Raw genomic sequence first — 57671 nt, forward strand, 5'->3', positions numbered from 1 at the left:
TTATTTTTTAAGGATAGCGATCATTGAGATCTCGCTATAGAATACACCTCTTTTTGATGATCTTTTGGGGATAACTTAGTGGCGGTTTCACTTTGGCAACAATGTATCGGAAGACTGCAAGACGAGCTTTCTGCTCAGCAGTTCAGTATGTGGATCAGACCGTTACAAGCCGAAATGGATGGAGATACTTTGGTGCTTTATGCGCCTAACCGCTTCGTGCTCGATTGGGTTAGGGATAAATACATCAACATCATTAATCAGTTTTTTACTGAGCAAATGGGTAATGATGCACCTAAGTTACGCTTCGATATCGGTAGCCGTCCGTCAGCGAAAAAGCCTGAGCCAGCACCTGTTGCGGCTGTGCGTGTGCCTAATCCCCAAACCAAAGCCTCAGTAGGGACTTCATTTAATACTACTGAGCCTGTTGCCAATACCAATCATCGCAGCAATATCAATCCCACTTACCAATTCGATAACTTCGTCGAGGGTAAGTCTAACCAACTTGGCAAAGCGGCCGCACTACAAGTGGCTGAAAATCCAGGTGGTGCCTATAACCCACTGTTCCTTTATGGCGGTACGGGTTTAGGTAAGACCCACTTATTACATGCTGTGGGTAATGGCATCATTAAAAATAATCCTAATGCCAAGGTGGTTTACATGCATTCCGAGCGTTTTGTGCAAGACATGGTCAAAGCGCTACAAAACAATGCGATCGAAGAATTCAAACGTTACTACCGTAGTGTCGATGCGCTGTTTATCGACGATATTCAATTCTTTGCCAATAAAGACAGATCGCAGGAAGAATTTTTCCATACCTTTAACGCGTTGCTTGAAGGTAATCATCAGATCATCCTGACATCGGATCGTTATCCTAAAGAGATCGACGGGGTAGAGGACAGATTAAAATCTCGTTTCGGTTGGGGCTTAACGGTTGCGATTGAGCCGCCAGAGCTCGAAACCCGTGTGGCGATTTTGATGCGTAAAGCCCAGGAGAGTGGTATCAATCTCCCCGACGAAGTCGCCTTCTTTATTGCTAAGCGCTTACGTTCAAACGTTCGCGAGTTAGAAGGGGCGTTAAACCGCGTGATCGCCAACGCTAACTTTACTGGCCGCCCAATAACGATTGATTTTGTGCGTGAAGCCCTGCGTGACCTCTTGGCACTGCAGGAAAAATTAGTCACTATAGACAACATTCAGAAAACCGTAGCTGAATACTACAAAATCAAGATGGCTGATATGTTGTCTAAGCGTCGTTCGCGCAGTGTTGCGCGCCCTAGACAAGTGGCCATGGCGTTATCCAAAGAATTAACTAACCAGAGCTTGCCGGAAATTGGTGATGCCTTTGGTGGTCGAGATCACACCACAGTGTTACATGCCTGTCGTAAGATTGCTCAGCTACGGGAAGAGAGTCACGACATTAAAGAAGATTATGCTAACTTGATTAGAACCTTATCTTCTTAAAATCAAGGAATTTGGACACTATGAAATTTTCAATTGATAGGGACGCCCTATTAAAGCCGCTTCAATTGGTTTGTGGTGCGGTAGAAAGACGCCATAACTTGCCTATTTTGGCAAATCTCCTTGTAGAAGTTAGTGGTCACTCACTCAAAATGACAGGTACTGACCTCGAAGTTGAGTTAGTGGGCCAGGCGGTCATTCATGGTGATATCGAAGAAGGTCGTACTACAGTTCCAGCTAAGAAGCTGTTAGACATAGTTAAATCCTTACCCGAGCAAAGCGAGCTTAAGGTCGAGCAACAAGATAACAAATGGTTGTTACGCTCTGGCCGTAGCCGTTTCTCGCTGGCAACCCTGCCCGCTGAAGAATACCCCAATGTGGAAGCCTTTCAGGCGGAAATCGAATTTACCCTTAAGCAAGGCGTGCTGAAGTCACTGATTGATGCGACTCAGTTTTCGATGGCGAACCAAGACGTTCGTTACTATCTGAATGGTTTATTGCTCGAAACCGAAGGGAATGTGCTGCGCGCCATTGCTACCGACGGTCATCGCTTAGCCTTAAGTCACAGAACCATAGATGCGCAATTACCTGAAAAACAAGTGATCGTGCCCCGTAAAGGCGTGATGGAAATGGCGCGTTTGTTGGAAGCCGATGATTTAGATATCGCTATTGCCATTGGTGATAATGCTATTCGTGCGACCACCAGCACCACAGTCTTTACCAGCAAATTAGTCGATGGTCGTTTCCCCGATTATCGCCGTGTGTTACCTAAGGGCGGTGATAAAATCGTTATCGCCAGCCGTAACCACTTCAAGCAAGCCTTAACCCGTGCTTCTATTTTATCGAATGAGAAGTTTCGCGGTGTACGCATTCAGTTAGAAGCGGGATTACTGAAAATCACCGCCAATAACCCAGAGCAGGAAGAAGCGGAAGAAATCATCGATGTGGATTACAACAATCAGCCACTCGAAATTGGTTTCAACGTCAGTTACTTATTGGATGTGCTAAACAACCTTAAGTCCGATGATGTACGTATCACCTTAATCGATGGTAACTCGAGTGCTTTATTGGAAAACCACCTGGAAGAAGATTCCATGTATGTGGTTATGCCGATGCGCTTATAGTATTCCATTGCCTACTTTGTGCCATACGCCGCTTTTTAGCGGCGTATATGTCTTCAAGCCTTATCCTTTGTTGCCTTATTTACTCGGATGGATGTGAATTGCGGTATGATGACTGTTCTGAGTCTTGGCCTAAGCCGTCGATGCGGTTTGATGAGTAACGCATGAGTCTTATCCGTCTTAATATTGATTCTTTTCGCAATATTCAATTGGCGCAACTGAGCCCTAGTTCTGGGATCAATCTTATTTATGGCCAAAATGGCAGTGGCAAAACCAGCATACTCGAGGCTATTTACTTTCTCGGAATGGGGCGTTCGTTTCGCAGTCATTTATCCCAACGGGTGATCAATAACGAACAGGATAAGTTAACCCTGTTTGCGACCTTAAATTTGCCCCGTGGCGACAGTAAAATCGGCTTGCGACGTTTCCGGAGTGGCGAAACCGAAGTCAAAATCGACGGGGAAAAGGTGAAACGGCTATCGACCTTAGCCGAAACTTTACCTATCCAAGTGATCACGCCGGAAAGCTTTTCGCTCCTGTTTGAAGGACCTAAATCCCGTCGACAGTTTATCGATTGGGGCGCCTTTCATTCTGATCCACAGTTTTATGCGGCATGGGTGAATGTAAGACGGGTGCTAAAGCAACGAAATCAATTGCTTAGAAATAACTCTTCCTATGATCAAATCCAATATTGGGATCGGGAGTTTGTCCGTTATACCGAGCAGGTCACAGAAATACGAAACCGTTATGTAGACTCGTTAAATGAGCTACTTAAGGGTATAATCGGGGAGTTTTTACCGCAGGTAGATGTTAAGGTTTCATTTACCCGCGGCTGGGATAGCAAAACGGATTTTGCACAACTTCTCGAATCCCAATATCCCAGAGATTTGGCTACGGGTCATACCGTCAGCGGTCCCCATAAAGCTGACCTCAGACTTCGTGTAGGTAGTTTACCGGCGCAGGATGCCCTGTCCCGTGGTCAATTGAAATTATTAGTCTGTGCACTGCGTATTGCACAGGGAAAGTTGCTCAAACAACAAATAGATAAACACAGTATTTATCTTGTGGATGATCTTCCATCCGAGTTGGATGCACAGCATAGGCAGCTATTGCTTAAGCAGCTAGTGGACACAGGTGCGCAAGTGTTTGTCACTGCCATTGAGCCTGCAGCAATAGTCGATTCGTTACACACGCCTCCCAGTAGGATGTTCCATGTGGAACAGGGACGTGTAACGGTAATTGAATAACCATTGAGAGAATAATATGTCAGAGAATAGTTACGATTCTTCGAGTATTAAGGTCCTAAAGGGCCTTGATGCAGTACGTAAGAGACCTGGGATGTATATTGGTGACACCGACGACGGTACGGGTCTACATCATATGGTGTTCGAAGTAGTCGATAACTCTATCGATGAAGCCTTAGCCGGCCATTGTACTGATATCACTATTACTATCCATGTGGATGGTTCGGTCTCCGTTCGCGACGACGGCCGTGGTATTCCTGTGGCGATTCACCCGGAAGAAGGCGTGTCTGCCGCCGAGGTGATCATGACGGTACTGCACGCGGGCGGTAAGTTCGACGATAACTCTTATAAAGTGTCAGGTGGTCTGCACGGCGTGGGTGTATCGGTAGTTAACGCGCTGTCTAAAAAGCTGCAGTTAACCATTCGCCGCGAAGGAAAAGTCCACGAGCAGTTTTATACCCACGGTGTACCTGACGAGCCAATCAAAGTGATCGGCGATGCGACTAAAACCGGTACCGAAATCCGTTTCTGGCCAAGTGAAGAAACCTTCAGCGATGTTGAGTTCCACTTCGAGATTCTGGCAAAGCGCGTGCGCGAACTGTCATTCCTCAACTCAGGCGTGGGTATCCGCTTAGTCGACGAGCGTGACAATAAGAATGAATTCTTTAAATACGAAGGCGGTATCAGCGCATTCGTTGATTACCTAAACCGTAATAAAACGCCAGTAAACAAAGACGTATTCCACTTTATGCAAGAGCGTGAAGATGGCATTACCGTTGAAGTGGCGATGCAGTGGAACGATGGTTACCAAGAAAGCATTTTCTGTTTTACCAACAACATTCCACAGCGTGATGGTGGTACTCACCTAGCGGGTTTCCGTAGTGCGTTGACACGTAACCTCAACAACTACATGGAAAACGAAGGTTATAACAAGAAAGGCAAAACTAACGCGACAGGCGATGACGCCCGCGAAGGTTTAACGGCCGTGATTTCAGTTAAAGTGCCTGATCCTAAGTTCAGCTCGCAAACTAAAGACAAGTTAGTCTCTAGCGAAGTGAAAGCCGCGGTTGAACAAACCATGGGTGAAAAGCTAAACGACTATCTGCTGGAAAACCCTGCCGATGCTAAGTTAATCGTCGGTAAGATTGTCGATGCGGCCCGTGCCCGTGAAGCGGCGCGTAAAGCCCGTGAAATGACCCGTCGTAAAGGCGCACTCGATTTAGGTGGTTTGCCAGGTAAGCTGGCGGATTGCCAAGAGAAAGACCCTGGTCTTTCAGAAATCTACATAGTGGAAGGGGACTCTGCTGGCGGTAGCGCTAAGCAGGGACGTAACCGTAAGAACCAAGCGATTCTGCCACTGAAAGGTAAAATCTTAAACGTTGAGAAAGCGCGTTTCGATAAAATGCTTTCTTCTCAAGAGGTTGCAACGCTAATTACCGCACTTGGCTGTGGTATTGGTCGCGACGAATACAACCCGGATAAGACGCGTTACCACAACATCATCATCATGACGGATGCCGACGTCGACGGCTCGCACATTCGTACCTTGCTGTTGACCTTCTTCTTCCGCCAAATGCCTGAACTGATTGAACGTGGTTATGTGTATATTGCTCAGCCGCCTTTATTCAAAGTGAAGAAAGGTAAGCAAGAACAATATCTCAAAGACGAAGCAGCACTGACTCAGTATCTGACCACTCAAGCGTTAGATGGTACTAGCATTTACCCATCTCAAGGTGCGCCAGGTATGTCGGGTGAACCATTAGAGCGTTTAGTGACTCAGTATCGTGAAGTGGAAGCGATTGTTGCTCGTTTAGAGCAACGTTACCCAACGCAGATCACCAACCGCATGCTTTATCATCCAATGATCAACAACGAGATGTTGGCGGATGAAGGCAAGATGAAGGAATGGATCGACGCCTTTATCCATGAGCTGGTGGAATTAGAAAACAGCGGTGTGTTGTATTCTGGTGAGCCTGTACTCGATCCTGAGCGTAAAGTGTATCTGCCGAAGATCACTATCCGTAAACACGGTATCGATACACACTACCTGTTCAGCTACGATTTCTTCCAATCAACTGATTACCAACGCATTGGTAAGTTAGGTGCGGCGCTCGAAGGCCTGATTGAAGTCGGTGGTTATGTACAGCGTGGCGACCGTGTGAAGGAAGTGGGTAGCTTCATTGAAGCGTTAGATTGGACCATCGGCGAAGCCAAACGTGGCCTCTATATCCAACGCTATAAAGGATTGGGTGAGATGAACCCTGAGCAATTGTGGGAAACCACGATGGATCCTGAATCTCGCCGCATGCTGCAAGTGACGATTGATGATGCCGTTGGTGCGGATCAGCTGTTTACTTGTTTGATGGGCGACCAAGTGGAACCACGCCGTGACTTTATCGAAGCCAACGCGCTGAACGTGGCTAACTTAGACGTTTAACATCCAGACGTTTAACATCTATATCGTTAGTGATTGATAAAAAGGGAAAGCTTAGCTTTCCCTTTTTGTTTTATTGCAACCTATCTATCAACACCTGCCTCGTCGGCGTCCACTATTTCAGTTTCGGCTTTAGCGGCTTGTATCCAGGCCTGCATTTCTGGCTGGCTCACGATAAATTCCATATAGGCTCGACTCGCTTGGGAGACTTCAATCTCATAGGTGAAGAAGCGCATCACAACCGGCGCAAACATCATATCGGCTATCGACCATTTGCCAAATAACCAAGTGCCTTGGGTGGTGGCAAACTCTGCCATTTGCTGTGACCATATATTGTCGATGCGGGCAATATCCTGCAACACGGCAGAGCTTAATTCGACATAACGATGGGCACGGATATTCATCGGCAGGGCATTTCGCAGGGCATGAAAGCCTGAATGCATTTCACAGGCGAAGGAGCGAGCCTTCGCTTTTTGTTTCGGGTCTTGTGGCCAGGCAGAACCTGAAAGATAAGTATCGTTGATATATTCGCAAATCGACAGCGAATCCCAAACCGTAATATTTCCATCGATGAGAGTTGGAACTTTTAAGGTAGGCGAAATGGATTTGAGCCGCTGATAAAAGCTATCGGTATCGAGCTGTAATAGGATTTCATCGAACTGAATACCTGATTTTGCAGCCATTAACCAAGCGCGGAGTGACCAACTAGAGTAGTTTTTATTGCCAATATAGAGTTCCATTTTCACCTTCCTGTTTGGGGTTGTGTTTATCAATATAGGCGCTTGTACTTTGCATGACTAACGAATAGATTTGATGTTATCTATCAGCAAAATGAATAGATAGACTGACATCAGATAGGAAACATGATGGATATAGAAGCGCTGCGCAGCTTTGTGGCATTTGTCGATACCGGGAGTTTTACCCGCGCGGCAATGCAAACCTATAAGACTCAATCTGCCGTCAGTATGCAAATGAAGCGCTTAGAGCAAGAGCTGGGAAAAACGCTCTTTGTAAAAGAGGGGCGAAACTTAGTCTTATCTACCGAAGGCCAACGTTTTGGCTTATACGCTAAGCAATTACTGCAACTACACGATGAGACTGTCACAACCATTAAGCAGACTCAAGTCGGCACGCAATTGCATTTAGGTTGTCCCGATGACTATGCCGAATCCGTGTTACCGCGGATAGTGGCGTTGTTACATGGTCACATTAAGCAACTCGATCTTCAAATTACTTGCGCCTCAAGCCAAAAGCTGCGGATCATGCTGGATACCGGGCAACTCGATGCGGCGATAGTGACTCGTTTGCCCGAGTCCGATGAAGGCTACTTATTACAAACCTCGAAAGGCGTTTGGGTGAGCGCGAGTGGTTCGAACTTGAGTGATGCCGATCCGTTACCCATAGCGCTTTTCCAAAAGGATTGTAAATTCCATATTGCGGCGTTAGATGGATTGATGAAGCAAGATAGGCATTATCAGTTGTTGGCCTGTAGCAGCAGTGCTGCGGCTCTTAAAGCGATAGTGGCTAAGGATTTGGCTATTAGTGCCATGGCTGAATGCAGTGTATCGGCATCACTGAATATTATTGATTCTGAAACACTTCCACCCTTGCCTGTGGTCGCCGTCGCACTGGTTATTTCCGCTAAAGCTTACTCACCCATAAATGCGGAGTTGGCCAAGCAAATTGCGCGGGGCTATCAAAGCTACTTGGAATAAGGTTTCACGTGAAACAATTTAATGATCTAACGCAGCCTTAAGCTTGAGGGCATATACTAAAACGGCGCGTTATACGAATAGCCTCGCATATCAAAGACAATGGACTGATAATCTATGCTGGCTCGGTAACCACCATTCTTATAGGTTAGGATATTTTGATTAAGTCCATATTTAATAAAATCTTTAATATTCGTGAACAGACTATTCTTGAGCGGCCTAAAAGCTTTAGTCAAACCGATCTCAGCAAACCTGTAACGGCTGTCTCTGGTAAGCAACAGCCGGAAGAGCCGCAGGATACTTCTGTGAGTATTGACCTTGCGGCACTGTTTTACAGCCTGTTATTTCCGGCCAGAACTAAAGATGCTGGTGGCGTTGCCAATAACCTTGAACGGCGCGTCATGGCTGAAATAGAGCTCGCCTTAGCATCGCCACAAGTGATAGCCGAAAAAGTGCTGAAGCTTCCCTCAAAGGTTTTGGAATTAGACCGTAAATTAGCTGAGCCACAGTTTGATACTAAGGACTTGTTGGCGTTAATCGAGAAAGATCCCTTACTGAGCGTCGAAGTGCTTAAACTGTGTAACTCTCCGGCCTTTAAGCGTGGCGATCGAGAGGTAACAAGCTTGCAGCAGGCATTAGTGCAACTTGGCCGTGAACAGTTACGCCGCTTTGTGACGAGCTGCCTAGTACGAGAGATGCTAGATATTAAACCCATTTATTTTCGACGCTTTGGTGCCGAGATTTGGCGTCATTCGATGCAGGTAGCCTTTTTAACCAGTGAACTGAGTGAAGAAGATAGAGACACCGCATTCCTATTAGGATTACTGCATGATGTGGGTAAGCTCGCCATCTTTAAAATGCTACTCGATGCCTTTGTACAAGCAGAACCTGGAGAGCAGCCAAATTCTTGGTTATTCCGACAAGTGATGACAGCCAAATCACTCACGTTAAGTGCTTTGTTGGCAAAGCATTGGCAATTGCCAAGTACCTTTGAAACCGAGTTGGATAAATTAGCCCATGTCCACACTCGACCAAATGAGGGGATTTCCGCAGTGGTTTGGCGCGCCAATATCATCAGTGAGATTTCGATGCTGCAGCAAGCGAGTAAATTACCTGCCGACATGCTGGGCAACTTATTAGCCTTGGTTGGACTGGAGCCCGCTCAATTCGAAGCATTGCACGAAAAACTTCAGCAGTTTTAATATATTGCAACCAATAAAAAACGCGCTAAAAGCGCGTTTTTTATTGGTACTCTAACGTGCGACTTACTGAAGCAGAGAAATATCCGCAACATGTAAGAACTGCTCACGTAGGTTATTAAGCAGTGCTAAACGGTTGTTTTTCAATGCTTCGTCATCCGCCATAACCATCACGTCTTCGAAGAACTGGTCAACACTTTCACGTAAGCTCGACAGCAGCGTTAATGCCTGTTGGTAATCTGCATTTGCAAACAGTGGAGCGAGTTGAGGTTGCAGTTCGGCAAGCTTAGCGGCTAATGCTTGTTCTGCGGCTTCGGCTAACAGAGCCGAATTAATTGCTGTAGGTAATTCGCCTTCCACTTTCGCCAGAATGTTAGACACACGCTTATTCGCCGCTGCCAGAGCACTAGAGGCTTCTAAGCTTCTGAAGTGTGATACCGCATTGATACGGCTATCAAAATCAGCTGGGCGAGTTGGGCGACGTGCTAATACGGCGAGGATCACGTCAACATCGATACCTTTATCTTGGTACCAAGCACGGAAACGCGCCATTAAGAACTCAAGCACTTCATCGCTTGCATTCGCGTTGCTTAAGTTAGTGCCATGGAGTTCTTGAGCCTTAGCAATTAGGGTCACTAAGTCCAGTGGCAACTTGTTCTCAACGATAATGCGTAGCACACCGATAGCGGCGCGGCGCAGTGCGAATGGGTCGGCAGCGCCCTTAGGTGCCTGACCAATACCGAAGATACCGACTAAGGTGTCGAGTTTATCCGCTAAAGCTACTGCGCAAGATACCGCTGCTGTCGGAACCGTATCGCCAGAGAATTTTGGCTTGTATTGCTCTTCCATCGCCAAGGCTACGGCTTCAGTTTCACCGTCTAGACGGGCGTAATGCATGCCCATAGTGCCTTGAGTATCGGTAAACTCCATCACCATATTGGTCATTAAGTCTGTTTTAGACAATAAACCAGCACGGGCGGCATCAACGGCGTTAGCGCCAGTTTGCTCGGCAATAAAGGCGGCTAGGGCAGAGATACGAGTGACTTTGTCTTTTAAGGTACCGAGTTGTTGTTGGAACAAGACGGTCTCAAGACTTGGTAAACGTGATTCCAGCGTGTGTTTTTTGTCGGTATTGAAGAAGAACTCGGCGTCGGCCAAGCGTGGACGAACCACTTTCTCGTTACCCGCAATGATTTGCGCCGGATCTTTTGATTCGATGTTCGCGACAAAGATGAAGTTTGGCAGTAACTTACCGGCTTCATCGAATACTGGGAAGTATTTCTGATCGCCCTTCATCGTATAAACCAAGGCCTCTGAAGGCACGTTCAAGAACTTCTCTTCAAAGCTTGCGGTTAATACGACTGGCCATTCAACTAAAGAGGTGACTTCTTCCAGCAGGTCGTCTTCGATATCGGCGGTGCCACCAATCTTAGCGGCCGCTTTTTCCGCATCGGCTTTGATTAAGGCTTTACGGCTTTCGTAATCGGCGATGACTTTACCTTTTTCTTTCAGCAGTGTCAGGTAGTTGTCTGCATGGTCAAGCTCGAAGCCTGTCCCCATAAAGCGGTGGCCACGAACATTGCGTGCCGATTTAATGCCGAGTAATTCACCTTCGATTAACTCACTGCCTAACAACATAGTGGCGGTGTGAACAGGGCGAATGAATTGTGTCTTGCTGCTTCCCCAGCGCATTGGCTTAGGAATAGGTAACTTATCTAAAGCACGTTGTGCCATAGCAGCGATTAAGCTCTTGGTTTCAACGCCTTCGACTTTGGCGTTATAAACCAGCCATTCACCTTTGTCTGTCACTAAACGCTCAGCTTGGTCAACGGTAATACCGTTACCACGTGCCCAACCTTCAGCGGCTTTCGTTGGTTTACCTTCGGCATCGAAGGCTGAGCTGACAGCTGGGCCGCGTTTTTCAACGATTTTGTCCGCTTGAGCAATCGCTAGTTCAGTCACATTAATGGCTAGACGGCGGGGCGCAGCGTACCAAACAGCTGATTTAAAAGCTAAATCGGCTTTAGTTAATTCTTCGGTAAAGTTCGCTAAGAAAGACTCAGCCAGTTTACGCAGCGCCTTTGGCGGCAATTCTTCAGTGCCTAACTCGATGAGTAAGTTTTCAAAATTCATGTGTTACCTCTACTTACACATTGGGAAGCCAAGCGCTTCGCGTGCCTGATAATAGGATTCAGCAACGGCTTTAGCCATTGTACGAACGCGCAGGATATAACGCTGACGTTCAGTCACTGAAATGGCGTGGCGTGCATCGAGCAGGTTGAAAGCATGCGAGGCTTTCATCACTTGCTCATAGGCTGGCAGAGGTAATGGTTTTTCAAGCGACAATAAGTGCTGACACATCTTTTCGCATTGATCGAACAGGGCAAACATAAAGTCTACGTCTGCGTGCTCAAAGTTATAGGTCGATTGCTCAACTTCGTTTTGGTGGAACACATCGCCGTAGGTGATGCGACCCATTGGGCCATCGGTCCATACGAGGTCGTATACGCTATCCACACCTTGGATATACATGGCGAGACGCTCTAAACCGTAGGTGATCTCACCCGTGACAGGGCTACACTCTAAGCCGCCGACCTGTTGGAAGTAAGTAAACTGAGTCACTTCCATGCCGTTTAACCAGACTTCCCAACCCAGACCCCAAGCGCCGAGCGTTGGTGATTCCCAGTTGTCTTCTACAAAACGGATATCATGGATTTGTGTATCAATACCAAGAGCTTGCAGAGAACCTAAATAGAGTTCTTGGATATTATCCGGTGACGGTTTTAACACGACTTGGAATTGGTAGTAGTGCTGCAGACGGTTTGGGTTTTCACCGTAACGGCCGTCGGTAGGGCGGCGCGATGGCTGCACATAGGCACTGCTCATTGGCTCAGGCCCTAGAGAGCGTAGGAAAGTTTGTGGGTGGAATGTACCCGCACCGACTTCCATATCTAAAGGTTGAACGATTGCACAGCCTTGCTGCGCCCAATATTCCTGTAGGGTTAGAATGAAACCCTGAAATGTTTTTACGTCGTGTTTCGTCGTCATGTCTACTTGTCTACTGCCGTCAGCTTTAATAGAAAATGGTTTCGATTATACCTTGTAGATCTCTGCTTATGTAGGTTATTTTTTACCTTCTTCGTTAAAACGTTAAGGTAGAGAGGCCATGGAAGAAATCCGCTGTAATTGGGTCAGCGATGATCCCTTGTATCGTGAGTACCACGATAAGGTGTGGGGGCGCCCAGTTTATGATTCGAAGGAGTTATTTGCCAAGCTCTGTTTAGACGGGCAACAAGCTGGGTTGTCTTGGATTACTATCTTAAAGAAACAACAAAATTACGAACAAGCCTTTGCGGATTTTGAGCCCGCAGTGATTGCAACTTTCGACGATGCTAAGGTAGAGGAGTTGATGAACAATCCTGGTATTGTTCGTAATCGCCTTAAGATCCATTCGATTATTCGTAATGCAAAAGGTTATTTAGCCTACACTGCGGATGGCAAAGATTTTGCTGAATTTCTGTGGAGCTTTGTTGGTGGTAAGCCTTTGGTTAATCAGTTTACTTCTATGTCGCAGGTGCCAGCACAGACACCTGAGTCTGAGGCCATGTCCAAGGCGTTAAAAAAACTCGGCTTTAACTTTGTTGGCCCAACGATTTGTTATGCTTTTATGCAGGCAGTGGGAATGGTGAACGATCATCTAGTTGATTGCATCGCCTATGATGCTTGCTGTGGCGGCTAATAAGTCACTTATCTTATTGAGCTAACATCCAAAATAAAAAGGCATGTTCCACGTGGAACATGCCTTTTGTTATTTCACCTTGTTGAGATTAGATTTTCTCGAAGAAGAAAGGCTTACGCTGTTGCTTGTTACCATTGAGTTGGTTCATCGACTCAGCGTCGAACAACTTACCATTGACCATGGTAAAAGTGACTTTATCTGTGAGTCGAATATCCGCTAATGGGTCGCCATCGATTACGATTAAGTCTGCAAGTTTACCTGTTTTAATTGAGCCAAGTTGATGCTCTAGACCGAAGGTGGTGGCTGGGTTGATGGTCGCTGTTTTGAGCACATCCATATTGCTCATACCGCCTTGGGCGAACATCCACATTTCCCAATGTGCGGCTAAACCCTCACGCTGACCGTGGGCGCCAATATTTGAATGCACACCTAACTTATTGAACTCATTCGCGACTTTAGCAACATTGAAGTGGTTGTAGTGACTGTCTGGTGCATGGGGGCGACGCATTGAGCGAGCCTGCAAAATGTCGCTTGGCACATACATAGACAAACGTGGATGTGCCCACACATCGGTCTTATCGTACCAATAGTTTTCACCCGAGATGCCGCCGTAGGCGACGACTAAGGTTGGAGTGTAACCGACCTTAGTTTGGCTCCAGAACTGTTTAATATCGTTATAAATATTTGCCACGGGTAATGAGTGTTCTACGGTTGTATGGCCATCGGCAACCATGGTGAGGTTATGCTGTAGCAAGCTGCCACCCTCTGGCACGACCATCATTTCGAGTTCGCGAGCTGCAGCGATAACCTGTTGTCTTTGATTGCGACGCGGTTGGTTGTAGCTCTTAACGCTAAAGGCACCAACTTTTTTCAGTCGCTCTAAATGGAATTTCGCATCATCGAGTGAGTCGATATGCGAGGTGTAGCCGGGAGCATTTGCGCCATAGAGAATTGTTCCAGTCGAGAAAATGCGTGGACCAACAATGTGACCTGCTTTTTGCTGTTCCGAGGCGGCAAAAATCTCAGTGGTATCGTTTGACGGATCATGAATAGTTGTCACGCCTAAGGATAATCCAGAGTAGAGTGCCCAGTTTTGTTGTGGCACGATTTCATCGTCGGCCTGAGCACCATGGGCATGCGCATCGAACAAACCGGGCATAATGGATTTGCCACCTATATCGATGACTTGTGCATCCTTTGGAATTGCCGTGTTTGCATCGCCAACGGTTAGAATATGGTTGTCTTTGACGATCACTACGCCCTTATCGATCACTTGATCATTTTCCATGGTGATCACTTTGCCGCCGACAAAGGCGACTGTTCCACGTGGAACATCTGCCTTTTCGGTAAAGCCTAAGTTGATAATGCTTGGCTTCGCTTGCTCGTCCTTTTTAAGATACTGGGAATCAACATTGGCTTGGTACAGTTCTGGGCCAAGAGTCCAATAGAGTTGGTTACTCTTGCTATTCCAGCTGATGCTTTCGCCAGCTCGCACACTTAACTGGGTGACGGGAAGATTGCTGGCGTTAGGGCCGATTTCAACCGTTTCACCATGTTTAGCAAAGGGGGTAACCCAAACTTTAAAACGCTCGGCAAAGGCCAGTTGTTCGCCGTCGGGTGAAACTCTAAATTCGGTTGCATGCTTACTGCTGTAGTGAACGCGCTTATCAAACCCATCTAGGTTAATTGAGGCAAGCTGTGGCGTGTCGTTTTCACCAGTGTTCATAAAGAAAATGCGGTCTGCCGAAGCGCCGAATTGTGCTTGATAACCCTCTGCAGTGATTTTCTTATTCTGTTTGGTTTTTAAATCAACCTTGTACAGGCCAGGTTCCTGCGACCAAGTGCGAGGCGTGAGGTGTCCACCTTGGGTTTTGCGATACACAACCAGCTCACCATTGGGTGAGAAGGTGGGCTCAACGTATTTGCCTGGTTCTGTTGAAAGTTGTTTCGCTTTGCCGCCTTTTGCACTGATCACTTGTACTGTGCCCTGGTCTTGGTCATTCCAAGTTGTGAAGACAATATTTTTGCCATCACGCGACCACTGGGGATAGAGTTCTTCAATGTCGTTACCTAACTCGGTTAAGCGTGACATCTTGCCGTCGGGAAGCGTCTTCAACCAGATTTTACCTAATGCTTCAAAGGCGACCTTACTGCCATCCGGTGAAACTTGTGCCATTCGCAGCATTTTTACGTCGAACACATCCTTATCAATATCTTGTTTAAAGCGTACTGAAGGCTGCACATCTAACTGGGTTTTGACGCTGAAGGGAATGTTGGTGACCGTTTTATTGGCCACATTCAGACGATTGATTTTGCCTTTAGCCCAGAAAAAAATATCTTTGTTATCTTGAGTCCAAGCCATAGTGGGATAGACACCGTGGATTGCCCAGGTCTCTTGCATATCGCGGTCTAAATCGCCGTACAGTTTAGTCGTTTCGCCGGATTTTAAATCGAGTAAATACAAAGAGGATTGGAAATCATCTCGCTTGATATACGCCAGTTTGGTGCCGTCAGGACTCGGTGTTGGACGAATGGCGCCACCGGTTCCTTCGATCAAGATTTCAATATCACCCGTTTGGGTATCGTAACGCTTGATTTTATAGATGCCGTTTACTGAGTCTTTGGAATAATGGAAAGTTTTCCCCGGAGTATCATCCTGACTGAAATAGATATAGCGGCCATCGGGTGAATAGGCTGGCTCGCCTAAATCCTTTTCATCGTTAGGACGTTCGGTGAGTTTAACGCCTTCGCCACCGGCGACATGATAGAGCCAGACTTCGCCGGCGCCTAAACTACGACTGGCGGTAAAATGCTTACGACCGACTAAATATTGCGAATCAGGGCTCCACGCAGGACTGTTGAGTAAACGAAAGGTTTCCGTCGTGACAGTGCGTGGATTGCTGCCGTCGGCGTCCATAATCCAAATATTGTCGCCACCATCTGCATCAGAGGTGAAGGCAATGTGCTTACCATCTGGGCTATACACGGGCTGCATTTGCCAAGCTATGCCTTGAGCTAATGGTTTGGCTTCGCCACCTGTGACGGGGATTTGATAAATATCACCCAATAAATCAAACACTAAATGTTTACCATCAGGGCTGACACTGATGTTCATCCAAGTGCCTTCGGTTACATCTATGGTCACTTTTTCTAGTGGAGCATTGGCTGGCGCATTGACGTCCCAACTGGTTTTTTGGGCGTCTGTTGCCTGTACGGCATGGGAACTAAGGCCAAGCATCAGGGCGATATAAAGCGGTGTCAGCTTAGGTTTCAACATGTTATGTCCTGTTATCGTTATTCTAGGGCTTTGCTGTTATCGGATTAGATAAATTTTTGTTAATGCTGCGCTAAGTTATCGCACAAATACCCAGTAAGGAAAACGGAAATACTGTTTCAATTAATGACCGAGGGCAGAAGCTGAGGCGGGGTAAGGTGTGGGAGAGTAATGTGGCTTACTCCCCACGAAGTGGTGATTAGTCTAATGTAACGGGGTCGCCGATATGGATCATGGCATCATTGATGACACGGCAGGTGACGCCGCCTCGCCAATCGGGAGTAAGCGCGGATTCCAAGCCAGCATGAGCCTGTTCCATCTTCTTGCAGGGATCGGTTTCACCTGTTACTTCGAGGCAGAGATCACCAATGCGGAGCTGCTTACCCACATCCGCTGCCCCAAAACTATATCCATCGACTAATAGGTTTGCTCGGCGAGTCGTCCAAGGTAAATTTGCATCTATGCTCTGACAAGCTATTTGCCACTGCTGCAGCGACAGTACCGTGACTTGCCGTTTACCCGGGCGACCAAAAACATCTTTTTCGACGCCGCTGTGCTGGGTGACATTCGCGCATAGCACTTCGTTCATTGGCCCGCGTTTAACCGTTTTGTAGGCGATAGCAACTAGTTTCGGCATGTTTGATGTCCTTATCCTAATGTCGATGCAGAGACTTAGAGTCCCTTTTTAATTAGATATTGATAGGGTGTTTGGCTGGTTTCACTGGCGATCAGTGTGTGGTCCATAAATTCGCAAAAGCTGGGAATATCACGTGTGGTCGCAGGATCATCTGCGATGATAAGCAGGGTTTCACCTTGTGCCATTTGTCTTACCGTTTTGCGCACCATCATTACCGGTTCAGGGCAGCGTAAACCAAGTGCATCCAGTTTGTGTTGTGCGGTTGAGAAAACGTCGTTCATGTGACCTCGCGTGAACGGTTAAACAGAATTGGCTAATGTTACTCCAGTGATTTGGATAAACCAAGTTGATGCCCTTAATTTGTGATGGGGCTGGAATTGCTCCAGCCAAACAGATGTTTGCTCGAAACCATCGAAATGTTCCACGTGGAACAACATCATTATTCGGCGATTTTATCTATGATTGGCGAAGCTGATTCATGGGGGCAGAACTCTGCTGCGTCGAGGTTTAGAGTCTCTATGTTGCTCATCTCGGTTTTTAAATCATTGGCTGCCGTCGCTGGTAACTGTGATTTAGCTGCTCGTGCGCGTTTGTAGCTATACATTTTTTGATCGGCTTTATGGATTAGGGTATTGGCATCATCGTAGTCGTAGGGGCCAGTATCCACGATGCCAAAGCTTAATGAGATGTTATTCAGATGGCGCTTGATATTCTGGTTAAAGCGTTCGATAAAATGATCTCTGGCTTGTTCCTCACGGCAGTTGGGCATGATGATACAAAACTCATCACCACCATAGCGAAAACAATGGTCTTCCGCTCGGGTACTTTCCTTTATTGATTGAGCGACGGCTCTGAGTACTTCATCTCCCGCTCTATGGCCTTGGCTATCATTAAAGTGTTTGAAGTCATCCACATCGAGATAAATAACGCTTACGGGTTCGGCACGTCTTTGCGCGGCTCTTAGGATGCGAGTGGCAAATTCCTGCAAGTGACGCACGTTTAGTAAGCCGGTTAATGGATCTGTTTGAGATAACTCTTCGAGTTGTTGAGTACGCTCTTTGACTTTGCTCTCCATACTTTGAGCGTAACGTTCCGCCTTGTCTTTGGCGTTCTCAATTTCAGAAACCAAGCTGCGAATATATGTATCAAACACTAAGGTAACATCGAAAAGCACTAGCTTGTCGATGGCGATTCTAATGCGTTCATTTTGAGCGGCGTCTTTAACCGAGTTGTTAATCTCCGCATAAATCAGTTCTTTTAGGGTATGAACGGCAGAGAGGTAGAGTTTGGGTTCGACGCCGATACGTTTGTGCACTAAGCCAATCCTTAGGCGGTTGTTTACATATTCTAAATCGTACACACCATTAAACAGGTCAAGCACATAGCGTCTCTGAGCGGTACGCAAACGAGCCAGAGTGTCGGAGTCACCAATCAACAACGCAATTTCAGATACACTGGTTTGCAGGCCATAGAAGTCATCAACGATTTTGTCTATGTTCGCTTCAATCACAGGCTTGAAGGATTGAAGCGCTCTGACATCCGCCAAGGTAAAAGAGAACAAGGATTTGCGAAAATCAATCTCAAGCTCAGTGATCCGCATTTGTTCAAAAAGCGTTTGATCCGTTTGCAGCATAATAACTCCCTCATCGCGTAAATGATGAAAAGCATCCTTGCCTTTGGTTACGCCGTGTTATGACGGTTAAACGCGGATAAGTGCACTAAGGATATTTACCAAGTTAAGTCGAAAACTACCCGATTTTCAAATTGATGAGGCGGTGTGAGTAAGATTATTAATAGAACGAAATGAAATGAGTGTCCCGTCCTAAGATAGGTTGACAGTTTTTAGGCCAGCTCCAGTAGCTGGCCTTTTCTATTGTGCACCTGATTAGGGGTTGCCATATTCAAACTCAGATGCGGTCTCATATCGTTGTATATTGCTATCGATTCTCTAACAAGTATCTTCAGCTCCGCAAATGTCCTACATCGGTGCAGTAAAAACTCCTGCTTCAGTATGCCATTCACTCTTTCTGCCAATGCATTTTGGTAGCAATCATAACCATCCGTCATTGACGGCTGGATTTGGCTCGCCTGAAGCGCATTCTGATAAACTGCTGAGCAGTATTGTAAACCTCTGTCTGAGTGATGCACTGCGTTGCCGATATAGCGTTTATCTTTTATGGCCATTTTTAACGCTTTCACCACACTCTCGGCTTTCATGTCTTTACTCACGTGATGACCGACTATCTTACGAGAACTGGCATCGGTGACCAGTGACAGGTAGTGCACACCTTGGTCTGACTCAAGATAGGTGATATCACTGACCAGTACATGCCCTGCATCATGCAGTCCTTCCTCTTTCAGCAAATTAGGATGCTTCTTCATCCAGTGTTTGCTGAACGTGGTTTTTGTGTAGCTTTTCTTCGGTTTAACCAGTAAACCTTCACTTCTCAAATAGGTAAAGAACCCATCTCGCCCGAGTTTAATATCGTGCTCAACCAGCTTGGATTTTATCAACGTGTAGAGCTTACGGGCCCCTAACCTTGGCATATATTTACGCCAGTACTGGACCCAGTCTTTGATGACCGATAGCTCAGCTCTACGACTTTCCATTCGAGCAACTGCCTGATAAATACCTTGCCTCGACATACCCGCAGCACGACATGCGGCAGCGAGGTTTATTTCGCCGTTGCTTTTTGCTTGCCAGACGTACCGGATAAGTACTTTTTTCTGAGGCCTGCTCCATATTCATTGTCCATGATATCAACCATACCATTGAGGATTTTGTTACGCAGTTTCTCTTCTGCTAACTCACGTTCAAGGCGCTTGATAGTTTCGGCAGGGGTTTCTTTTGACTTAGGCATAAGGGGATGCTGAAAAGGTTTCGACCAATCGAGTCTACCATGTTTTCTAAGCCAAACGAGTACCGTTGAACGGCCTTGAATACCAAAATGGGCTTGGGCTTGTTTGTACGTCATTTCGCCTTTTTCAACACGCTCTACAACGCCTAATTTAAAGGCTAAGGTGTAATCTCGTTGTGTGCGCTTACGGCTTGAGTTAATTGATGTTGTCATAAAGAAGTCCTCTTTATGTCAACGTATTTCAGGACTAGACAGAGAGCAATAAAAAAGCCGGAGCTGAATCCGGCTTTTAAAGAATGGGGTTTAGGGATTAAACGCGTTCGAAAACGGTCGCAATACCTTGGCCTAAACCGATACACATAGTCGCTAAACCTAAGGTCGCATCTTTGTGTTCCATCAGGTTGATCAGCGTCGTTGAAATACGCGCACCAGAGCAACCCAGTGGATGGCCAAGCGCGATAGCACCACCGTTGAGGTTAATCTTCTCATCGACCACATCCAACAGGCCTAAATCTTTCACGCAGGGTAAAGATTGCGCGGCAAAGGCTTCGTTCAGTTCGATAACATCTAAATCATTGACTGTGATGCCTGCGCGAGCCAGTGCTTTTTGAGTAGCAGGTACTGGACCGTAACCCATGATTGCCGCGTCACAACCTGCAACGGCCATTGAGCGGATACGGGCACGGATTGGTAGACCTAAAGCGCGCGCTTTAGACTCTTCCATGACTAACATCGCCGAAGCGCCGTCAGATAATGCTGAAGAGGTACCGGCAGTCACTGTACCGTTTGCAGGGTCGAATACTGGACGCAGCGCCGCTAATGATTCCATTGAGGTTTCTGGACGAATCACTTCGTCGTGCAGCACTTTAATCAGCGCGCCGTTAGCATCATGGCCTTCGATGCCATAGATTTCCTTGGCAAAGCGGCCTTCAACAGTCGCTGCGTGAGCGCGTTGGTGTGAACGCACTGCAAAGGCATCTTGCTGCTCACGGGTAATACCGTGCAGCTTACCTAACATCTCAGCGGTTAAGCCCATCATGCCTGACGCTTTAGCGACGTTATTGGCTAAACCTGGGTGGAAGTCCACACCGTGGTTCATTGGCACGTGGCCCATGTGTTCAACACCACCAATGATAAAGGTGTCGCCCATGCCAGTCATGATTGCGCGAGCGGCTTGATGGATGGCTTCCATTGAAGAACCGCATAGGCGGTTGACTGTCACGGCGCCAGCCGTCTTCGGGATACCTGCCAGCAATGATGCGTTACGGGCAATGTTGAAGCCTTGCTCTAGGGTTTGCTGCACGCAGCCCCAAATCACGTCTTCAATAGTATTGGGATCTAATTGCGGGTTACGCAGTAATAGACCTTTCATTAATTCGGCAGAGAGTGTTTCTGCACGTACATTACGGAACACCCCAGCCTTAGAACGGCCCATAGGAGTACGAATGCAATCTACGATAACAGCTTGTTTCATAATTAAATTCCTTTCCCGCTAATTAGGCTTGGTAGTAGCTACCGTTGTTGGCTGCAAGGGTGCGCATGGCGTCGGTGACTTGATACAAACCACCTAAGTGAGCGTATTTATCAGCTAAGGCGACAAAGTTGGCTACGCCCATAGTATCTAAGTAACGGAATACACCACCACGGAATGGAGGGAAACCTAAACCATAGACCAAGCCCATATCCGCTTCGGCAGGTGAAGCCACAATGCCTTCTTCTAAACAGCGAACGGTTTCGATAATCATTGGGATCATAGTGCGGGCGATGATCTCATCCGCATCGAATGCTTTTTGCTCACCAAAGGCGGCTTTCAGCAGCTCGTAGCTGGTTGGGTCGACATCTTTCTTTGGCTTACCGCGGCTATCTACAGAGTAAGCGTAGAAACCTTTACCATTCTTCTGACCGAGACGTTTGTTCTCGAACATCACGTCAATCGCGTCATTGCCAGATTTGCCCATACGATCGGGGAAGCCTTCGGCCATTACCGCTTGCGCGTGGTGCCCCGTGTCTAGGCCGACAACGTCTAGCAGGTAAGCAGGGCCCATTGGCCAGCCGAATTGTTTTTCCATCACTTTATCGATAGCGGCAAAGTCGCCACCTTCGGCGAGCAGGCCGTTAAAGCCTGCAAAGTAAGGGAAGAGTACGCGGTTAACGAAGAAACCCGGGCAATCGTTAACAACGATTGGGGTTTTACCCATTTTGCTGGCGTAGGCAACAACAGATGCGATGGTTTCTTCTGAGCTGTGCTCGCCACGAATAACTTCAACCAATGGCATTTTGTGCACAGGGTTGAAGAAGTGCATACCGCAGAAACGCTCAGGCTTCTTCATGCTCTTTGCTAGCAGGTTGATTGAAATAGTTGACGTGTTAGAGGCGATAATCGCATCTTCACTCACGTATTGTTCAACTTCCGCCAGTACTTGTGCCTTCACTTTTGGATGCTCAACTACGGCTTCGACAACCACGTCAGCATGTTTAACTGGAGCATAGTCTAAGGCTGGAGTGATGTTGTTCAGCACCTTAGCCATTTTTTCTGGGGTAGAGCGGCCGCGAGCAACTTGCGCAGATAACAGTTTAGCGGCTTCGCCTAAACCTAAATCTAATGCAGGTTGAGCGATATCCTTCATTACTATTGGCGTGCCTTTACTGGCGCTTTGGTAAGCGATACCGCCACCCATGATGCCAGCACCTAATACGGCGGCGCTTTTCACATCTTTAGCGAGTTTGCCCGCTTTTTTAGCTTTGCCTTTGACTAATTGGTCATTCAAGAAGATACCGATCAACGCCTTGGCTACATCGGTTTTCGCTAACTTGATAAACGCCTGATGTTCAATTTGCAGTGCGTCGCTGCGGCCTTTGGTCGCCGCTTGTTCAACAACGCTGACTGCCGCCATAGGTGCTGGGTAGTGTTTACCCGCAACCGCAAACACCATGCCTTTAGCGGTAGTGAAAGACATCATGGCTTCGAGTTTTGGTAAGGTCAGTGGTGACATCTTACGTTGGCGACGGGCTTGCCAATCAAGCTTTTCTGCAACTGCATCTTTTAGCATTTGAATGGCGGCGGCTTCTAAAGCCTCTGGCGCAACAACTGCATCAACCGCACCGACTTTTAAGGCATCTTCTGGACGCTGATCTTTACCCGTGGTGATCCACTCAAGGGCGTTATCCGCACCTATCACACGTGGTAAACGCACTGTGCCACCAAAGCCTGGGATAATGCCCAGTTTGGTTTCGGGCAGGCCGATTTTGGCTGTGGTGTCGGCGATACGGAAATCCGTTGCCAGAATAGCTTCACAACCGCCGCCTAGGGCGAAACCTTTAATCGCTGAAGCGGTTGGGAAAGGTAAATCTTCGAGTTTGTTGAATACGGCGTTGGCCTGTTCAACCCAAGAGAGCAGTACCGCATCATCCTGTGCGAATAAGCCTAAAAATTCAGTAATGTCGGCACCCACGATAAAGGTATCTTTACCTGAGGTCAGCACTAAAGCCTGAATGTTTGATTGTTGTTTAATGCTATCTAATGCGGCATCGAGTGAGGCGAGTGTTTCTCTGTCGAATTTGTTCACCGAACCGGGTGCGTTAAAGCACAGCTTGGCAATATTATCCTCGAGTAACTCAACCTGAATTGTAGGACTTTGGTAGATCATTGCTTGCTTCCTTTTGGCTTAAAAGTGATACCCACCATTATCTGTTGGTGTTAGTACGACTCTCTATCTCACAGCAGCTTCGGCCATCATTTGACCAGTTGTGTGCCAGTGTGCTTCGAAATTCGATAAATTACAACACCCAATTTAAACGACTGTTTAATTTCTTGTCGGCTAGAGTGAATTTTCAGCTTTGTGATACACTGCACAAAGTGTAGATGTGCCAGATTACGCCAAAGAGTACGTGGTGGGAATTTGTACTTTAGCAGTATTGCTCGCTGGCTAAATGGATAATTTTATTTTTAGAATTAAAAGCATAGGCTTAAATCGAGAATTTGCTAACCTGTGAAATCACAGGGCGTTAGCGAAGGAAAACACTGAGCCTGTATGGCTTAGTCAGATTTGCGGTTTTTTTATTAACTATCGTTCATTACAGGATATGACACATGGATCACTTGGCTCATCACTATCATGCCCACATCGCCGAGCTTAATCGTCGAGTCGCTGAAATTGTATCGCGTGAAGCATTATCAGGTTTAGTGATCCACTCGGGTCAGCCACATCGAATGTTTTTGGACGACATTAATTATCCTTTTAAAGCCAATCCCCACTTCAAGGCTTGGTTACCTGTGTTGGATAACCCTAACTGCTGGTTAGTAGTAAACGGTCGCGATAAGCCACAACTGATTTTTTATCACCCTGTGGACTTTTGGCATAAGGTGTCTGACGTGCCGGAGATGTTCTGGACCGAGCATTTTGAGATCAAGTTACTCACTAAGGCCGATAAGGTTGCCGAGCTATTGCCTAGCGATATCACCAACTGGGCTTATTTAGGTGAGCATTTAGATGTGGCTGAGGTACTGGGTTTCACCAGTCGCAATCCTGACTCTGTGATGAGCTATCTGCATTTCCACCGTACCACTAAAACCGAATATGAACTCGAATGTATGCGCCGTGCGAACCAGATCGCGGTGCAAGGGCATTTAGCGGCTAAAAATGCCTTCTATAACGGTGCCAGCGAGTTTGAAATTCAGCAGCAGTATTTATCTGCCGTGGGACAGGGCGAGAACGAAGTGCCCTACGGTAATATCATTGCCTTAAACCAAAATGCGGCGATTTTGCATTACACCGCGCTCGAGCATCAAAATCCGGCGCGGCGCTTATCTTTTTTAATCGATGCGGGCGCCAGTTATTTTGGCTACGCGTCGGATATCACGCGTACCTATGCGTTTGAGAAGAATCGTTTCGATGAATTGATCACTGCCATGAACAAGGCGCAGCTCGAACTGATCGATATGATGCGCCCAGGTGTGCGTTATCCCGATTTACACTTGGCTACCCATGGCAAAGTCGCGCAAATGCTGTTGGATTTTGAGTTAGCCACGGGCGATGCCCAAGGCTTAGTCGACCAAGGCATAACCAGCGCCTTCTTCCCCCACGGACTCGGCCATATGTTAGGCTTGCAAGTACATGATGTGGGAGGTTTTGCCTTCGATGAGCGTGGTACCCATATTCCGGCCCCTGAGGCCCATCCGTTCCTGCGTTGCACCCGCATTTTAGCGCCAAACCAAGTGCTAACGATGGAGCCAGGATTATACATTATCGATACTTTACTCAATGAGCTAAAACAAGATAGCCGTGACCAGCAGATCAATTGGCGCACCGTTGATGAGTTGCGACCTTTCGGTGGTATCCGTATCGAGGACAATGTGATTGTGCATCAGGATCGAAACGAAAATATGACCCGCGAGCTGGGCTTAGCGTGAGTTTAGGGAGAGCGAGTGCTCGAAAGTTATCTGATACCGAGTGAAAGTGTGCAGATAGAAGAAGAGATAAAGCATAGCCGCTTTATCTCTTTTCTATTTCATTGCACGAGCATAGAACAACTGAAGTTAGTACTTACTGACATAAGGCGAGATTATCCCGGCGCCAGCCATTACTGCTATGCCTTTATCGCAGGAGCGCCTAACGACAGCATTGCCATCGGTTCGAGTGACGATGGTGAGCCAGCGGGCAGCGCAGGTCGTCCAATGCTCGCAGTATTACAAGGCGCGAATCTCGGTGAAGTCGGTGCCGTAGTGGTGCGTTTCTATGGCGGTACTAAGTTAGGCGTAGGCGGTTTAGTGCGTGCCTATACCTCAGGATTACGCCAAGGTTTAGGGCAATTGCCGACGCGAGTGAAGCAATTACGTTATCCGGCAAAACTGCATTGTGATTACACCCAATTAAGGGATGTTGAGCATTTACTGCAGCAGTTAGAAGCGGTGATCATCGATAAGCAATTTGCCGAAGCCGTTGATATCCATTTTGAAATAGGCAAACAGCAGCAGGGCATATTGAATGAATCTCTGGCAACTTTGAGTCAGGGCAGCCTGCGCGCAGAGTTTGATCTGTGATGCCTGCGTAAATTATGCCAAAATATGCAAAATGCTGAAAATACCTTTGCAGCCAATGGAATAATTGAACACGCGGAATGCAATACAAAACCATAATAAGAATCATAGGTCTGCTTATCGGCCTGTTCTCTATCACTATGCTGCCGCCAGCCTTAATCGCCATTTGGTATAACGATGGCGGTGGTACTGCGTTTATTCAGGCATTTTTTGTCAGCTTATTTATCGGTTTTTGGCTCTGGTATCCTAATCGTCGCTGCAAAGAGGAATTACGAACCCGCGAGGGGTTTCTGATTGTGGTCCTGTTCTGGACCGTTCTTGGCTCTATCGGTGCCTTACCCTTTATCTTCTCAAGCCAACCCGATCTCAGCTGGACCGACAGTTTTTTCGAATCATTCTCCGCACTGACCACCACGGGAGCCACAGTCATTGTCGGGCTGGACTCCTTGCCAAAGGCCATTCTGTTTTATCGACATATGCTGCAATGGCTCGGCGGTATGGGGATCATCGTTTTAGCCGTGGCGATTCTGCCTGTGCTGGGCGTTGGGGGCATGCAGCTGTATCGCGCCGAGATTCCTGGCCCTGTGAAGGACAGTAAGATGACGCCGAGGATTGCCGAAACGGCCAAGGCGTTATGGTACATCTATCTATTGCTAACCATTGCCTGTGCGGGCGCTTATTGGCTGGCGGGAATGAGCGTTTTCGATGCCGTGTGTCACTCGTTTTCGACCATCGCTATCGGGGGCTTTTCGACCCACGATGCCAGTATGGGATACTTCGACAGCTCAGTGATCAACCTGATTTGCGTGTTCTTTTTGATTGTCTCGGCGGTGAACTTTAGCGTGCACTTTGCGGCATTTTCGCGCCGCGGGATCAATTTTAGAGTCTATTTTCGAGATACCGAGTTCAAGATGCTGGTGGCGATTCAGTTGGTGTTAACGGCGATTTGTTTCTTAACCCTTTATCACTCAGGGATTTATGATTCGCCAGAGGAAACCTTAGATCACGCCTTATTCCAAGCGGTTTCGGTGGCGACAACCGCTGGCTTTGGTACCGAAAGCTTCCATATGTGGCCACTGTTTCTGCCGATTCTGTTGATTTTCTCAAGCTTTATCGGTGGTTGTGGTGGTTCAACTGCGGGCGGGATTAAGGTGATCCGGGTTATCCTACTGCTGTTGCAAGGTTCGCGCGAACTTAAACGCCTCGTTCACCCTAAGGCGATGTTCTCGATTCGTATCGGCTCCAAGGCGCTGCCTGACCGGGTTGTCGATGCCGTGTGGGGATTCTTCTCCGCCTATGCCTTAGTCTTCGTGCTGTGTATGTTAGCGCTGATGGCTATGGGGTTGGATGATATTACCGCCTTTAGTGCCACGGCGGCCTGCTTAAATAACCTCGGTCCGGGTCTTGGGGAAGTAGCGAGTAATTACGCCAGTATTGGTGATGGTGCTAAATGGGTGCTGGTGGTAGCCATGTTATTTGGTCGCCTCGAAGTCTTTACCTTGCTGATTTTGTTCACGCCAACTTTCTGGAGGGATTAACATGCAGACACTAATCATCTATTCGACAATAGATGGCCAAACACTGGAAATCTGCCGCAAAATCAAAACGCTTGCCGAACAAGCGGGTGAGCAGGTGTCGTTAGTGACCTTAGAACAGGCCGAAGCCTTAAGCCTTGCCGATTTCGATAAAGTGTTGATTGGTGCGAGCATTCGTTATGGCAAACATAGGCCCGATCTCTACCAGTTTGTGAATCGTAACCATGCAGTGCTGGACAGTAAAATCAACGGCTTCTTTACCGTGAATGTGGTGGCGCGTAAGCCATTAAAGAACACGCCAGAAACCAATCCTTACATGCAAAAGTTCCTCAAATTATCCCTGTGGCAGCCACAGCAATTGGCGGTGTTTGCGGGCAAGATTGATTACCCTAAATACGGCTTGTTTGACCGCACTATGATCCGTTTTATCATGTGGATGACAAAGGGACCGACCGATCTAAAGGGCACCTTCGAGTTTACCGACTGGGGTAAAGTCGAAGCCTTTGGGGTACACTTTAGCAAGCTGTAAAAATGATAAAGCCCTAGTCTCAGCTAGGGCTTTATTGTTACTGCATGGCATGATTTAACGATTTATACGGCGCAGTAACGGCTGTGCAGAATGGAAATCACTTGGGTGACTTCTTCATTCTTAAGCTTGTAATACACTATTTGCGAGCTCTTACGGGTATCGACCAAGTCTTCGGCTCGCAATACCGCCAAATGCTGTGATAGCGCCGACTGGCTCAAGGGCACAGTTGCATTCAGCTCGGTTACGCTTAGCTCTTTATCCAGCAATAGGCACAAAATCATTAAGCGATAAGGATTCGCTATGGCTTTGAGCCATTTAGCCGCACTTTCCGCATTAGTTACCATTGCATTTACATCTATATCATTTTGCATAAGGTCACTCACTTTATCGCTTTTGATTAGATAATTCTAATTGAAGATGTTTCTATACGCAATCATACTGCTCGACAATTCAGATCTCAATTTTTGCATTTCAGAATATGAGACAACGCTGATTTGTGATCCTATCAGGGGTTTATTTAACCAATGATTGCCACAATGGTGACATACTTTAACGGAACGGGAATACCCCATGACACGCATTCTGGTGCTTTATTTTACCCGTGGTGGCCATACGGCCAAGATAGCGAATGCGATTGCGCAACAACTCACGCTGCGTGGCGCCAAGGTGGACTTGGTGGATATTAATAGTGCGGCGGCAACCAAGATTAACTGGCCCGATTATCAACTGGTAGCGCTAGGGGCTTGTGTACTCTATGGTACCTACGATAAGAGTGTATTTCAGTTTATAGAGCAACACGCTCCGGCCTTAAGTGCGTTGCCAAACAGTTTCTTCTGCGTCAACGTGGTGGCGCGTAACCCAGAGAAACGCATCCCAGAGAACAACAAATACCTGCAAAAATTCATTGCCTTATCACCTTGGACTCCCGCCGATTTGAAGATTATCGCCGGTAAGGTGGATTACCCCTCGTGGCCCTGGTACGACAGACTGATGATCCAGTTGATTATGAAAATCACCAAAGGACCAACGGATCCTAAGGCGGTGATCGATTATACCGACTGGGAAGATGTGAAGGTCTATGCCGACCATCTGCTAACCTTGGCCGAGGTTACTGAACCCGCCTAATAAAAATGCGCTCTGTGAGCGCATTTTTAGTTTTTGACTGATACGATTAGTATTTCCAAAAACTGGGATGGAACAGTACAGCCACGGTTAAAATCTCTAAGCGGCCGAGCAACATACCCAAAGAAAGTGCCCATTTAGCCAAATCGGGCAGCGTCGAGAAGTTACCCGCAGGACCAATGATGGGGCCAAGCCCAGGGCCTACGTTGGTGACTGCGGTAATAGCGCCGGTAAAGCTGGTCATGGGGTCTAGCCCAGTCAGCACCAGAATCACCGAGAGTCCAACAATCACAAACATAAACAGCAGCACAAAGGTGATCAGTGAGCGCACAATATCTTCACTGATCAGACGGTTGTTATAGCGCTCCCGGAAGATGCCATTGGGATGGCATTGCTGCTTTAACTGCTCGCGCATAATGGCGCCGGCAATTTGGAAGCGGAAGATTTTAATCCCGCCAGAGGTGGAGCCCGAGCAGCTGCCGACAAACATTAAGAATAAAAACGCGATATTCGCAAATGCGCCCCAAGCGCCGTAGTCGGTTAAACCATAACCTGTGGTGGTGACCACGGAAACCACGTTAAAGCTGGAGAGGCGCAGCGCGTCGATAAGGGCGATATCCCGCGTTTGCCACAGCCAGAAGCCAATAAAACAAGACACAAAAGTGAGGAAAAACAAGAAGCCTTTGACTTGAGCATCGTTCCAGACGGTAAAGTCTCGCTGTTGGATCATCTGCACAAACATCAGCAGGGGTAAGCCTCCCGCCGCCATAAACACAACGCCAACCCAATGGGCTGAGTTTGAAAACGCCGCCATCGAGTTATCTGAGGTCGAATAGCCCCCCGTCGACAGTGTGGTCATCGCATGGTTAATGGCTTGAAACCAAGTCATGCCAGCAATATGGTAGGCAACGCAGCACATCACAGTCAGCAAAATATAGATAAAAAATAAATGCTTAGCCATGTTTTGTGTGCGCGGTACCGCCTTATCGCTCCAATCCGATGACTCGGTGCGGAACAGCCGCATACCACCGACGTTTAAGAAGGGCAGAATCGCTACCGCCATCACGATAAAGCCGATACCGCCGAGCCATTGCAACAACGAGCGCCAGATTAAGATACTGTGGTCCATAGTATCTAAGCCTGAGAGCACGGTTGAACCTGTGGTGGTAATGCCGGACATGGTCTCGAAGAAGGCGTCTGTATAGCCAATGCCGTGGTACAAGGTAAAAGGCATGGCGGCAAATAGGCTCACGATCAGCCAAGTGAGGCTGGTGAGCAGAAACATATCGCGAATATTGAGGTTAATGGTTTTGCTCTGGCCGTTATGCAAACAGAGGCTGGCGCAAATCCCAGTGACTAAGGCCGACAGCATGAAAGCGCCCACGGTTTCCTCACCGTTGAATACGGCAAGGAGCAGGGGCGCTAACATAAAGGCTGTTAACATCGACAGAAACAGCCCCAAAATAAACAATAGCGGTCTAAAGTTCAGCATAAGATGATGACTTAGAAGAAGAAGGCGCTAGGTTGGAACAGTTTCTCGACTTCGCCGACAAACTTTTTGTTCACGAGGAACAGGATCACGTGATCCCCTTGTTCTATCACTGTCTTGTCGTGGGCCATCAGCACTTCTTCATTACGCACTATGGCGCCAATGGTGGTTCCCGGCGGCAGCTTGATATCACCAATCGCCTTGCCAACAACCTTAGAGGTGCTGGAGTCGCCATGGGCAATGGCTTCAATCGCTTCGGCGGCGCCGCGGCGTAAGGAATACACGTTACAGATATCGCCTTGGCGGATGTGGGTTAGTAAGGCTGAAATCGTCGCCTGCTGGGGTGAAATCGCGATATCGATATTAGCTTCCTGCACAATATCCACATAGGCTTCGCGTTGGATCAACACCATCACCTTTTTCGCCCCCATACGTTTAGCTAACAGGGCGGACATGATGTTGGCTTCATCGTCGTTGGTGACGGCAATAAACACGTCGGTTTGGTCGATATGTTCTTCGAGCAGCAACTCTTGATCTGAGGCGTCACCACAAAATACTGTCGTGTTTTCAAGCTGTTCAGAGAGTGTTTCGGCGCGTTCAAACTTATGCTCAATCAGCTTGACCGAGTGGGTGCGTTCGAGGCGTTTAGCGAGGCCTAAGCCGATGTTACCACCGCCAGCAATCATGATATTGCGGTAGGAGTTATCCAGCTTTTGCATCTCACTCATCACCGCGCGGATATGGCGACTGTCGGCCACGAAAAACACTTCGTCATCGGCTTCGATAATAGTCGTACCTCGGGGCATGATAGGGCGACCTTGGCGGAAAATCGCCGCCACCCGGGTATCAATATTTGGCATATGCTCGCGAAGCGCGGCCAAGGCATTACCGACTAAAGGGCCGCCGTAATAGGCGCGAACCGCAACCAAACTTAAGCGACCTTCGGCAAATTCGAGCACTTGCAGCGCCCCTGGATATTCAACCAAACGTTGAATGTAAGCGGTTACTAACTGCTCAGGTGCGATAAGCTCATCGATCACAAAACCACCGCGAGGGCGCCCCTCACTATTTTTGGTTTCACTGTCGATAAATAATTTATCGCGCATCGCCAGATAAGGTTCGGAGCGAATACGGGCGATTTTAGTCGGTGTACCAAATAGGCTGTAGGCCATCTGGCAGGCAACCATGTTGCATTCATCGCTGTTCGTCACAGCAATCAGCATGTCGGCATCTTCGGCGCCAGCCTCTTTCAGTACATCGGGGTGGGCACCGTGGCCCGCCACGACGCGAAGGTCATATTTATCCTGCAGGGCGCGTAATCTGGATTTGTCGCTATCGACTATGGTGATATCGTTGTTTTCACCCACCAAATTTTCGGCCAAGGTTCCCCCGACTTGACCCGCACCTAATATGATAATTTTCATGGCCTTGCTTACTTCCTAATGGGTCGCTTTCAATAAACGGGCGTAATAAAACCCATCCATGTTGTGTTGTCCCGGCGTGATTTGCCAACCTATATCTTGGCTTGAAGCCTGCTGGGCAAGTGTGTCTAGCTTAGCATCTGCGGTTCTGGCTAAAAATGCACTAATTTGGTCTCGATTTTCCTGCGGCAAAATAGAGCAAGTTGCATACAGGAGTGTGCCACCGGGTTTGAGCCACTTCCAGCAGTGATCAAGAATTTGTCTTTGCAGCTCAGCCAGTTCTTCGATGTCATGGTTTTTGCGTAACCACTTGATATCGGGATGACGGCGGATTACGCCCGTCGCCGAGCAAGGCGCGTCGAGTAAGATACGATCAAACTGTTCACCCTGCCACCATGAGTCGATGTTGGCTGCATCGCCATGAATAACTTCCGCTTTTAATGACAAACGGTCAAGGTTCTGTTGCACGCGCTCGAGACGTTTAGCATCGAAATCGACGGCGACCAGTTGGATGCTGGGTTCAAGTTCGAGTAAATGGCAACTCTTACCGCCCGGTGCCGCGCAGGCATCGAGGATCAGTTCGTTGGCTTGCGGAGCCAGTAAGGTCGCGGCCCATTGTGCTGCACCATCTTGCACCGATGCCGCACCTTCGTGGAAGCGCGGTAATGTCGTCACATCCTTAGGATGGGCAAGTAGAATGGCATCATCACTGAGGCCAGCACTCGCTTCTATCTCAAGCTCACTCAGGGCGGCAAGGTATTCATCGCGGCTTTGGGAGAGGCGATTGTTGCGTAGCCACATAGGTGGACGCTCATGGCTTTGCAGGATTATCTCTTGCCAATTATCGGGATATGCGGCTTTTAAGCGCTTAATTAACCAGCCCGGCGTGTTGTAGCTTAAGGTCTCTGACTCAGTGCTTAGCGGCGTTAATTGGCGCTGAATATTACGCAGCACGCCATTGACGACCTTTACCATGCCCTCAAATTTTAACTGACGACAAGCCTCGGCGGTTTCGGAGATGGCGGCGTGGCTTGGAATACGGGTGAAGTAAAGTTGATAACAGCCAACAATTAATAGCTGGTGGATAATCCTTTGCTTACCTTTCAGCGGCTTAGCCAAACACTCAGCCACGCGTTTTTCGATCTGCGGTAAGGTGCGCATCACGCCGTAGCAGAGCTCTGCGAGCAGGGCTTTATCTTTACCACTTGCTAGATGCTTTTGCTGTTCTGGTAGGGCAACTGAAAGTGACACACCTTTCTCTAAGACTTCGAAGATGGCTTTGGCCGCCAGTGCACGCAAGTTCATCATTATTGCGCCTCGTGATTTAGACGAGTATTTGGGGTAAACCAGTCGCCGCGGGCGTTGAGTATGTCGGCCACGCTGAGTGGTTTTTTACCGGGTAATTGCATGCTGAGCAGAGTTAACACACCATCGCCGGTGGCGACTTCAATGCCTTTTTTACTGGCGCTGATAATAGTGCCAGGTGCGGCATTGCTGCTGGTGGTGCTGACTTGGGTCTGCCACACCTTGATGGTATTGCCTTGGTGCTCAAAATAGCTCACAGGCCAAGGATTGAAGGCGCGGACTTCTTGCCATAATTGGGTCGCAGATTTGCTCCAATCGAGCCTCGCTTCTTCTTTACTGAGTTTTTCGGCGTAGTTCGCTAAGGCTTCATCTTGTTTTTCAGCCGTTAGAGTGCCGTTGGCTAAACCTTCGAGTGCTTGCAGTAGCGCGTCTGGTCCTTGCAGAGCTAACTTCTCGTAAAGGGTGGCTGAAGTATCATCATCTTCAATCGGCAAGTAGGTTTTCAGCAGCATGTCGCCAGTATCTAGGCCGACATCCATTTGCATGATAGTCACGCCGGTCTCTTTATCGCCGGCCCACAACGCGCGTTGAATCGGCGCTGCACCGCGCCAGCGTGGCAGAATAGAACCGTGAACATTGATACAGCCTAAACGCGGCGTGTCGAGCACCACTTTTGGCAGAATCAAGCCGTAGGCGACCACTACCATAATATCGGCATTGAGGGCGGCAAGTTCTTGCTGTGCGGGTTCTTTACGCAGTGAGCCTGGCTGATAAACCGGAATGTTGTGGCTGACTGCGAGTTCTTTAACTGGGCTGGCGGTGAGTTTTTTACCGCGCCCTGCGGGTCTGTCCGGCTGAGTGTAGACGGCAATCACATTGTGATGTGAGTTAATCAGCGCCTGTAAATGGCGAGCGGCAAAATCCGGTGTTCCGGCGAAGATGATATTGAGTGGTTTCAAATCTGATCCTAATGCTTATTTGGCGTCCTGTCTGGCCGCTTTTTCAAGTTTCTGTTTGATCCGTTGGCGCTTCAATGGCGACAGGTAATCGACAAATAACTTACCTTTCAGGTGATCCATTTCATGCTGAATACAAATAGCAAACAGCTCATCGGCTTCAACGGTGAATTCATTACCGTGTCTATCCAGTGCCTTGACGGTAACAAACTCGGCGCGGTCGACCTTGGCATAGATACCGGGGACCGACAAACAACCCTCTTCGTTACAGAAATCACCGCTACTGGCAATAATTTCGGGATTGATAAAGACTTTAGGGCGATCGACCTCGTCTTGTAAATCCATCACGATCAGTTGTTTATGATAGTCGACCTGGGTTGCTGCCAGACCAATGCCTTTTTCTTGGTACATGGTCTCGAACATATCATCGATTTGCGTTTGCAACTCAGCAGTAAACTCTGTGACCGGGGTCGCTTGAGTTCGCAATCTTTCATCGGGAAAGCGTAAAACTTTTAATAGTGCCATACTTAAACTCTTAACAAGTCTGTCAAATCTCAATCAGTTGGTTATACTGACTGAGGCTAATGGGCTAATTTTAATCTTTAGTGCCTATCAATAACAGTAAAAGCTCGATTTAAGAGCTAAACAACATGGACCGCACCATGAAACGGCTAATTTTACTTGCGTTAATGACATTTAATTGCACGTTGGTTTCCGCTGATACTCTCACGCTGAAAGCAGGGCATCCCGAGTCATATGTGGTAAAGAAGGGCGATACCCTTTGGGATATCTCGGCCACCTTTTTAAATGACCCTTGGAAGTGGACACGTTTATGGGATGTTAACCCCCAAATTGCTAACCCTCATTTAATTTATCCCGGCGATCAGCTCACTTTAGTCTTTATCGATGGTCAACCCCGATTAGTGCGTAATGGCGCTAACGAGGGAAAACCCCATATTCGCAAAACCCCTGAGGGACGCGTGATTGCTAAGAGCAATGCGGTGCCTGCGGTTGATTTAGCGTTAATCCAAAACTATCTGGTGCAAAACCGTGTGGTCGATGCCGACTGGTTTGCACAGCAACCTATGGTGCTCGCGGGTGAAAGTCCTTCACGTCACCATGTGGTTGGCGATGTGATTTATATCGATAGCGAACTGCCTTTAAACCAAAAGCTGGGTATGTATGAACGCGGTCGTGACTTCTTCAACAAACAAACGGGCGAAGCCTTAGGACAAGAAGCGATTCTGGCGTCTACCGGCCAAGTTATTGAATCAGGCAAAGTGTCTAAGGTTAAAATCCTCAGTAACTACCGTGAAACCAAGGCGGGTTTTAGGGTGCTACCTATGGAAGATGAAGCCTTAATGTCAGCCTATTTTACGCCAAAACCTGCTGAGATTAAGACGCCGGCGACCGTACTAGCTATTGAGTCGAAAATGCGTGAGGCGGGTAAGCTCAATGTGGTGTACCTAGATAAAGGCACGCAGGATGGTGTTGAGCCGGGTGAAGTGTTCTCCATTTACCGCGATGGCGAAGAGATAGTGATTAATAACGATGGCCAACCCGTACCTACGACCGAGCGCACCGCCTATGACAATGTGGTGGCGTCACTGTCGTCAGATCGCGCCATCAAGATGCCCGATATTTACCATGGCAAACTCTTAGTCTTTAAAGTGTTTGATAAAGCGAGCTTAGGTTTGATTGTCTCGACTGAACGTTCTGTACGTGTCGACGATAAATTAATTGCGCCAGACTCCTTAGCCTTTAGAGGTGAATAATCCCTGAACATTTGGTCGATTGGTTAATTGTTAATGCGGTATCTGGGCTAGGACCCGCTCGGACACAACAATTATTAACGCACATGGATGTGGACGACCTCAGGCAAAGATTGGAGCATGAGAGGCACTCGCTCCCTTTGTCTGACAATCTACTCCATAGCTTAGTCATTGATTATCAAAGGGTCGATGCTGCCCTCGAATGGCAACAGCAGTCTGAACTACACCACCTCGTTTGTTTTACCGATCCCCTTTATCCTCCATTACTCAAACAGTTACCCGATCCTCCAAGCGTCTTATTTATCAAAGGATGTGTTGAGGCGCTGTTGTTCCCATCGCTTGCGATAGTGGGGAGTCGTAATGCGTCTCCCGGTGGATTACAGGTTGCTTATCAGTTAGCTCGAGAGATGTCCGCGCTAGGATTTAGTATCTGTAGTGGCATGGCGATGGGGATAGATGGTGCGGCCCATAAAGCCTGTGTTGACCACGGAGGCAGAACGCTTGCGGTGCTGGGAACCGGGATTGATATTATTTATCCGCGTCGACATAAGCAGCTTTATGAGGATATTCAGCACCAAGGCTGTATAATAAGCGAGTTTTGGCCGGATATCGGGCCTTTTGCGGGCAATTTCCCGAAACGAAACCGCATTATTAGCGGTCTTTCTTTAGGTACGCTGGTGGTTGAAGCTTGCCGTAAGAGTGGTTCACTCATCACCGCTAGGTTGGCCATGGAGCAGGGGCGTGAGGTCTTTGCGGTTCCGGGCTCGATTCTCGGCGGCTTTCATCAAGGCTGCCATGATTTATTAAGGGATGGGGCAAAACTTGTGGAGAGTGCGGCCGATATAGTGGAAGAGTTGGTAAGTTTGACGGCTTTTCACCTTGAAGAAGTCAACACTCGCCACCATATACAGCAAGGTGAGATTTGTGATTTGCCATTTTCATCGCTGTTAGCTAGTGTAGGTTATGAAACTACAACAATTGATGCTGTAGTCGAACATAGTGGGAAAACGATAGATCTGGTGTTAGAACAAATGCTTGAACTTGAGTTGCAAGGTTGGGTTGTTGCAGTACCCGGTGGTTACGTCAGAGTAAAGAGGAGCTAGCCATGTTTGATATCCTCATGTATCTATTTGAAAACTATGTTCACAGTGAAGTTGAACTGTTAGTGGATGAAGACGAGTTAACCAAGGAACTCACTCGTGCTGGTTTTCACCAGTCAGAGATTTTGAAAGCCTTAACTTGGTTGGAGCGTCTGGCTGAGTTGCAGGAAGGAGATAAGCCTTACCTGTGTAATCATGATCAGCATTCATTTCGGATTTACACCAAAGAAGAAATGGAAAAGCTGGACGTGGAATGCCGTGGATTCCTGCTATTTTTAGAGCAAGTGAAAGTGCTGAATGTCGAAACCCGTGAGATGGTAATCGACAGAGTTATGGAGCTCGATGAGCCTGCCTTGATCCTCGAAGATCTTAAGTGGGTGATTCTGATGGTGCTCTTTAATGCGCCCGGCCATGAGTCCGCCTATGAGCAAATGGAAGATTTAATTTTTGAGCAGCCTGAAGAAGGTCGGCTACATTCTTAAGCGTTGCGATGTGATGAATAATGAGAAAGGAGGCTAGCCCTCCTTTTTTGATGCCATAAGCTTGTTAATACCTGTGTGGTGAGTTATCTGCGGATTAGACGCAATGACTGGTGGTAATGATTATGTCTAAGATCGATGAACAACTATTTAGTGCCCATGAGCACGCACTGGAAAAAGAATTCGAGCTATGCCCAGAGTGTGGCAGCGAGTTGTCGGTAAAACATAGCAAACATGGGAGTTTTATTGGTTGTAACAACTATCCCACCTGCCAATATACCCGTCCCTTAGTGCAGCATGAATCGATTGAAACCCAAGTGATTGAAGGTTCCAAGTGTCCCGAGTGCGGCCATGAGTTGGCGGTCAAATCGGGGCGTTTTGGTATCTTTATCGGTTGCACTCAATATCCCAGTTGTACCCACATAGAAAGGCCAGATCAGGAGAGCGATAAACCTGAGGTGGCATGTCCCGAATGCAAAACTGGCAAGCTAGAGCATCGTACCAGCCGTTTTGGTAAGAGTTTTTATGCTTGCAGTGCGTATCCCAAATGCAAATTCATCGTGAATTATCCTCCCGTTGCCGAAACTTGCCCGAGTTGTGGCTTTGGTATTTTAGTCGAGCGCAAAGGGGCCGCGGGGATGCGTTTAGAATGTCCGCAAAAAAGCTGTAAATACAAACGCGCGCTTTAGTGTGATCTGGCTCTAAAGATTTGGTCGTATAAACACCCTTGGGTATAATCCCCCATCGACCACGGATGGGGTGGCCAAGGGCTAAAAATGCCAAAACGTGTTTGTAGAAATCGATTCAATTTATAAGGTGATATTAAGATGTTACAGCTGCACCCATCTGAAATTAAAGACATAGTGCTAAACGGTGGTGTTATCGCCTATCCCACTGAAGCCGTTTACGGTTTGGGCTGCGATCCCGATAACGACACCGCCATCCAAAAATTACTCGCGGTAAAGCAACGTCCTTGGCAGAAGGGGCTTATCTTAGTGGCGAGCGAGTTTTCCCAGCTAGTGGATTATGTCGATGAATCACAGTTGAGCGCCGAGCAACTCGAGTTTGCCTTTTCTAAATGGCCTGGTCCCTTTACCTTTGTTATGCCGATTAAGCCGCATGTTTCGCGCTATTTATGTGGTGAGTTTGATTCTATCGCCGTGCGCGTCTCCGCCCATGAAGGGGTGCGAGCCTTATGCCAAGCTTTAGGTAAACCACTGGTTTCGACTAGCGCCAATTTAGCCGGCGAAGATCCCGCGCTCAGCGGTGATGAAATTCTTAATGCATTTGAGGGTAAGATTGATGCCTTAGTGTTAGGGTCATTAGGCGAACAGCGTCAACCCTCCACCATTATTGATGCCCGCAGCGGTAAGATATTACGTAACGGACAATAACTGATTTATAACGCAAAGGATAAAAGCAGATGAGCGTGCCAGATGCGACAGTGGTAAAAGCATTTTTACTCGATCTACAGAATCGAATTTGTGCGGGTCTTGAGCAGTTGGATGGGCAAGCAAGCTTTGCGGCCGATTCATGGACACGCACCGAAGGCGGTGGCGGTACCAGTCGTGTTTTAACCCAAGGTGCGGTATTCGAGCAAGCTGGGGTGAACTTTTCCCATGTAACAGGTGCGGCCATGCCTGCATCGGCAACGGCTCATCGCCCAGAATTGGCGGGGCGTAGTTTTGAGGCCATGGGCGTTTCTTTAGTGATTCACCCTAAAAACCCTTATATTCCAACTACCCATGCTAACGTGCGTTTCTTTATTGCCCATAAAGACGGTGCGGATCCCGTTTGGTGGTTTGGTGGTGGTTTTGACTTAACGCCTTACTATCCTTTCGAAGAAGATGTGCGCGAGTGGCATCAAACCGCTAAAAATCTGTGTCTGCCCTTTGGCGACGACATATATCCTAAATATAAGAAGTGGTGTGATGAGTATTTCTTCCTGCCACATCGTAATGAAACCCGCGGCGTGGGCGGACTGTTTTTCGATGACTTGAATCAAGCTGGCTTCGATAAGAGTTTCGATTTTATGCAAGCGGTGGGGAATGGCTTCTTAACCGCTTATGCGCCGATTGTTGAGCGCCGTAAAGAGACGCCTTATGGCGAACGTGAGCGTGAGTTCCAGTTATATCGTCGCGGCCGTTATGTTGAGTTCAATCTGGTATACGACAGAGGTACCTTGTTCGGCCTGCAAACTGGTGGTCGCACTGAGTCCATTTTGATGTCAATGCCGCCATTGGTACGCTGGCAATATGCTTATACGCCAGAGGCGGGTAGCCCAGAGGCAGATCTATACGATAACTACCTCAAACCTCGAGATTGGGTATAAGCACGCTAACACGAGTTGCGTAATCAGTACGTTACTGATTACGCATATGATCTGCCAGAGTTGAAATCGCCTCATAGATAGCGGCGCGATGCTCTGGCTTTTTTATATGTTTTTCAATGGCAAACTTCATGCAAAATAGCCATTGATCCCGCATCGTCTCATCTACCGCGAAGGGCATATGGCGTGCGCGTAATGCGGGATGACCATATTTTTGCTGATATAACTGCGGACCACCGAGCCAGCCACTTAAGAATTCATAGAGCTTTTGTTCCGACTCCGCAATCGGCGCACGGTGAATCGCGAATAAGGCTTGCGTTTCTTCTGAGCTTGCCATTTTCTTATAGAAACTATTGGCAATCGCGCGGATCACTTTGTCGCCACCAATTAAATCATAGGCATTTGACTGATTCGGATCCCTGTCATCCGGCACGCTTGTGTGTTTACTAAAAATCTTTTTAAGCCAGTTCATAGGTCTAACTGCATTGCTGTCTACAATATCGATGCGCGCATTATAGCCTGAATGCCACGGTGAAACAGAAGGCTAAAGTCAGGTACAACAACTTAGGCTCGCCATTAGGCTGTGCTACCGCCTAAAAGCACGCTAGACTGCAAGCCATTCACAGCCAATAGAATCCCGCAGATGACAGATATGCCTTCAGTAACTACGCCAGCGCTTGATCGATATGCCGTGTTCGGTAACCCGATAGGTCACAGTAAATCGCCCATTATTCATGGACAGTTTGCGTCCCTTACTCTGCAGCCTTTGAGTTATGAAGCGATTCTGGCGCCCATCGATGGTTTTGAAGCGAGTTTACGAGCATTTTTTCAGGCGGGAGGAAAGGGCGCGAATGTGACAGTGCCCTTTAAAGAACAAGCCTTTGCCCTCTGCGACAGCCTTAGTGCCGAAGCGACACTGGCGGGTGCGGTTAATACCTTAAGCTTGCTGGCCGATGGCACTCTTTATGGTGATAACACCGATGGTTTAGGGCTGGTGGCCGATCTTCTTCGCCATCTCGGCAGTTTGCAGCATAAGCGGGTGCTCTTGGTCGGGGCTGGCGGCGCGGCGCGCGGCTGTATCTTGCCATTGCTTAAGGCTGAAGTGGGTCAACTGGTCATCACTAACCGAACTCAAAGTAAGGCGCAGGCCTTAGTGGAGATATTTAGCCAAGTACAACAAGGGCGCTACAGCGATAAACTCCAAGCGATGTCGATGCCAGAGTTGTCGGGGGAGTTCGATTTAGTGATTAACTCGACCTCAGCGAGTCTCGCGGGAGAGCTACCGCCACTACCACAGTCCATCATCGGCAATAAAACGGCTTGCTACGATATGATGTATGGCGCAAAACCAACGGCATTTAATCAATGGGCTGTGCAACAGGGCGCAGCGCAAGTGATTGATGGACTAGGTATGCTTGTCGGTCAGGCGGCAAAGAGTTTTGCGCTCTGGCGTGGCGTCGAGCCAGATACCTCAGGAGTGCTTAAATTGCTCAGGGACAAACTACAGGCCGACGCGCAATAGAGGCTCAAGAGGAAGATAAGATGAATCAGAGTATTTTATTCCCCGATCTGCAACATTGGGATGAAACCCAAAAGCACATTTGCTTTATTGCCCAGCAGCAGGGAATGAACATTAAGTGTTATATCAGCGCGCAGAAGCTGGCGCAGTTAAATGACTTTTCGCCTCAGCCTAATAGCGATGAAGCGGCTGCCATGTTAGCGCTATTTGATGCGGTGCGATTCGATGCGGAAGAAATGGCAGAAGCCTTAATTGAAGCAGAAGAGTTTGATGAGTTTGGCGCAGTACACTTAGGCTAAGCACAACTCAAGCAAGATGGCAGCTTAAATACTGCCATCTCGATTTGATAGAAACGCTACTCTGGCTGAGGTTCAGCCAAGTATTCGTTTTTCAGGCGCACATAGTTATCCGCGGATTCGGGTAAAAACTTCAATTCCGCTTCGGTTAAAGGTCTCGCCTGTTTTGCAGGGCTGCCGACATATAAGTAGCCGCTCTGCAGCACTTTACCTGGCGGTACTAACGAACCCGCACCTAAAATCACATCATCTTCTAATATGGCACCGTCGAGGATAATCGCGCCCATCCCGACTAATACACGATTGCCAACCTTGCAGCCATGCAGCATCGCCTTATGCCCAATCGTCACATCATCACCAATGAGCAGTGGATGACCTTCAGGACGAGAGGCTGATTTACGGGTCACGTGCAATATGCTGCCATCCTGAACATTGGAGCGTTTACCAATACGGATATGGTTTACGTCACCACGCGCCGCCACCATAGGCCAAATACTGGCGTCTGTATCTAAAGCGATATCGCCAACGAGTACCGAAGCTGGGTCTACATACACATTATCGCCGAGTTGCGGATGGATCCCTTGGTAAGTTCTGAGTGGCTCTGACATAAAAAAGTCCCTAATTGAGTGGTTTTTCGCATTATAAAGGTTAAAAACTGACTGGTCAGGTCAAATATCCAACGAACAGCGTAAAAAAGCTAATTATCTTTAATTTAGGGGTTGCACAAAAAGTTCTGCTGCCTATAATGCGCATCCACTGACACGGCAGACAGCGAAAGCAACCGCGGTGACAGTGCGAATCGAATGCAAAATGTGCAGTTGATTCGAAAGCCTCAAGAAGTTTGCAAAAACGCCTTGACGCGACAAGGGAAATGCGTAGAATACGCAGCCCTGACCCGCTGAGCGGTAACGCGAAAGCTGAGGTCAAATGCTCTTTAACAATCTAAACAAGAAATCTGTGTGGACACTCACAGGTGTTGAGTTAATCGAAATTACTCTGCCGTTTGGCGAGTAATCAAAATTTAAATCAATGAATGAGTGTTCATAGCAATATGTACAACGACTTATTAAGTTAAGTCGATTCAGAATTCATTGAGTCGAATCTTCGGATTCAAAAAACTTTTAATTGAAGAGTTTGATCATGGCTCAGATTGAACGCTGGCGGCAGGCCTAACACATGCAAGTCGAGCGGCAGCACAAGTAAGTTTACTTATGAGGTGGCGAGCGGCGGACGGGTGAGTAATGCCTAGGGATCTGCCCAGTCGAGGGGGATAACAGTTGGAAACGACTGCTAATACCGCATACGCCCTACGGGGGAAAGGAGGGGACCTTCGGGCCTTCCGCGATTGGATGAACCTAGGTGGGATTAGCTAGTTGGTGAGGTAATGGCTCACCAAGGCGACGATCCCTAGCTGTTCTGAGAGGATGATCAGCCACACTGGGACTGAGACACGGCCCAGACTCCTACGGGAGGCAGCAGTGGGGAATATTGCACAATGGGGGAAACCCTGATGCAGCCATGCCGCGTGTGTGAAGAAGGCCTTCGGGTTGTAAAGCACTTTCAGTAGGGAGGAAAGGTTGTAAGTTAATACCTTGCAGCTGTGACGTTACCTACAGAAGAAGGACCGGCTAACTCCGTGCCAGCAGCCGCGGTAATACGGAGGGTCCAAGCGTTAATCGGAATTACTGGGCGTAAAGCGTGCGCAGGCGGTTTGTTAAGCGAGATGTGAAAGCCCCGGGCTCAACCTGGGAATTGCATTTCGAACTGGCAAACTAGAGTCTTGTAGAGGGGGGTAGAATTCCAGGTGTAGCGGTGAAATGCGTAGAGATCTGGAGGAATACCGGTGGCGAAGGCGGCCCCCTGGACAAAGACTGACGCTCAGGCACGAAAGCGTGGGGAGCAAACAGGATTAGATACCCTGGTAGTCCACGCCGTAAACGATGTCTACTCGGAGTTTGGTGTCTTGAACACTGGGCTCTCAAGCTAACGCATTAAGTAGACCGCCTGGGGAGTACGGCCGCAAGGTTAAAACTCAAATGAATTGACGGGGGCCCGCACAAGCGGTGGAGCATGTGGTTTAATTCGATGCAACGCGAAGAACCTTACCTACTCTTGACATCCACAGAAGAGACCAGAGATGGACTTGTGCCTTCGGGAACTGTGAGACAGGTGCTGCATGGCTGTCGTCAGCTCGTGTTGTGAAATGTTGGGTTAAGTCCCGCAACGAGCGCAACCCCTATCCTTATTTGCCAGCGCGTAATGGCGGGAACTCTAGGGAGACTGCCGGTGATAAACCGGAGGAAGGTGGGGACGACGTCAAGTCATCATGGCCCTTACGAGTAGGGCTACACACGTGCTACAATGGCGAGTACAGAGGGTTGCAAAGCCGCGAGGTGGAGCTAATCTCACAAAGCTCGTCGTAGTCCGGATTGGAGTCTGCAACTCGACTCCATGAAGTCGGAATCGCTAGTAATCGTGGATCAGAATGCCACGGTGAATACGTTCCCGGGCCTTGTACACACCGCCCGTCACACCATGGGAGTGGGCTGCAAAAGAAGTGGGTAGCTTAACCTTCGGGGGGGCGCTCACCACTTTGTGGTTCATGACTGGGGTGAAGTCGTAACAAGGTAGCCCTAGGGGAACCTGGGGCTGGATCACCTCCTTACCTATACGACTAACTTGATGTTTGTTGAGTGTTCACACAGATGGCTTGTTGAACTTCTCGAAAGAGGAGGGAGAGCGAAATGCGCCGCGAGCCGGTAAGCATTGTTCTTTAACAATTTGGAAAGCTGATAGTAATTAATACAATGATGTCTGTCGTTGTGTTAATACGAAAAAAATTGAGTTCTTAAAACACTTTTTAAGTGTCTTGAATATTCAAGTCTAAGGCGAGTCCATCTTCTTGGTCGAAGATGAGACAAGTAAAACCAGCTGGTCGCAACAGCGCAAGTGATGTGAAACTCATTTGGGTTGTATGGTTAAGCGACTAAGCGTATACGGTGGATGCCTTGGCAGTCAGAGGCGATGAAGGACGTAGTAACTTGCGAAAAGCGTTGGCGAGCTAGTAACAAGCATTTGAGCTAACGATGTCCGAATGGGGGAACCCGGCCGCATAAGCGGTCATCATGTAGTGAATACATAGCTACATGAGGCAAACGAGGGGAACTGAAACATCTAAGTACCCTTAGGAAAAGAAATCAACCGAGATTCCCCTAGTAGCGGCGAGCGAACGGGGATTAGCCCTTAAGTCAGAGGGGTGTTAGTGGAATGGTCTGGAAAGTCCAGCGGCACAGGGTGATAGCCCCGTACACGAAAACTAACCTTTGATGAAAACGAGTAAGGCGGGACACGTGATATCCTGTTTGAATATGGGGGGACCATCCTCCAAGGCTAAATACTCCTGACTGACCGATAGTGAACCAGTACCGTGAGGGAAAGGCGAAAAGAACCCCTGTGAGGGGAGTGAAATAGAACCTGAAACCGTATACGTACAAGCAGTGGGAGCGGTACTTGAGACCGTGACTGCGTACCTTTTGTATAATGGGTCAGCGACTTACGTTTTGTAGCGAGGTTAAGCGAATAGCGGAGCCGTAGGGAAACCGAGTGTTAACTGCGCGTTTAGTTGCAAGGCGTAGACCCGAAACCCGGTGATCTAGCCATGGGCAGGTTGAAGGTTGAGTAACATCAACTGGAGGACCGAACCGACTAATGTTGAAAAATTAGCGGATGACTTGTGGCTGGGGGTGAAAGGCCAATCAAACCGGGAGATATCTGGTTCTCCTCGAAAGCTATTTAGGTAGCGCCTCGGACGAACACCTTTGGGGGTAGAGCACTGTTAAGGCTAGGGGGTCATCCCGACTTACCAACCCTTTGCAAACTCCGAATACCAAAGAGTGCTATCCGGGAGACAGACGGCGGGTGCTAACGTCCGTCGTCAAAAGGGAAACAACCCAGACCGTCAGCTAAGGTCCCAAAGTGTATGTTAAGTGGGAAACGATGTGGGAAGGCTTAGACAGCTAGGATGTTGGCTTAGAAGCAGCCATCATTTAAAGAAAGCGTAATAGCTCACTAGTCGAGTCGGCCTGCGCGGAAGATGTAACGGGGCTAAACATACCACCGAAGCTACGGGTGCAATCCATTAGGGTTGCGCGGTAGAGGAGCGTTCTGTAAGCCGTTGAAGGTGAAGGGGTAACCCACGCTGGAGGTATCAGAAGTGCGAATGCTGACATGAGTAACGATAAAGGGGGTGAAAAACCCCCTCGCCGAAAGACCAAGGGTTCCTGTCCAACGTTAATCGGGGCAGGGTGAGTCGACCCCTAAGGCGAGGCCGAAAGGCGTAGTCGATGGGAAACAGATTAATATTTCTGTACTTCCGCTAACTGCGATGGAGAGACGGAGAAGGCTAGGCTAGCGCGGCGTTGGTAGTCCGCGTTTAAGGTGGTAGGTGGGTGACTTAGGCAAATCCGGGTCACTATACACTGAGAGCTGATGACGAGTCCCCAAGGGGATGAAGTAGTTGATGCCATGCTTCCAGGAAAATCTTCTAAGCTTCAGGTTAGCGGGAATCGTACCCCAAACCGACACAGGTGGTCGGGTAGAGAATACCAAGGCGCTTGAGAGAACTCGGCTGAAGGAACTAGGCAAAATGGTACCGTAACTTCGGGAGAAGGTACGCTGCTGTTGGTGATGGGACTTGCTCCCTAAGCTGACGGCAGTCGCAGATACCAGGTGGCTGCAACTGTTTATCAAAAACACAGCACTGTGCAAAATCGCAAGATGACGTATACGGTGTGACGCCTGCCCGGTGCCGGAAGGTTAATTGATTGGGTTATCGCAAGAGAAGCTCATGATCGAAGCCCCGGTAAACGGCGGCCGTAACTATAACGGTCCTAAGGTAGCGAAATTCCTTGTCGGGTAAGTTCCGACCTGCACGAATGGCGTAATGATGGCCACGCTGTCTCCAGCCGAGACTCAGTGAAGTTGAAATTGCGGTGAAGATGCCGTATACCCGCGGCTAGACGGAAAGACCCCGTGAACCTTTACTATAGCTTGGCACTGAACATTGACCCTACATGTGTAGGATAGGTGGGAGACTTTGAAGCGGGAACGCTAGTTCACGTGGAGTCGTCCTTGAAATACCACCCTTGTAGTGTTGATGTTCTAACTTGGGCCCCTAATCGGGGTTAAGGACAGTGCCTGGTGGGTAGTTTGACTGGGGCGGTCTCCTCCCAAAGAGTAACGGAGGAGCACGAAGGTTGGCTAAGTACGGTCGGACATCGTACGGTTAGTGCAATGGCATAAGCCAGCTTAACTGCGAGACAGACACGTCGAGCAGGTACGAAAGTAGGTCATAGTGATCCGGTGGTTCTGAATGGAAGGGCCATCGCTCAACGGATAAAAGGTACTCCGGGGATAACAGGCTGATACCGCCCAAGAGTTCATATCGACGGCGGTGTTTGGCACCTCGATGTCGGCTCATCACATCCTGGGGCTGAAGTCGGTCCCAAGGGTATGGCTGTTCGCCATTTAAAGTGGTACGCGAGCTGGGTTCAGAACGTCGTGAGACAGTTCGGTCCCTATCTGCCGTGGGCGTTGGATGATTGAGGGGAGTTGCTCCTAGTACGAGAGGACCGGAGTGAACGAACCGCTGGTGTTCGGGTTGTCATGCCAATGGCATTGCCCGGTAGCTATGTTCGGAATCGATAACCGCTGAAAGCATCTAAGCGGGAAGCGAGCCCCAAGATGAGTCATCCCTTGGACTTTAAGTCCACTAAAGAGCCGTTCGAGACTAGGACGTTGATAGGTCAGGTGTGTAAGCGTTGTGAGGCGTTGAGCTAACTGATACTAATGACTCGAGAGGCTTAACCATACAACCCAGATGGGTTTTACTAAGTGATACTTAGACGAATAGAAACACTTAAGAAGTGGCACTCAATACAGCTTTCTAAATTAACAAATAAAGGTTAATTACGCAGGTAATTGTACGGCAGACAAAGCCGTGACGAGCGAAGGGCGGAGTGTACGGTAGTACATGAGCACTGGAGTGAGGAAACAATGCCGTCAGACGTAGAATTAACCAGTAAGAATTTGCTTGGTGACAATAGCATTGTGGTCCCACCTGATCCCATCCCGAACTCAGAAGTGAAACGCAATCGCGCCGATGGTAGTGTGGGGTCTCCCCATGTGAGAGTAGGTCATCGCCAAGCGCCTAATTTAACTTAATGTGCGAACGTTAAGTTAAAGGAGCGGTAGTTCAGTTGGTTAGAATACCGGCCTGTCACGCCGGGGGTCGCGGGTTCGAGTCCCGTCCGCTCCGCCAACATTAAGAGATAAGCCTCTGCAGCAATGCAGAGGCTTTTTTCGTTATGCAGTTTTGTCTATTTCCGCTTGCAACGAATTCGTTGACTGGGATATTACGGATAACGGCTTACTTTTGGCGAGTCGTTATCTGCTTGGTTTTTGATTAAAAGAGCTTAGCGATTTGTTTATGATAAACTGCTCATTTTTATGGTGAGACTGGTGAGTTTTTCATTTGTGGGAATGCGGTTGTGCGCCACTTGGCAGTATTGAACTGTGCTTCTGCCTTCACATCAATTAAACGTTATAATGTCTACCAACTTTTACGAGTAATAAAATGAATTGTCGTTTAGGCTGCGGTGCTTGTTGTATTGCACCTTCTATTAGCAGTGGGATCCCAGGTATGCCAAATGGTAAGGCGGCCGGGGAGCGCTGTGTGCAGCTCAGTGATGATAATTTATGTTTGATTTTCGGCTCGCCTGATCGTCCCGCGGTTTGTAGTGATTTTGAAGCGTCTTTAGATGTCTGTGGACACTCTAATGAAGAGGCGCTCTGGTTGATCACAAACCTTGAAACTCAAACATCTCAATAGTTTATTGCTGACAGGTGAATTATGCAGTTAACACGCTATACCGACTTTGGTGTTCGCACGCTGATGTATCTGGCGGTTCAGCCCGATAGAACAACCCTATTCAGGATCGCAGAGATTACCGAGGTATTTGATTTGTCGCCAAATCATGTCTCGAAGATTGTACATCACTTAGGCAAATTAGGTTATCTGGAAACCATACGCGGTAAAATGGGCGGATTTCGTTTAGGGAAACCAGCGAGCGAGATTAACCTCGGGCAGCTGATCCGTGCGTTAGAGAACTCTCTGGCACCGATTGATTGCAGCAAACCCTATTGCCGTTTTACTCCCGCCTGCCAGTTGAAGGGCGTGTTAGCTCAAGCCGTTGAGGCGTATTTAAACGTACTCGATCAATACAGCCTGCAGGACATTGTCAGCAATCGAAATGAGTTGTTGGCACTGCTGCCAGACATGACTATTTCTGTCTTACAGTTGGATTAGTGCCTTTCTCATGGGCTAGTTCGATGGGCAACAAGCTTGACGTCGGCACTAGCTCAATCCCTTCCGCCTTTAGGCGCGCTAAGTTTGTTTTTAAGAAGTGAATGGTTTCGGGGTAAGGATGGGCGATAGCCACTAAACTGCCTTGCGAGTGAGCCTGACTTATCATCAAATTAAACTGTTTTTCCAATGCTGCGGCACTGACGTCATTATCGAGAAAGAGTTGACGTCGTAGCAGTGGCACGCTGAGCGAATCTGCCTTATCTCCCGCCTTAGTGAACTTGGTTGTCATACTGTCGACAAAGTAGAGCTGCTTCTGCTTTAGCGTTTCCATCACCCACAACATAGGATCATCGAGCTGCGTTAGTAGGCTTCCCATATGATTGTTGGCGCCTTTAGCAAAGGGCACACTGGCGATGGCAGCAAGTACACTGCTACGTATCTGTGCTTCGCTCATATTATTCGTTAAACCACCAACACCTAAGGCTTTACCATTGAGTGCCTGCATGGGTAAGTGCAGCATAATCTCGTGGCCCTTGGCGTGCGCGGCTTTGGCTAATTTATTGCTGAGCGGCGTGTGTGGCAGTACCGACAAGGTGACTGCGCTTGGGAGTGACAGCACGGCTTCGTCGGTGTGGCGATAGCCAATATCATCGATGATCAAGGCGATTTGGGCTGCATTGCTTGACGCAATGCACAGGGCCCAAAGGGCCAATATATAAAATAAACGCACTATTTCTTCTTATTAGTCATGATGTTGTATCCAAGCGATTGCCGAGGTGACTAGGCTGTCTTGGCTAACATCGGTTCGTGCTGAGATGGCGTCGATTATAGCCATATTCTTTTGATTGGAGCCAGTTTCGGTTGTAACTTTAATGTCGGGCACTATGCCGATATCGTGAATGTTTTCCCCTCTGGGCGTGTTGTACTGGGCGATGGTGAGCTTGATGGCGTTGCCGTCGTTCAGTATGGGGATCAGGCTTTGTACAGTGCCTTTGCCAAAGCTCGTTTCACCGAGCAGTTTGGCGCGGCCATTTTCCTGCAGGGCGGCTGCGAGGACTTCGGAGGCGGAGGCCGAGCCTTTGTTGATCAGCACTAACATAGGCACATTGGTCAGCATGGTTTGCGGTGAGGCGTAATAGTCGGAGTTGGCATCGAAGAAGCGGCCAGAGGTTGAGACTATTCGGCCCTTCGCTAAAAAGAGATCAGCAATCTTGATTGCCTGATCCAGCAAGCCGCCGGGATTATTGCGTAAATCTAATATCAAACCCGTAAGATGCGCGTTTTGCCACTGGCTTAAACTGCGCACCATGTCTTCGGTGGAGTTCTCTTGAAAGCTACTGAGCCTAATGTAGCCGATATTACCATCCAGTAATTTGCTGGCGACAGATTGAATAGTAATAGTGCTGGGCTTAAGGGATACCTCAAATTCCACGGCATCATTACGGTGTTTAAGCGTCAGGCGAATACTTTGATTGTTAATGCTATGTTGTTTGATTTGATTGAGGATATCCGCAAGATTGGTTTCGGTGGTTGGGGTGTTATTCAGCTTGATAATGATATCGCCCGCTTGGATACCGGCCTGTTCGGCGGGGGAATTGGCAAAGGGCGCGATAATGCTGATATGGTCTTTATCGCTGGCGACCTCAAAGCCAAAGCCGAAGTATTCGCCGCGATTTGAGTCTTTTAAGTCGAGTAATTCTTGGTGATTTAAAAAGCTGGAATAAGGATCTAAGTGCTCAAAAATCCCTTTAATGGCGGCTTGCACCAGCTCATCTTTGGAAACGGTTTTAACGTAATAGGTTTCGACCGTTTCTAATACATCCTGCAATAGCGGGTAGTCGAAGTCACTCTGATATGACTTGGCATTCTCTTGGCTGGAGAGGCTAATGGACAGACCTAGGCTTAGGCCGAGTCCAAGGCAGACGATATTGCGGATTAGTTGTTTCATAGCCGTCCCCTGTGATGATGGGGACGGCTACCTTAGCGAGAGTACTGATTAACGGCAGTACTTGGCTGGATCGACCGCTTGCCCCTTATACCTTATTTCAAAGTATAGGCCAGGCTCTGTCTGTCCACCCGAACGTCCGACTAAAGCAATAGCTTCACCGGTTTTGACTATGTCCCCAGGGCTTTTTAACAGGGCCTGCGCATGGCCGTAGAGGCTCATGTAACCTTTACCATGGTCTATCACCATCACCATACCAAAGCCTTTAAGCCAGTCGGCATAAATGACTTTACCGCCAGAAACTGCGCGAATATTTTGCCCTTCGGGTGCGGAGAGCATAGTGCCTTTCCACACCACTTGACCGGATCTTGGGCTGCCAAAGCTGGCACTGACACGACCTTTGGTCGGCCACTTGAGTTTCCGCCTTGTTTATCGAAGCCTTCCATTGAGGGGTTATCACGCATCGCCTTAAGCGCTTGCTCAACCACTCGTTTTAAGCTGGCCTCTTCAATTTGCAGTTGTTCGAGTTCGGCGCCCTTGGTATTCAGGGTGCGCTGTAATTCTTTAAGGGTGAGCTGGCGTTGATCTTGTTCTTGGTTCAAGCGCTTAGATTGCACTTGTTGCTCGGCCATCAGCTTAGTTAATTGTTTTTGCTTGCTGGTTTGCGAGACTTTAATTTCATCTAGTTCGGTGATGGTTTTTTTTAACTCGTTAATCGAGTTCATGCGTGCCTTGTTGAGGTATTGGTAATAGGCCAACATCCGCTCAATCGTGGCGGGACTCTGCTGATTCAGCATCATCTTAGTGTAATCGTGGTTACCGGCAAGATAGGCGCTCGAGAGTTGTTTTGAGAGCGTTTTTTGCTGGCTGACCTTGAGGGTTTCTAACTCTTCCTGGCGTTGTTTGAGTTCGGCGAGTTTAGTATCAATCTGCGCCAAACTGTTTTTGGTGCTATTGACCTTTTTGGCTGCAGCCGCAATCGCCTCTTCGTCACTACGCAGCAAAGCGAGTAACTTTTCCCGCTGTTTACTGGTGTTTTTGAGCGCACTTTGTTGTTGGTTTATCTGCGCTTGGATGGATTTCAACTCGGACTGACGCTTCTCCAAATCAGAAGCGTAGACCGAGAAAGATAACATCATAAAGCCAGCAATAATGCTGGCTTTAACGGGGAGTCGAGTGCTCACTAGGTAACAATTACTCTTTTACGTGGATTAAGGGCTTACCCGTCATCTCTGCGGGAATGGTTTCACCCATTAGGTGCAGAATCGTTGGGGCGACATCGCTCAGTTTACCGCCTTCATCTATGGTGGCGTCACGGCCAACAAACACAAAGGGCACGAGCTCACTGGTATGCGCCGTATGGGCTTGGCCAGTGGTTTCATCGGTCATCTGCTCGGCGTTGCCGTGGTCAGCGGTAATAATACATTCGCCACCCACTTTCGCCAGTGCGTCAACTACGCGGCCGATACAGGCATCGACAGCTTCGCAGGCTTTAACCGCCGCATCGAAGTTGCCAGTATGACCCACCATATCACCGTTCGGGTAGTTACAGATAATCACATCGTATTGAGCGGATTCAATCGCTGCGACTAACTTATCCGTCAGCTCGGTTGAGCTCATCTCGGGTTGTAAGTCGTAGGTTGCCACTTTAGGTGAGTTGATCAGGATGCGATCTTCACCGTTAAATGGCTCTTCCTTACCGCCGTTGAAGAAGAAGGTTACGTGGGCGTATTTTTCAGTTTCGGAGATACGTAACTGAGTACGGCCACGGTTTTGTAGCACTTCACCTAAAGTATTAACTAGGTTTTCAGAAGGATAAGCGATAGGTGCTTTGATATCGGCTGCGTATTCAGTCAGCGTTACAAAGTTAACCTTTGGCGTCACTGCACGTTCAAAACCATCGAAATCGGCATTGATAAAGCTACGGGTGATTTGACGAGCACGGTCGGCGCGGAAGTTCATAAAAATCAGTGCGTCGCCATCGTTCAAGCTGGCAACCTTGCCTTCGCTATCGGTAATGGCTGAAGACGACACAAACTCATCGTTTTCGTTACGCTCGTAAGCGGCTTCTAGCGCGGTCACGGCGTTATCGTATTGGAACTTCGCCTTGCCTTGAGTGATCAGGTCGTAAGCCTGAGACACGCGGTCCCAGCGGTTATCGCGGTCCATGGCAAAGTAACGACCAATAATCGAGGCGATACGGCCATGGCCCAATGTAGTAAACAGATCATCAAAGTGGCTTAGGCTGCCTTTGGCGCTGCGAGGTGGGGTATCGCGACCATCTAAGAAGGCATGTAAGTACACTTTAGTGGCACCGCGCGCCACTGCCATACGGCACATTGCTTCGATATGCTCTTCATGGCTGTGTACGCCACCGGGAGAGAGCAGACCCATAATGTGCACTGCACCACCGGCTTTGACTGCTACATCGACGGCATCGCAAAGGGCTGGGTTTTGTTCAAATTCATGATCTGCAATGGCTTTGCTGATACGAGTCAGCTCTTGGTAAACGATTCGGCCAGAACCTAAGTTGATATGGCCTACTTCAGAGTTCCCCATCTGCCCATCGGGCAAGCCTACATCTAAGCCTGAACCTGAAATTAAACCGTGGGCATATTGGGCGTTGAGACGGTCGAGTACTGGTGTGTTGGCGTGGTAAATCGCATTCATATGCGTATTTTCACGGTAACCCCAGCCATCGAGGATCAACAACGCGATTGGACGTTTAGTTGTCGTCATGGTGATACCTTTAAAGTTTAAGGAAGCTAAAGAAATCTGAAATTGGTTAAATATTACTACGTAAGCGGGGTACGAAAAAGCGCTTTACCTAGATTAAGGTCATCGAATCGCTATTTGAGCAGATTCTGTGAGCGCCAAGAGAAGCGTGATGGCGCAAGGGCTGAGCTGTGTTCTAGAACTGTGACTAAACTGCTGCAATCTGCTAAGGCAATCGGTATACTCTGTGCCCTTATCGAATTTTTCGCCATTTATACGGGCTGTAACCATGCAAGAATATATCGAATTTTTTAAGGCTCACACTATGCTAAGTCTGGCTTGGGTGGGTTTGTTTGTAATGCTTGTGGTCAGTGTGATCAAATCGAGCTTCTCTAAAATCAAAAATGTCACTCATCAAGAACTCACCACTATGGTGAACAGACAAGACGCTAAAGTCGTGGATGTGCGTTCAAATGACGAGTTCCGTAAGGGCCATATTGTTGATGCAGTTAACGTTACGCTCGCGGATATCAAAAATAATCAGGTTTCAGCCCTTGAAAAGTTCAAAGGCAGTCCCATTATACTGGTATGCAATGCTGGCATGACCTCGTCTCAAGCGGCTCAGCTTTTAAGTAAACAAGGTTTTGAAAACCTGTATAACTTGAAAGGTGGTATGGGTGAATGGCAGGCAGCGAATATGCCTGTTTCAAAAAGCAAAAGATAAGTTGTCGGCGGCAGTTATGCGCTGTGCTGCATAGTTAACTGATTGTGCAGCAGTTGCGTCATCATTGTTTGGCATACTAATCCTGTGGTCACTAAGGGCTTAAATTAAGTATTTAGATTGACTTCAAAAGTACCCCGTTAAGGGAACGTTGGGACGGTACTGAGATCTCATTCAGGCATCAAAGCATAAGCCCAGCTAAATAGACAAAAAAGCCAACCAGATAAGTGTTGGCATAACATTGATAGGATAGGTAGGAAATTATGGCTGAAGTAGCAAACAACGAACAACAAGCCCCACAATTCAACATCCAACGTGTTTACACTAAAGATGTTTCTTTCGAAACACCTAACAGCCCAGCTGTATTCCAAAAAGAATGGAATCCAGAAGTTAAGTTAGATTTAGACACTCGCAGCGCTAAATTAGCCGACGACGTATACGAAGTGGTTCTGTCTTTGACTGTGACTGCACAAAACGCTGGCGAAACTGCATTCCTGTGTGAAGTACAACAAGCTGGTATCTTCTCAATCGCAGGTCTGACTGAGCCACAACTGGCTCACTCATTAGGTGCATACTGCCCTAACATCCTATTCCCATATGCGCGTGAAGCTGTAGGTAGCTTAGTGGGTCGTGGTACTTTCCCACAACTGAACTTAGCTCCAGTAAACTTCGACGCTCTGTTCGCACAATACGTGCAACAACGTCAAGCCGCAGCAGCTGCACCAGCAGCCGAAGAAGCTAACGCTTAATTACATGAAAAACTCTGCCGATATCACGGTGTTGGGGGCGGGTTCTTATGGCACCGCCCTTGCCATCTCTCTAGCCAGCAATGGTCATAAGACCTTGTTGTGGGGGCACGATCCTGCCCATATGCAAACGCTCGCTCAGGACAAATGCAACCAAGCTTTCTTGCCTGGTATTGCCTTCCCCGAGTGTTTACATATCGAAGCCGACTTAGCCAAAGCCTTAGCGGCCAGCAATAATGTGCTGGTTGTGGTACCTAGCCATGTGTTTGGCTCGGTACTGGCCCAAGCGAAACCTTTGTTACGCCAAGATGCTCGCATCGTATGGGCGACCAAAGGACTCGAGCCTGAAACCGGACGTTTGCTGCAAGATGTGGCCCGTGATGTGTTAGGCGAGCAATATCCGCTGGCGGTATTGTCAGGACCTACGTTTGCGAAGGAATTAGCCATGGGGTTACCTACGGCGATTTCGGTTGCGGGCACTTGTCCTAAATTTACCGCTGAGCTAGTGGAATTGCTGCACAGCCCTAAACGCTTACGTGTTTACGCTAACGACGACTTTATCGGCCTGCAATTAGGCGGCGCGGTGAAGAATGTTATCGCGATTGGCGCGGGGATGTCCGACGGTATTGGCTTTGGTGCCAACGCCAGAACGGCGTTAATTACCCGTGGTTTAGTCGAGTTAACCCGCTTAGGCGAAGCCTTAGGCGCCAGTACCGCCACCTTTATGGGCATGGCTGGATTAGGCGACCTAGTGTTGACTTGTACCGACAACCAATCCCGTAACCGCCGCTTTGGTTTAGCCTTAGGTAAAGGCTGCGATGTGGATACCGCCCAGGCCGAAATCGGCCAAGTGGTTGAAGGTTATCGCAATACTAAAGAAGTGTTTACCCTAGCGAAGCGCATGGGCGTCGAAATGCCGATCACCGAGCAAATCTACCAAGTGTTATACCAAGGCAAAGCGCCCTTGGATGCCGCCAAAGAACTGCTCAGCAGAGAAAAGAAATCAGAAACGCCAGCGCAATAAAGCGCGAGTCGTGATGATGCTGAATAAAATAAAGGGTGCTAAAATAGCGCCCTTTTTTATGTCCGATCGCCATCGCCTTAATGTACTGGCAGCAGTCTGCATTGGCTGTATCCATTAAGGCTGGATGCTGAACGCGGAATATCTACCCCAATATCAAAGACCAATACTGTAACCCAGTCTTTGAACTATTTGGGATGATGGGCAATAGCCAAATTAATTTATCGACTGGAGTATAAGTGTGAAACATCATGATGTAATTATTATCGGAGCCGGCGCCGCAGGATTAATGTGTGCTGCAACAGCGGGTTACCGAGGTCGTGATGTACTGGTACTCGATAATGCCAAGCAGGCTGGGCGTAAAATCCTTATCAGCGGTGGCGGCCGTTGTAACTTTACCAATCTGAAAGTCGAACCCGCCAACTTTATCTGTGGCAACCCGCACTTTGTCAAATCCGCATTGGCGCGTTATCCGTCGCAGCAGTTTATCGAACTGGTTGAGCGCCACGGCATTGAATACCACGAGCGTGACCATGGCCAGCTGTTCTGTAATGACTCGGCCAAAGAGATAGTCACTATGCTGCTGACCGAATGTGAGTGGGCTGGCGTGAGCATTAAACTTCGCACCGATATTCTGGCGGTGAGCAAAACCGAGGCAGGCCGCTTTGAGCTAAACACCTCAAATGGCGAGTTAAGTTGCGACTCCTTAGTGATCGCCACCGGCGGTTTATCAATGCCAAAACTCGGCGCCACACCCTACGGCTATCAATTGGCCGAGCAGTTTGGGCTTAAGGTGTTGCCAACTCACGCGGGTCTGGTGCCTTTTACTTGGCACAGCGAAGATAAAATTCGCTTCGAACCGCTGTCGGGCATTGCCGTACCGAGCCGTATTACCGCCAAAGATGGCACCGCCTTTAGCGAAGCCTTACTCTTTACCCACAGAGGCTTATCTGGCCCCGCTATTTTGCAGATTTCCAACTACTGGAAAGCGGGCGAAACCATAGAAATCAATCTATTACCCAATATGGATGCCGCGCAGGCTTTAGAGCAACAACTGGCCGCACATCCTAAACAGAGTCTGCGTAATACCTTAAGCCAGTGGTTACCTAAGCGGCTGGTGGAAGTGTTATTCGATGAAGCTTTACTCAACAAAGCCTTAAATCAGCTGGTTCATGCAGAGCGCGCCAAGTTAGTCGACGATCTGCACCGCTGGACAGTCTTAATGAATGGCACGGAAGGTTATCGCACCGCCGAAGTGACACTCGGCGGCGTGGATACCCATGAACTCTCCTCCAAAACCATGGAAGCCATAAAAGTCCCCGGCCTATTTTTTATCGGCGAAGTGATGGATGTCAGCGGTTGGTTAGGCGGGTTTAACTTCCAATGGGCCTGGGCATCTGGTGTGGCCGCAGGAAGGGTTGTGTGACAAACGATAGCCTTATATAGATTATGCTTTAGTGCAGGATTATTGCAGTTGTTGATCAAAGCATTTGAAGTAGGTGTACATTTTGTGGTCTAATCGACCCTCGGATTTCAACAAAAATGAAAAGTATGAACTTAGTTGAGTTGAGTGGTCTAAACTGATATCCGTA

47 protein-coding genes, 1 tRNA gene, 3 rRNA genes and 1 pseudogene are annotated in these 57671 nt (G+C 48.2%); 30 read left to right on the plus strand and 22 right to left on the minus strand.

Annotation, left to right across the window (positions count from 1 at the left end):
• The first annotated feature begins 78 nt into the window (after positions 1 to 78).
• The 4 genes from dnaA to gyrB all read left to right on the plus strand — a co-directional run bounded on the left by dnaA (position 79) and on the right by gyrB (position 6260).
• Positions 79 to 1461: a chromosomal replication initiator protein DnaA gene (gene dnaA / locus SHEWMR4_RS00015; protein WP_011620838.1), complete on the plus strand. Its 1383-nt coding sequence runs from the start codon at positions 79 to 81 to the stop codon at positions 1459 to 1461.
• A gap of 20 nt (positions 1462 to 1481) precedes the next feature.
• A complete protein-coding gene (dnaN, locus tag SHEWMR4_RS00020) occupies positions 1482 to 2582 on the plus strand; it encodes a DNA polymerase III subunit beta (protein ID WP_011620839.1) in 1101 nt (366 codons plus the stop codon).
• Positions 2583 to 2743: 161 nt separating this feature from the next.
• Positions 2744 to 3826, plus strand: coding sequence for a DNA replication/repair protein RecF (recF, locus tag SHEWMR4_RS00025; protein ID WP_011620840.1), 1083 nt, complete (start codon positions 2744 to 2746; stop codon positions 3824 to 3826).
• Positions 3827 to 3842: 16 nt separating this feature from the next.
• A complete protein-coding gene (gene gyrB / locus SHEWMR4_RS00030; RefSeq protein ID WP_011620841.1) occupies positions 3843 to 6260 on the plus strand; it encodes a DNA topoisomerase (ATP-hydrolyzing) subunit B in 2418 nt (805 codons plus the stop codon).
• Between the two features lie 80 nt (positions 6261 to 6340).
• Here the strand turns inward: gyrB and SHEWMR4_RS00035 are convergent, their stop codons facing one another.
• Positions 6341 to 6997 carry a glutathione S-transferase family protein gene (locus tag SHEWMR4_RS00035; protein WP_011620842.1) on the minus strand — a complete coding sequence of 219 codons (657 nt, stop codon included), beginning with the start codon at positions 6995 to 6997 and terminating at the stop codon, positions 6341 to 6343.
• Positions 6998 to 7123: 126 nt separating this feature from the next.
• Between SHEWMR4_RS00035 and SHEWMR4_RS00040 the strand changes: the two genes are divergently transcribed.
• Positions 7124 to 7972 carry a LysR family transcriptional regulator gene (locus tag SHEWMR4_RS00040; RefSeq protein WP_011620843.1) on the plus strand — a complete coding sequence of 283 codons (849 nt, stop codon included), beginning with the start codon at positions 7124 to 7126 and terminating at the stop codon, positions 7970 to 7972.
• A gap of 155 nt (positions 7973 to 8127) precedes the next feature.
• Entirely contained in the window at positions 8128 to 9171 is a 1044-nt protein-coding gene (locus SHEWMR4_RS00045; RefSeq protein ID WP_011620844.1) for an HDOD domain-containing protein, read from the plus strand.
• 63 nt (positions 9172 to 9234) lie between these two features.
• On the opposite strand, the gene glyS is transcribed toward SHEWMR4_RS00045, so the two are convergent.
• Both glyS and glyQ read right to left on the minus strand, forming a co-directional pair.
• Positions 9235 to 11301 (minus strand): glycine--tRNA ligase subunit beta, encoded by a 2067-nt coding sequence (gene glyS / locus SHEWMR4_RS00050; RefSeq protein ID WP_011620845.1) that lies wholly within the window; start codon positions 11299 to 11301, stop codon positions 9235 to 9237.
• A gap of 9 nt (positions 11302 to 11310) precedes the next feature.
• Positions 11311 to 12216, minus strand: coding sequence for a glycine--tRNA ligase subunit alpha (glyQ, locus tag SHEWMR4_RS00055; protein ID WP_011070431.1), 906 nt, complete (start codon positions 12214 to 12216; stop codon positions 11311 to 11313).
• 118 nt (positions 12217 to 12334) lie between these two features.
• Between glyQ and SHEWMR4_RS00060 the strand changes: the two genes are divergently transcribed.
• Complete coding sequence (locus SHEWMR4_RS00060) at positions 12335 to 12907, plus strand: DNA-3-methyladenine glycosylase I (RefSeq protein WP_011620846.1); 573 nt, start codon at positions 12335 to 12337, stop codon at positions 12905 to 12907.
• 88 nt (positions 12908 to 12995) lie between these two features.
• Here the strand turns inward: SHEWMR4_RS00060 and SHEWMR4_RS00065 are convergent, their stop codons facing one another.
• The 7 genes from SHEWMR4_RS00065 to fadB all read right to left on the minus strand — a co-directional run bounded on the left by SHEWMR4_RS00065 (position 12996) and on the right by fadB (position 23323).
• Positions 12996 to 16184 carry an amidohydrolase family protein gene (locus SHEWMR4_RS00065; protein ID WP_011620847.1) on the minus strand — a complete coding sequence of 1063 codons (3189 nt, stop codon included), beginning with the start codon at positions 16182 to 16184 and terminating at the stop codon, positions 12996 to 12998.
• A gap of 196 nt (positions 16185 to 16380) precedes the next feature.
• Positions 16381 to 16818, minus strand: a complete 438-nt coding sequence (locus SHEWMR4_RS00070; protein ID WP_011620848.1) for an MOSC domain-containing protein — start codon at positions 16816 to 16818, stop codon at positions 16381 to 16383.
• 35 nt (positions 16819 to 16853) lie between these two features.
• On the minus strand, positions 16854 to 17099 hold the full coding sequence (gene tusA / locus SHEWMR4_RS00075) for a sulfurtransferase TusA (RefSeq protein ID WP_011620849.1): 246 nt from the start codon (positions 17097 to 17099) through the stop codon (positions 16854 to 16856).
• 158 nt (positions 17100 to 17257) lie between these two features.
• On the minus strand, positions 17258 to 18451 hold the full coding sequence (locus SHEWMR4_RS00080) for a diguanylate cyclase domain-containing protein (RefSeq protein ID WP_011620850.1): 1194 nt from the start codon (positions 18449 to 18451) through the stop codon (positions 17258 to 17260).
• Positions 18452 to 18660: 209 nt separating this feature from the next.
• Positions 18661 to 19889, minus strand: a protein-coding gene (locus SHEWMR4_RS20635; protein WP_086022198.1) for an IS3-like element ISShes2 family transposase whose coding sequence is annotated in 2 segments (ribosomal slippage) — positions 18661 to 19538 and positions 19538 to 19889 — 1230 coding nt in all. Because the reading frame shifts where the segments join, the coding sequence is not laid out codon by codon here.
• A 97-nt stretch (positions 19890 to 19986) separates the two neighbouring features.
• Positions 19987 to 21150, minus strand: a complete 1164-nt coding sequence (gene fadA, locus SHEWMR4_RS00095; protein ID WP_011620853.1) for an acetyl-CoA C-acyltransferase FadA — start codon at positions 21148 to 21150, stop codon at positions 19987 to 19989.
• 22 nt (positions 21151 to 21172) lie between these two features.
• On the minus strand, positions 21173 to 23323 hold the full coding sequence (gene fadB / locus SHEWMR4_RS00100) for a fatty acid oxidation complex subunit alpha FadB (RefSeq protein WP_011620854.1): 2151 nt from the start codon (positions 23321 to 23323) through the stop codon (positions 21173 to 21175).
• 443 nt (positions 23324 to 23766) lie between these two features.
• On the opposite strand from fadB, the gene pepQ reads away from it, so the two are divergent.
• The 4 genes from pepQ to hemG (SHEWMR4_RS00120) all read left to right on the plus strand — a co-directional run bounded on the left by pepQ (position 23767) and on the right by hemG (SHEWMR4_RS00120) (position 27777).
• A complete protein-coding gene (pepQ, locus tag SHEWMR4_RS00105; RefSeq protein ID WP_011620855.1) occupies positions 23767 to 25086 on the plus strand; it encodes a Xaa-Pro dipeptidase in 1320 nt (439 codons plus the stop codon).
• A 15-nt stretch (positions 25087 to 25101) separates the two neighbouring features.
• Positions 25102 to 25716: a YigZ family protein gene (locus tag SHEWMR4_RS00110; protein WP_011620856.1), complete on the plus strand. Its 615-nt coding sequence runs from the start codon at positions 25102 to 25104 to the stop codon at positions 25714 to 25716.
• A 77-nt stretch (positions 25717 to 25793) separates the two neighbouring features.
• A complete protein-coding gene (locus tag SHEWMR4_RS00115; RefSeq protein WP_011620857.1) occupies positions 25794 to 27251 on the plus strand; it encodes a TrkH family potassium uptake protein in 1458 nt (485 codons plus the stop codon).
• A gap of 1 nt (position 27252) precedes the next feature.
• Complete coding sequence (hemG, locus tag SHEWMR4_RS00120) at positions 27253 to 27777, plus strand: menaquinone-dependent protoporphyrinogen IX dehydrogenase (RefSeq protein WP_011620858.1); 525 nt, start codon at positions 27253 to 27255, stop codon at positions 27775 to 27777.
• Between the two features lie 62 nt (positions 27778 to 27839).
• On the opposite strand, the gene SHEWMR4_RS00125 is transcribed toward hemG (SHEWMR4_RS00120), so the two are convergent.
• Positions 27840 to 28148 carry an ArsR/SmtB family transcription factor gene (locus tag SHEWMR4_RS00125; RefSeq protein WP_011620859.1) on the minus strand — a complete coding sequence of 103 codons (309 nt, stop codon included), beginning with the start codon at positions 28146 to 28148 and terminating at the stop codon, positions 27840 to 27842.
• A 199-nt stretch (positions 28149 to 28347) separates the two neighbouring features.
• Here SHEWMR4_RS00125 and hemG (SHEWMR4_RS00130) point away from each other — a divergent pair, with 199 nt between their 5' ends.
• Positions 28348 to 28902: a menaquinone-dependent protoporphyrinogen IX dehydrogenase gene (gene hemG, locus SHEWMR4_RS00130; RefSeq protein WP_011620860.1), complete on the plus strand. Its 555-nt coding sequence runs from the start codon at positions 28348 to 28350 to the stop codon at positions 28900 to 28902.
• A gap of 46 nt (positions 28903 to 28948) precedes the next feature.
• Here hemG (SHEWMR4_RS00130) and SHEWMR4_RS00135 read toward each other — a convergent pair whose 3' ends face one another.
• Genes SHEWMR4_RS00135 through def form a run of 5 tightly spaced genes read right to left on the minus strand, consistent with a single transcriptional unit; the run spans position 28949 to position 34595 of the window.
• A complete protein-coding gene (locus SHEWMR4_RS00135; RefSeq protein WP_011620861.1) occupies positions 28949 to 30391 on the minus strand; it encodes a TrkH family potassium uptake protein in 1443 nt (480 codons plus the stop codon).
• Between the two features lie 11 nt (positions 30392 to 30402).
• On the minus strand, positions 30403 to 31812 hold the full coding sequence (gene trkA, locus SHEWMR4_RS00140) for a Trk system potassium transporter TrkA (protein WP_011620862.1): 1410 nt from the start codon (positions 31810 to 31812) through the stop codon (positions 30403 to 30405).
• Between the two features lie 15 nt (positions 31813 to 31827).
• Entirely contained in the window at positions 31828 to 33114 is a 1287-nt protein-coding gene (gene rsmB / locus SHEWMR4_RS00145) for a 16S rRNA (cytosine(967)-C(5))-methyltransferase RsmB (RefSeq protein WP_041408935.1), read from the minus strand.
• A 2-nt stretch (positions 33115 to 33116) separates the two neighbouring features.
• Positions 33117 to 34073 (minus strand): methionyl-tRNA formyltransferase, encoded by a 957-nt coding sequence (gene fmt / locus SHEWMR4_RS00150; protein ID WP_011620864.1) that lies wholly within the window; start codon positions 34071 to 34073, stop codon positions 33117 to 33119.
• A gap of 15 nt (positions 34074 to 34088) precedes the next feature.
• Positions 34089 to 34595 (minus strand): peptide deformylase, encoded by a 507-nt coding sequence (gene def, locus SHEWMR4_RS00155; RefSeq protein WP_011620865.1) that lies wholly within the window; start codon positions 34593 to 34595, stop codon positions 34089 to 34091.
• A 125-nt stretch (positions 34596 to 34720) separates the two neighbouring features.
• Between def and SHEWMR4_RS00160 the strand changes: the two genes are divergently transcribed.
• The 6 genes from SHEWMR4_RS00160 (at position 34721) to hemF (ending at position 39753) form a co-directional block, all read left to right on the plus strand.
• Entirely contained in the window at positions 34721 to 35845 is a 1125-nt protein-coding gene (locus SHEWMR4_RS00160; protein ID WP_011620866.1) for a LysM peptidoglycan-binding domain-containing protein, read from the plus strand.
• Between the two features lie 83 nt (positions 35846 to 35928).
• Positions 35929 to 36945, plus strand: a complete 1017-nt coding sequence (dprA, locus tag SHEWMR4_RS00165; protein WP_011620867.1) for a DNA-processing protein DprA — start codon at positions 35929 to 35931, stop codon at positions 36943 to 36945.
• Positions 36946 to 36947: 2 nt separating this feature from the next.
• Complete coding sequence (locus SHEWMR4_RS00170; RefSeq protein WP_011620868.1) at positions 36948 to 37424, plus strand: DUF494 family protein; 477 nt, start codon at positions 36948 to 36950, stop codon at positions 37422 to 37424.
• 122 nt (positions 37425 to 37546) lie between these two features.
• On the plus strand, positions 37547 to 38110 hold the full coding sequence (locus SHEWMR4_RS00175; RefSeq protein WP_011620869.1) for a type I DNA topoisomerase: 564 nt from the start codon (positions 37547 to 37549) through the stop codon (positions 38108 to 38110).
• Between the two features lie 138 nt (positions 38111 to 38248).
• Entirely contained in the window at positions 38249 to 38815 is a 567-nt protein-coding gene (locus tag SHEWMR4_RS00180; protein WP_011620870.1) for an L-threonylcarbamoyladenylate synthase, read from the plus strand.
• A 29-nt stretch (positions 38816 to 38844) separates the two neighbouring features.
• Positions 38845 to 39753, plus strand: coding sequence for an oxygen-dependent coproporphyrinogen oxidase (gene hemF / locus SHEWMR4_RS00185; RefSeq protein ID WP_011620871.1), 909 nt, complete (start codon positions 38845 to 38847; stop codon positions 39751 to 39753).
• Positions 39754 to 39784: 31 nt separating this feature from the next.
• Here the strand turns inward: hemF and SHEWMR4_RS00190 are convergent, their stop codons facing one another.
• A complete protein-coding gene (locus SHEWMR4_RS00190; RefSeq protein WP_011620872.1) occupies positions 39785 to 40222 on the minus strand; it encodes a group II truncated hemoglobin in 438 nt (145 codons plus the stop codon).
• Between the two features lie 171 nt (positions 40223 to 40393).
• Here SHEWMR4_RS00190 and aroE point away from each other — a divergent pair, with 171 nt between their 5' ends.
• Positions 40394 to 41272, plus strand: coding sequence for a shikimate dehydrogenase (gene aroE / locus SHEWMR4_RS00195; RefSeq protein WP_011620873.1), 879 nt, complete (start codon positions 40394 to 40396; stop codon positions 41270 to 41272).
• 20 nt (positions 41273 to 41292) lie between these two features.
• On the plus strand, positions 41293 to 41568 hold the full coding sequence (locus SHEWMR4_RS00200) for a DUF1488 domain-containing protein (RefSeq protein WP_011620874.1): 276 nt from the start codon (positions 41293 to 41295) through the stop codon (positions 41566 to 41568).
• Positions 41569 to 41624: 56 nt separating this feature from the next.
• On the opposite strand, the gene SHEWMR4_RS00205 is transcribed toward SHEWMR4_RS00200, so the two are convergent.
• Complete coding sequence (locus SHEWMR4_RS00205) at positions 41625 to 42173, minus strand: gamma carbonic anhydrase family protein (RefSeq protein WP_011620875.1); 549 nt, start codon at positions 42171 to 42173, stop codon at positions 41625 to 41627.
• A 514-nt stretch (positions 42174 to 42687) separates the two neighbouring features.
• Between SHEWMR4_RS00205 and SHEWMR4_RS00210 the strand changes: the two genes are divergently transcribed.
• The 6 genes from SHEWMR4_RS00210 to SHEWMR4_RS00235 all read left to right on the plus strand — a co-directional run bounded on the left by SHEWMR4_RS00210 (position 42688) and on the right by SHEWMR4_RS00235 (position 48931).
• Positions 42688 to 44230: ribosomal RNA gene (locus SHEWMR4_RS00210) — 16S ribosomal RNA — on the plus strand.
• A 311-nt stretch (positions 44231 to 44541) separates the two neighbouring features.
• Positions 44542 to 47434 (plus strand): 23S ribosomal RNA (locus tag SHEWMR4_RS00215).
• Between the two features lie 221 nt (positions 47435 to 47655).
• Positions 47656 to 47771, plus strand: a 5S ribosomal RNA gene (gene rrf, locus SHEWMR4_RS00220).
• The 16S, 23S and 5S rRNA genes sit together here with 1 tRNA gene alongside, the layout of an rRNA operon.
• A 36-nt stretch (positions 47772 to 47807) precedes the next feature.
• Positions 47808 to 47884: transfer RNA gene (locus SHEWMR4_RS00225), tRNA-Asp, on the plus strand.
• A gap of 315 nt (positions 47885 to 48199) precedes the next feature.
• Positions 48200 to 48454: a YkgJ family cysteine cluster protein gene (locus tag SHEWMR4_RS00230; RefSeq protein ID WP_011620876.1), complete on the plus strand. Its 255-nt coding sequence runs from the start codon at positions 48200 to 48202 to the stop codon at positions 48452 to 48454.
• Between the two features lie 21 nt (positions 48455 to 48475).
• Positions 48476 to 48931, plus strand: a complete 456-nt coding sequence (locus tag SHEWMR4_RS00235) for an Rrf2 family transcriptional regulator (RefSeq protein WP_011620877.1) — start codon at positions 48476 to 48478, stop codon at positions 48929 to 48931.
• Here the strand turns inward: SHEWMR4_RS00235 and SHEWMR4_RS00240 are convergent.
• The 4 genes and pseudogenes from SHEWMR4_RS00240 to gpmM all read right to left on the minus strand — a co-directional run bounded on the left by SHEWMR4_RS00240 (position 48906) and on the right by gpmM (position 53615).
• Positions 48906 to 49661: a divergent polysaccharide deacetylase family protein gene (locus tag SHEWMR4_RS00240; RefSeq protein ID WP_011620878.1), complete on the minus strand. Its 756-nt coding sequence runs from the start codon at positions 49659 to 49661 to the stop codon at positions 48906 to 48908. The two genes, SHEWMR4_RS00235 and SHEWMR4_RS00240, sit on opposite strands and share 26 nt — an antisense overlap.
• 12 nt (positions 49662 to 49673) lie before the next feature.
• Positions 49674 to 50879: a S41 family peptidase gene (locus tag SHEWMR4_RS00245; protein ID WP_011620879.1), complete on the minus strand. Its 1206-nt coding sequence runs from the start codon at positions 50877 to 50879 to the stop codon at positions 49674 to 49676.
• 48 nt (positions 50880 to 50927) lie between these two features.
• A pseudogene (locus tag SHEWMR4_RS00250) lies at positions 50928 to 52060 on the minus strand (murein hydrolase activator EnvC family protein).
• A gap of 10 nt (positions 52061 to 52070) precedes the next feature.
• Entirely contained in the window at positions 52071 to 53615 is a 1545-nt protein-coding gene (gene gpmM, locus SHEWMR4_RS00255) for a 2,3-bisphosphoglycerate-independent phosphoglycerate mutase (protein ID WP_011620880.1), read from the minus strand.
• A gap of 265 nt (positions 53616 to 53880) precedes the next feature.
• Here gpmM and SHEWMR4_RS00260 point away from each other — a divergent pair, with 265 nt between their 5' ends.
• The 4 genes from SHEWMR4_RS00260 (at position 53881) to SHEWMR4_RS00275 (ending at position 57505) form a co-directional block, all read left to right on the plus strand.
• Entirely contained in the window at positions 53881 to 54315 is a 435-nt protein-coding gene (locus SHEWMR4_RS00260) for a rhodanese-like domain-containing protein (RefSeq protein ID WP_011620881.1), read from the plus strand.
• A gap of 260 nt (positions 54316 to 54575) precedes the next feature.
• Positions 54576 to 55061 carry a protein-export chaperone SecB gene (gene secB / locus SHEWMR4_RS00265; protein ID WP_011620882.1) on the plus strand — a complete coding sequence of 162 codons (486 nt, stop codon included), beginning with the start codon at positions 54576 to 54578 and terminating at the stop codon, positions 55059 to 55061.
• 4 nt (positions 55062 to 55065) lie between these two features.
• On the plus strand, positions 55066 to 56082 hold the full coding sequence (gene gpsA, locus SHEWMR4_RS00270; RefSeq protein WP_011620883.1) for an NAD(P)H-dependent glycerol-3-phosphate dehydrogenase: 1017 nt from the start codon (positions 55066 to 55068) through the stop codon (positions 56080 to 56082).
• Positions 56083 to 56320: 238 nt separating this feature from the next.
• The gene (locus SHEWMR4_RS00275) at positions 56321 to 57505 is read left to right on the plus strand and encodes an NAD(P)/FAD-dependent oxidoreductase (protein WP_011620884.1); all 1185 of its coding nucleotides are present in this window, start codon (positions 56321 to 56323) and stop codon (positions 57503 to 57505) included.
• Positions 57506 to 57671 lie beyond the last annotated feature (166 nt).

It is taken from the genome of Shewanella sp. MR-4, from assembly GCF_000014685.1.
Classification (GTDB): Bacteria; Pseudomonadota; Gammaproteobacteria; order Enterobacterales; family Shewanellaceae; genus Shewanella.

What these genes read in the sequence shown, in the direction of transcription:
- tusA (WP_011620849.1), bottom strand. Translation starts at nt 17,099, where the DNA reads ATGAACGACGTTTTCTCAACCGCACAACACAAACTGGATGCACTTGGT.
- rsmB (WP_041408935.1), bottom strand. Translation starts at nt 33,114, where the DNA reads ATGAACTTGCGTGCACTGGCGGCCAAAGCCATCTTCGAAGTCTTAGAG.
- SHEWMR4_RS00200 (WP_011620874.1), top strand. Translation starts at nt 41,293, where the DNA reads ATGAATCAGAGTATTTTATTCCCCGATCTGCAACATTGGGATGAAACC.
- pepQ (WP_011620855.1), top strand. Translation starts at nt 23,767, where the DNA reads ATGGATCACTTGGCTCATCACTATCATGCCCACATCGCCGAGCTTAAT.
- fadA (WP_011620853.1), bottom strand. Translation starts at nt 21,150, where the DNA reads ATGAAACAAGCTGTTATCGTAGATTGCATTCGTACTCCTATGGGCCGT.
- dnaN (WP_011620839.1), top strand. Translation starts at nt 1,482, where the DNA reads ATGAAATTTTCAATTGATAGGGACGCCCTATTAAAGCCGCTTCAATTG.
- SHEWMR4_RS00115 (WP_011620857.1), top strand. Translation starts at nt 25,794, where the DNA reads ATGCAATACAAAACCATAATAAGAATCATAGGTCTGCTTATCGGCCTG.
- glyS (WP_011620845.1), bottom strand. Translation starts at nt 11,301, where the DNA reads ATGAATTTTGAAAACTTACTCATCGAGTTAGGCACTGAAGAATTGCCG.
- secB (WP_011620882.1), top strand. Translation starts at nt 54,576, where the DNA reads ATGGCTGAAGTAGCAAACAACGAACAACAAGCCCCACAATTCAACATC.
- SHEWMR4_RS00260 (WP_011620881.1), top strand. Translation starts at nt 53,881, where the DNA reads ATGCAAGAATATATCGAATTTTTTAAGGCTCACACTATGCTAAGTCTG.
- SHEWMR4_RS00135 (WP_011620861.1), bottom strand. Translation starts at nt 30,391, where the DNA reads ATGCTGAACTTTAGACCGCTATTGTTTATTTTGGGGCTGTTTCTGTCG.
- SHEWMR4_RS00080 (WP_011620850.1), bottom strand. Translation starts at nt 18,451, where the DNA reads ATGCTGCAAACGGATCAAACGCTTTTTGAACAAATGCGGATCACTGAG.
- hemG (WP_011620860.1), top strand. Translation starts at nt 28,348, where the DNA reads ATGACACGCATTCTGGTGCTTTATTTTACCCGTGGTGGCCATACGGCC.
- gyrB (WP_011620841.1), top strand. Translation starts at nt 3,843, where the DNA reads ATGTCAGAGAATAGTTACGATTCTTCGAGTATTAAGGTCCTAAAGGGC.
- SHEWMR4_RS00060 (WP_011620846.1), top strand. Translation starts at nt 12,335, where the DNA reads ATGGAAGAAATCCGCTGTAATTGGGTCAGCGATGATCCCTTGTATCGT.
- fadB (WP_011620854.1), bottom strand. Translation starts at nt 23,323, where the DNA reads ATGATCTACCAAAGTCCTACAATTCAGGTTGAGTTACTCGAGGATAAT.
- hemG (WP_011620858.1), top strand. Translation starts at nt 27,253, where the DNA reads ATGCAGACACTAATCATCTATTCGACAATAGATGGCCAAACACTGGAA.
- SHEWMR4_RS00190 (WP_011620872.1), bottom strand. Translation starts at nt 40,222, where the DNA reads ATGAACTGGCTTAAAAAGATTTTTAGTAAACACACAAGCGTGCCGGAT.
- dprA (WP_011620867.1), top strand. Translation starts at nt 35,929, where the DNA reads ATGGATGTGGACGACCTCAGGCAAAGATTGGAGCATGAGAGGCACTCG.
- SHEWMR4_RS00205 (WP_011620875.1), bottom strand. Translation starts at nt 42,173, where the DNA reads ATGTCAGAGCCACTCAGAACTTACCAAGGGATCCATCCGCAACTCGGC.
- SHEWMR4_RS00175 (WP_011620869.1), top strand. Translation starts at nt 37,547, where the DNA reads ATGTCTAAGATCGATGAACAACTATTTAGTGCCCATGAGCACGCACTG.
- gpsA (WP_011620883.1), top strand. Translation starts at nt 55,066, where the DNA reads ATGAAAAACTCTGCCGATATCACGGTGTTGGGGGCGGGTTCTTATGGC.
- SHEWMR4_RS00070 (WP_011620848.1), bottom strand. Translation starts at nt 16,818, where the DNA reads ATGCCGAAACTAGTTGCTATCGCCTACAAAACGGTTAAACGCGGGCCA.
- trkA (WP_011620862.1), bottom strand. Translation starts at nt 31,812, where the DNA reads ATGAAAATTATCATATTAGGTGCGGGTCAAGTCGGGGGAACCTTGGCC.
- SHEWMR4_RS00230 (WP_011620876.1), top strand. Translation starts at nt 48,200, where the DNA reads ATGAATTGTCGTTTAGGCTGCGGTGCTTGTTGTATTGCACCTTCTATT.
- SHEWMR4_RS00180 (WP_011620870.1), top strand. Translation starts at nt 38,249, where the DNA reads ATGTTACAGCTGCACCCATCTGAAATTAAAGACATAGTGCTAAACGGT.
- SHEWMR4_RS00160 (WP_011620866.1), top strand. Translation starts at nt 34,721, where the DNA reads ATGGACCGCACCATGAAACGGCTAATTTTACTTGCGTTAATGACATTT.
- aroE (WP_011620873.1), top strand. Translation starts at nt 40,394, where the DNA reads ATGACAGATATGCCTTCAGTAACTACGCCAGCGCTTGATCGATATGCC.
- SHEWMR4_RS00125 (WP_011620859.1), bottom strand. Translation starts at nt 28,148, where the DNA reads ATGCAAAATGATATAGATGTAAATGCAATGGTAACTAATGCGGAAAGT.
- gpmM (WP_011620880.1), bottom strand. Translation starts at nt 53,615, where the DNA reads ATGACGACAACTAAACGTCCAATCGCGTTGTTGATCCTCGATGGCTGG.
- SHEWMR4_RS00065 (WP_011620847.1), bottom strand. Translation starts at nt 16,184, where the DNA reads ATGTTGAAACCTAAGCTGACACCGCTTTATATCGCCCTGATGCTTGGC.
- SHEWMR4_RS00170 (WP_011620868.1), top strand. Translation starts at nt 36,948, where the DNA reads ATGTTTGATATCCTCATGTATCTATTTGAAAACTATGTTCACAGTGAA.
- recF (WP_011620840.1), top strand. Translation starts at nt 2,744, where the DNA reads ATGAGTCTTATCCGTCTTAATATTGATTCTTTTCGCAATATTCAATTG.
- hemF (WP_011620871.1), top strand. Translation starts at nt 38,845, where the DNA reads ATGAGCGTGCCAGATGCGACAGTGGTAAAAGCATTTTTACTCGATCTA.
- def (WP_011620865.1), bottom strand. Translation starts at nt 34,595, where the DNA reads ATGGCACTATTAAAAGTTTTACGCTTTCCCGATGAAAGATTGCGAACT.
- SHEWMR4_RS00035 (WP_011620842.1), bottom strand. Translation starts at nt 6,997, where the DNA reads ATGGAACTCTATATTGGCAATAAAAACTACTCTAGTTGGTCACTCCGC.
- glyQ (WP_011070431.1), bottom strand. Translation starts at nt 12,216, where the DNA reads ATGACGACGAAACACGACGTAAAAACATTTCAGGGTTTCATTCTAACC.
- SHEWMR4_RS00245 (WP_011620879.1), bottom strand. Translation starts at nt 50,879, where the DNA reads ATGAAACAACTAATCCGCAATATCGTCTGCCTTGGACTCGGCCTAAGC.
- SHEWMR4_RS00235 (WP_011620877.1), top strand. Translation starts at nt 48,476, where the DNA reads ATGCAGTTAACACGCTATACCGACTTTGGTGTTCGCACGCTGATGTAT.
- SHEWMR4_RS00040 (WP_011620843.1), top strand. Translation starts at nt 7,124, where the DNA reads ATGGATATAGAAGCGCTGCGCAGCTTTGTGGCATTTGTCGATACCGGG.